The sequence below is a fragment of the Clostridia bacterium genome, assembly GCA_035628995.1.
In the GTDB taxonomy this organism is placed as follows: Bacteria; Bacillota; Clostridia; order Lutisporales; family Lutisporaceae; genus BRH-c25.
The window spans coordinates 461,372-519,042 of record DASPIR010000023.1 but is presented as its reverse complement, the minus strand read 5'-3'; the positions used below and the strand labels follow the sequence as shown (position 1 = coordinate 519,042).

Here is a 57,671-nt window from a genome sequence, read left to right as displayed (position 1 = left end):
AAGGAAAAGGGTGTAAAGATATCTATTAACACCGATGCGCACAGTATTCAAGGATTAAGCAATATATCTTATGGCGTGGGCATCGCAAGAAAGGGCTGGCTGGAAAAGCAGGATGTCATAAATACCATGGATATAGCAGAGATGGAGAGATTTTTGGAGGGGGTAAAATATGAGAAGCATAGATGAACTGAGAAGCAGAGCTAAGGAAATTTCAGCAATATTGTATAATATCTATCCTGAAGCAACCTGCTCTTTAGACTATAAGGAGCCTCTTCAGCTGGTGATTTCTACGATACTTGCGGCTCAATGCACAGATGCAAGAGTAAACATTGTGACAAAAGACCTTTTTAAGAAATATACATCAGTGAATGATTATGCGGATGCCAATCCTGAAGAGCTGGAGCAGGATATAAAATCCACAGGCTTTTACAGAAATAAGACAAAGAATATTATTGGCTGCTGCAAGAAACTCATTAAGGACTTCGGCGGGAAAGTACCGAACAATATGGAGGATCTGCTGAGTCTGCCGGGAGTAGGCCGAAAGACAGCTAATGTGGTATTAAGCAATATATTTGGCATTCCTGGAATAATTGTTGATACTCACTGTAAAAGATTGTCGAACAGGATAGGTTTGACGGATAAGGAAGATCCTGAGAAGATTGAGTATGATCTTATGGAGTTACTACCAGAAAATGACTGGACAGCATTCAGCAACTGCTTGGTATATCACGGTCGAGCCATATGCGATGCCAAAAAACCAAAATGTGGGCAGTGTCCAGTAGCTTTACATTGTGACTTTTTTAACAATAATTGAAGATAGCGTGAATAAGAGGGCGTTAAACTGATAATTTTATAATATTTGACGCATTTTCAATTTTATAAATATTCTAATATGTATTAAAATTTTATTGAAGGAATTTAACCATTTTTAACGAATTAAACTTGAGAGGAATTTTTCGCATTTATAATTATTAATTCTGTAGTGTTAATATAAGTTTTGAAAGAGGTGGTGAGGCATTTGACGACAGAAATCATTAAAGAAATCAAAGAAACAGAGCGTGCTGCAGAAGAAAAGCTAAAGTCAGCACACCAGAAAGCCAAGGACCTTTTACTACGCGCAGAAGATGAGGCTGCCAGAGTTATTAAAGCAGCTGAAGATCAGGAGCTTCTTAAGGGCAGGCAGCAGCTTGAGGCAGCAGAGAAGGAGGCTTATCAGGAAGCTGACAGCAGGAAAATGCAGAATAACGAAAAGTGTCAGGAATTGAAGCGCAAAGCTGCAGAAAAAATGGAGGACGCAGTGAATCTGGTGATGGAGAGGATTGTGAAAATGAATGGCAATAGTTAAAATGAAGAAAGTCACCATGATAGCTCTCCAGTCTGAAAGGAATGCCATAGTTAAGAGCCTTCAGAAATTCGGTAACCTACAGGTAGTAAACCTTGAAGAACAAATTGCTGAACAAGGATTTGAGGGGTTACAGCTAGACAGTGACACTGAAGCAGTGAGCAAGCTGGAGACAAAGCTTTCACAAGTAAAATATTCACTTGATTTTTTAGGAAAATTCAATAAGACAAAAAAGTCTATGTTTGCATCGAAGGTTCAAGTAGATGAGATACAGCGCAATAAGTACCTCGGAAATGAAGAAAAACTGCATGAAATATACGAAAACTGCAGGGGTATAGACAGTAAATTCACAGAGTTTAAGAGTGTTGAAACAAAGCTCAACAATACCATAGCTCAGCTCAACCCGTGGATACCAATGGAAATGAACGTCGAGGACATTGGCAGTACACAGAATACAAGTACAATAATAGGCTTTATGCCTACAAAATATGTGGAAGAGTTCAGTACTTCAATTCAAAATGAAAACCTCGAAGCATATCTTGAAAAAGTAAGCAGCGAAAAGGAAAATACATACATGATGGTTGTTTATCATCATATATGTGAAGAGAGAATGCTACAGCTTCTCAAACAGTCCGGCTGGACTAAAGTGACCTTCAGCGAGTTCTCAGGAACTCCTAAGGAAAACATAAAAAGGCTGACTGGAGAGATAGAAGAGATTGAGAAAAAGAAGATAGAACTGGCAAAACAGGCAGAGGGAATGGTATCAGAAATAGACTTCCTTGAAATTATTTTTGATTTGTTCTCAATAGAAAAGGATAAGAGCAGCGTCGTGAAGGATTTTGGTAAAACTGATAAAACCTTCATGCTTCGCGGATGGATACCTGAAAAGTATTCTGATGATATGATCCGGCTCTTAGATGGTATAACTGATAAGTATACCATTCAGTTTGAGGATCCGAATGATGAGGATGACATACCGGTGCTTCTGAATAATCCGAAGCTTGTTCAGCCCTTTGAGTTGATAACAGAGATGTACAGTTTGCCGAATCCGAGGGGCATAGACCCCAATATTTTTATGACCCCATTCTTTATATTGTTCTTCGGAATTATGGTAACTGATGCAGCGTATGGGATAATCATTGCTGCCGCCACGGCATTTATACTTTACAAATACAAGCCGGAGGGCGGTATGAAAAAGATGATGGGGGTAATGTTTCTTGGAGGCATATCCACATTTTTCTGGGGAGGAATCTTCGGAGGCTGGTTCGGGGATCTGATTAAGATAAAGCCATGGTGGTTCAATCCTTTGGATGAACCTCTCAAGATGTTGATATTCTGTTTGGCCTTGGGTGTAATTCATCTTTACACTGGTTTCTTCCTCGCAGCGTATATGAACATCAGAGAAGGTAAATATCTGGATGCATTCTACGATCAAGTGCTCTGGCTTATGCTATTGACAGGACTTATGTTCCTTGCGCTGCCGCCTCTTGCTGCAGCAGGCAAGTATATGGCTATCATAGGTGCCGCCGGTACTGTGATTTTTAATGCAAGGTCTGAAAAGAACATTTTCAAAAGGTTGACATCTGGACTATTAGCGTTATACAACGTTAGTGGATTTTTAGGCGATGTTCTTTCATATTCACGATTATTTGCATTATGTTTGGCAACCGGCGTTATAGCGCAGGTTTTCAATGCTATGGGCCTTATGATGGGTGGTAGTCTAGTCGGAAAACTAATAATGGTTGCTTTTTTAATAGCAGCCCATACCTTCAATACAGCACTTGGCATTCTGGGGGCATATGTGCATACAAGCCGTCTTCAGTATGTTGAATTCTTCGGAAAGTTCTATTCAGGTGAAGGAAAGGCATTTAATCCCCTAAGAATTAAAACAAAGTACATTCAAAACTAGTATAATATTATATTTATTACAAAGGGAGGCAATAAAAAAATGAATAATATGGTGGAATTGATGGGTAACTCTGGTTTATATCTTGCATTTCTTGGTTCAGCAATAGCAGCAGGTCTTGCAGGCTGCGGATCTGCAATAGGTGTAGGTATCGCAGGTATGGCAGCATCTGGAGTTGTAACTGAAGATCCAAGCAAATTCGGTAAGACACTTCTTTTACAGGCACTTCCTGGTACACAGGGTATATATGGTCTTCTTATTGGATTTCTTATATGGTCCAAGATAGGGGTTTTCGCAACAATAGTTCCAGTAAACATAGAACAGGGACTCATGCTCTTTCTAGCTGGCGTGCCGGTTGGATTGGTTGGACTTGTTTCAGCAATATATCAGGGGAAAGCCTCAGCTTCCAGCTGCGGAATACTTGCTAAAAGACCTGAAGAGTTTGGTAAAGCTATGATTTATCCTGCTATGGTTGAGACTTATGCAGTTCTTTCATTGCTTGCATCATTCCTTATGCTTAACGGCATCAAATTATAAGGGAGTGGCTTAAATGGCAGGAGTAGAGAAAATAAAAGAAAAGATCTTGCAGGATGCAGAAGTTAAAACAAATGAAATATTGGAAAAAGCGCGACTCCAAGCCAAAGACATAGAAGAAAAGGCGAACCAGAAAGCCGCTCTTAGAGCGAAGGAGATTTCGCAAAAGTCCACTCATGATATTAGTGAGAAAAGAAGAATAATTAATTCAATCGTTGAGCTTGAGATGCGTAAGGATATTCTTTCTGCAAAACAGCAATCGATTGAAGAAGTATTTGATAGAGCACTCGAACGTATGAACAGCCTTGATAGCAGCAAATATGAGAAAGTAATTTTTGATATGCTCATGGCCTCAGTGGAAAGCGGAGAAGAAGAAATCCTAATGTCTGAAGGTGGAAAGAGTAAGCTTTCTGCTGATTTTATAAGCAAAGCAAACAAAGCCCTTGAAGCAGTTGGCAAGAAGGGTAAGCTCAAAATATCGGATGAAACCAGGAATATATCCGGAGGCTTCATTTTAATGGGTCAGGGAGTTGAAGTAAACAATTCCTTTGAAGCAGTCATAAGGCTCTACAGAGATGAAATTGAACCGAAGGTAGCTGAGATTTTCTTCCGTGCTTAATGCAAAACCAAGAAATTCTTTTACTGGAAGAAAGGAGGATAAGCTCAATGAGTGAAAATAAATACCTATATTCTGTGACCAGAATACGAGCATTGGAAACAAAACTTCTGGATAAGGCGAAAATCGAAAGAATGATTGAAGCCAGGAATGCAGATGAAATTATAAAAATCCTCAATGAAACAGAATATGGAAGTTCAATTTCTGAAATGAAGGACATTGAAGACTATGAAACTGTACTTTCCAAGGAACTATCAAAAACTTATGAGCTTCTGAGGGAAATATCTCCTGTTCCTGAACTCACAAACCTATTCTCGTTTAGATATGACATTCAAAATTTGAAGACACTGCTTAAGAGCAGCTACTTGGACGAAGAGAATGACGGACTTTTGAGCGATATAGGTACCATACCCAGCCAGCGTCTTAAAAAGATGGTCAAGGAAAAGGACTTCAGCGACTTGGATCCTATTATTAGAGAATGTGTGGAGCAAGTAGTTGGGGAATTTACAGTGAATCCTGATCCGCAGCTTATTGATGTGACTCTGGATAAGTGCTTATACAATCTTATGTATAAGACTGCTAAGGATAACAAGAGCAGCTTCTTGATGGATTATATCTCAACACAGATAGATTTGATAAATATTAAATCCCTGATACGAGTAAAAGCAATGGGTTACGGGAGGGACTTCCTTAAAAAGGCAATACTTATAAATGGAAGGCTGGACTATGCATTCTTCAATGATATCTTTGACGAGTCCATGGAAACCTTGAGCGACAGATTAGCCTTCAAGGATTACGGTAAAATAGTTGGGGAAGGTATATCCAACTATATAAAGACAAAATCCTTGACGAAATTCGAAAAGCTTTCTGACAATTTTTTATTTGAACTCGCCAAAAAGGGCAAGTATGTTGCATTTGGAATCGAACCTTTGGTTGGTTATCTGATGGCAAAGGAAAATGAAGCGAAGATAATCAGAATGATAATGGTCGGGAAAATTAATGAGATTCCGAATGAATTGATAAGAGAAAGGCTACGTGATGTATATGTATAAAATTGGAGTTATTGGAGATAAGGACTCCATACTTGGATTCAAGGCTTTAGGAATATCAGTATTTCCGACCACTGATATTAGAGAAGCCAACAGATTGATTCACAAGCTTGCAAAAGAGAACTATGCTGTGCTTTTCGTGACAGAGCAGCTTGCCAAGGATTTGGATGAAGTAATCAACGAATACAAGGATTCCTTGACTCCGGCAATAATAATGATACCTAACAACAGGGGAACCCTGGGATTAGGTATAAATGGTGTTAAAAAGTCAGTAGAGAAAGCCATCGGTTCGGATATATTATTCGGGAAAGAAGGTTGATAACTTGAACGAGGGTAGAATTATAAAAGTATCAGGGCCTCTTGTCATAGCAGAAGGTATGCAGGATGCAAAAATGTATGACGTTGTTCGTGTTAGTGATAAAAAGCTTATAGGCGAAATTATAGAAATAAGAGGAGATAAGGCTTCAATACAGGTTTATGAAGAAACTTCAGGCTTGGGACCGGGAGAACCGGTTGTTTCTACTGGCGAGCCCCTAAGCGTTGAGCTGGGGCCAGGACTTATCGAATCAATTTTTGACGGCATCCAGAGACCTCTTGACGTTGTAAGGAGTGCTTCAGGTGACCATATAGCCAGAGGTGTACAAGTAGAAAAGCTTAATAAAACAAAAAAGTGGCATTTTGATGCTACTGTTAAAAAAGGCGATATTGTAAAGTCAGGGGATATCATAGGTACTGTACAGGAGACTTCTATAGTACTTCACAAGATAATGGTTCCGTTTGGTGTAGAAGGAACTATAGAAGAAATTAACTCAGGCGAATTTACTATTTTAGAGACAATAGCAAAGGTAAAAGCAAAAGATGGAATAAAGGAAGTACAGATGCTTCAGAAATGGCCGGTTAGAAAGGGAAGACCTTATAAAGAAAAGCTTTCTCCTTCAAACCCTATGATTACAGGCCAGAGAATCATAGATACCTTCTTCCCGGTGGCAAAAGGTGGTACAGCTTGTATCCCTGGGCCTTTTGGAAGCGGTAAGACAGTTGTACAGCACCAGCTTGCGAAATGGGCTGATGCTGAGATAGTTGTATATATTGGCTGCGGTGAGCGTGGAAACGAAATGACTGACGTTCTTATGGAGTTCCCAGAACTTAAGGATCCGAAGACCGGAGAGCCATTGATGAAACGTACAGTGCTTATTGCAAACACATCAGATATGCCGGTTGCAGCCCGTGAAGCAAGCATATATACCGGTATTACAATAGGTGAATACTTTAGAGACATGGGTTATTCCGTAGCGCTTATGGCAGACTCAACCTCGCGCTGGGCGGAAGCGCTCCGTGAAATGTCCGGACGTCTTGAGGAAATGCCTGGTGAAGAAGGCTATCCTGCATATCTTGGTTCAAGAGCTGCTGAATTCTATGAAAGAGCCGGCAAGGTTGTATGCTCAGGAACTGAAAATAGAGAAGGTGCTCTTACTGCAGTTGGTGCGGTATCCCCTCCAGGTGGAGACCTCTCAGAGCCTGTAACACAGGCAACTTTGAGAATAGTAAAGGTTTTCTGGGGCTTGGATGCATCTCTGGCTTATAGAAGACATTTCCCTGCAATAAACTGGCTTCAAAGCTATTCTTTATACCTGGACAGATTGGGTGATTGGTTTACTGAGCAAGTATCACCTGAATGGCATGCCCTGAGGACAGAAGCCTTGAAATTGCTTCAGGAAGAAGCAGAATTAAATGAAATCGTTAGACTGGTTGGCTTTGATGCCCTTTCATTAAAGGACAGATTTACACTGGAAGTAACAAAAACAATAAGAGAAGACTATCTGCATCAAAATGCCTTCCATGAAATTGATACTTATACTTCAATCCAGAAGCAGTTTAGAATGATGAAAGCAATCCTGCTGTTCTTCCATGAAGGACAAAGAGCATTGAGTGAAGGTGCGCTCTTCAAAGAACTTTCCAATCTGCCGGTTAGGGAGAAAATAGCTAAGGCTAAGCTGATATTGGAGAACAATCTTAGCGAATTTGATGCTCTGGAAGCGGACATTAGAAAACAGGTGGCTTCCACCCTTTCGAATGGAGGAATATAAGATATGCTGAAGGAATACAAAACCATTAGAGAAGTTGCAGGTCCACTTATGCTGGTTGACCAAGTGGAGGGTGTAAAGTTCGATGAACTGGTTGAGATAGAAATGAAAAACGGTGAGCAGCGCCGCGGAAAAGTTCTTGAGGTTTCCGGAGACAAAGCGCTGGTACAGCTCTTTGAAGGCTCAACAGGATTGAACATCAATGAGAGTAAGGTTCGATTCACTGGACATAGTCTGGAACTGCCGGTTTCCACTGATATGTTGGGAAGAGTATTTGATGGTTTGGGAAGACCAAAGGATGGAGGACCTAAAATCATACCTGAATCAAGGAATGATATAAGTGGTAATCCTATAAACCCGGCTGCCAGAGACTATCCTTCTGAATTCATACAGACTGGTATATCTGCAATTGACGGACTTAACACACTTGTCAGGGGACAGAAGCTGCCTATTTTCTCAGGCTCCGGTCTGCCCCACGCAAGACTTGCTGCACAGATAGCGAGGCAGGCTAAGGTACTTGGTACAGAAAGCAAATTCGCTGTTGTATTTGCTGCTATAGGTATAACCTTTGAAGATGCAGATTACTTCATAGCTGACTTCAAAAGAACAGGTGCTATAGACAGAGCAGTTCTATTTATGAATCTCGCAAACGACCCTGCTATTGAGCGTATAGCCACACCTCGTATGGCACTCACAGCTGCAGAGTATCTGGCATATGAGAAGGATATGCAAGTGCTCGTAATAATGACAGATATAACAAATTACTGTGATGCTCTTCGTGAAGTATCGGCTGCACGAAAGGAAGTTCCCGGAAGAAGGGGTTATCCCGGATATTTGTATACCGACTTGGCTACTATATACGAAAGAGCAGGAAGAATTAGGGACAAAAAAGGATCAATAACACAGATTCCGATACTTTCAATGCCTGAAGATGACAAGACTCATCCAATACCTGACCTTACAGGCTATATAACAGAAGGTCAGATCATACTCAGCAGAGAGCTTTACAGAAAAGGTATCATGCCGCCTATAGACGTGCTTCCATCATTGTCGCGTCTTAAGGACAAAGGTATAGGCAAAAATAAGACAAGAGAAGATCATGCTGATACGATGAACCAGCTTTTCGCATCCTATGCAAGAGGTAAGGAAGCGAAAGAACTTGCGGTAATACTCGGTGAAGGTGCCCTTAGTGATACAGACAAACTTTTTGCTAAGTTTGCAGACGAGTTTGAGAAAAGATATGTATCACAGGGAGATAATGAGGATAGGAGCATAGAACAAACACTTACACTTGGCTGGGAGCTTCTTTCCATACTTCCGAGAGCAGAACTTAAGAGAATCAAAGATGAGTATATTGATAAATACCTGCCCAAAGGGGATGCATAGCATATGGCTAAACTTAATGTAAATCCTACGCGTATGGAGCTGACCGGCCTTAAGGGCAGACTAAAAACTGCTCAAAGAGGTCACAAGCTTCTGAAAGATAAGCAGGATGAGCTAATGAAAAAGTTCATAGATTATGTAAAGAAAAACATGGAACTGAGAGAAGCTGTAGAAAAGGAACTTACAGTTGCTTTCAAAAACTTTCTTATTGCCAGAGCGGTAATGTCTTCCGAAGTGTTGGAAGAAGCTATAATGTATCCTACTCAGAAGATAAACCTTGAGATGAGCGTAAAGAATATAATGAGTGTAAACTCTCCTGTGTTCAATCTTGTGAGGGAGGATAACAAGGAAGCTTCCAGCATATATCCCTACGGCTTTGCAACAACCTCAGGAGAGCTGGATGGCGCAATACATTCACTGCAAGAGGTCTTTGACAAGCTGATTGAGTTGGCTCAGGTGGAGAAGACCTGTCAGCTTATGGCTGATGAGATAGAGAAGACAAGACGTAGAGTTAATGCCCTGGAATATATAATGATTCCACAGCTCATTGAAACAGTAAAATACATTACCATGAAGCTTGACGAGAATGAGAGAGGCAGCAGAGTAAGGCTCATGAAGGTCAAGGATATGATGGAAAAGCAAAAAGCTAATGCTTAAGGAAAATCCGCAGGAAGCCCTGCGGACTTTTTTTAGCTATTGGACTCTACAAAAGTTGTGCAGCCTGTTCCTTCTGTTGAGTGAGCAACACCATCACCCAGTGGATTTACCTCTATTACATTGGCGCTGCAGAAATGACTATCATTATAGTAGCAAGTGTCTACATTACATTTTATGCTGTGATTGTGAGCATGCATTTTATTGTTTGTAAGATTGTTGCTAGTTATATTGTTATGCATAAATACACCTCCTTAAAATAATGGTACGAGGTGTGAGGTGCGAGGTGCGAGGATTAAAGAAGGGCTTCGAAGCAATTCTGAAACCACGAACCGCGAACCGCGAACCGCGAACCAACGTCAGTATATTAATTGCTGACGATTCTATTTTTTGCAAAATAGCATTATTAATACTGCTAAATTTGTGTTAAATAGTGGAGAGGAAAATAATTACTAAAAAAAAATAATTATGGAATAGAGGAATATTTAGTTTTATATAGAAATATATATAATAAAATATATACAAAATTGAAAGGGGAAAAGATTATGTGGAAATGTAGTGTGTGCGGGTATATACATTTTGGAGATGAAGCTCCGGAAAAATGTCCGAAATGCGGTTCTCCAAAGGAAAAGTTTGTAGAGCTTACAGAAGAACAGGCCGCTTTGATTGCAAAGTCAGGAAGAACCAATGACTTACATATGATTTTCTGCCATCTTATGGACAAAGTCATCAAGGTATGTGATGAAGGCATTGAGCTGAACCTGGATCCGGGCTGCGTTGCAACCTTCAAGAAAGGCAAGGAGCAGTGCGAGATATTGAAAAACATATCAAAAGCAGAAATAGCAACTCATATAATGAAAAATAAGTGGTAAAACCAATAAAAAGTAAAAAGTCCGGTGCAACCGGACTTTTTACTTTTTTGTTCAGATTTTGTTTACATCGCTGCGCGCATGACTATTATGATACAAACCGTGCATTTCTTAACCAGTAATTACAATAGACAAGGCTATGGAATCAATGGGTCAGATAAATATGTAAACTTTAGACAATTTATTCACAAACGTTTACGAAATGCAGAGAATATTAAGTATGTGCTATATGATTTAGCATAAATAATATACTAAAGTTGGTAAAATACCCAATTATAGATATAAAATTATTGATAATAAGTTATCAAAGATTATAATATTTTGAATATTGACATTGTTAAGCCATTAAAGTACAATAAATTTAAAGAACATAGTAAACGTTTGCAATAATAATTATTCAGTATCTGAACATTTCTATTCAGCAGCACAATCTTCTATTGATATGTAGTAGGCGGTGATCCATGCCCAAGGTTTTCAACATCTTTACAAATCACAAAAGAGAAAAATCCAATTGACAGAGTAGTTTGAACTAAAAAAGAAGATAGGTAAAATGAAACTTCATGCATATATGTGACATGTCTTATTTTGCTACGCTATTAAATGAACATTACTACCAATACAATGACTAACAGGAGTTGCCAGGGACAAGGAAATTTTATATGGTATGAACTCATATTCCACCTCTGCATGCAGTGGGGTATGGGCTTATATAAATAGAATACATAAAAAAAGGGGGAAAGTTAATGAAAAAACTATTGGCAACGACATTAGTATTGGTAATGTGCGTGTCCCTGTTTTCCGGATGTGCTCCGGCAGCTCCCGCAGCTTCAGCACCAGCAGAAGCACCCAAACCAGCAGAAAAAATAATAATAGGTGTAACAATGTCTGACTTCAATGACAAGTGGCTATCCTACATGCTGGACGCAATGCAGGCATATTCAAAGAATGTTATAGACGTAGAAGTAATATATGTTGACGGCAAAGCTGATGTCAACAAGCAGCTTGGGCAGGTAGAAACTTTCATAGCTCAAGGTTGCAAAGCAATAGTAGTTAATCCTGTTAATACAGACGCAACAGAGCCAATGACCAAAGCCGCAAAGGAAGCAGGAATTCCTCTCATAAGCGTCAACAGATTGTTCAAGAACCAGTCGGAAGCTACTTCCTATGTCGGTTCCGAATCAATCAAGGCGGGTATCATAGAAATGGAATACCTGGCAGAGAAAATGGGTGGCAAGGGGAATGTTGCTATACTCGTTGGTGACCCTGGAAATGAAGCAGCAGTAAAGAGGACAGAAGGCTTCAAAGAAGTTATAAAGAAATACCCCGATATCAAGATAGTAGCAGAACAGATAGGTATGTGGCAGAGAGACAAGGGTATGACTATAATGGAAAACTGGCTTCAGTCTGACCTGAAGATTGATGCAGTTGCTTCCAATAACGACGAAATGGCTATAGGAGCATTAAAGGCAATAGAAGCCGCCGGCAAGCTTGGAACAATTCTTGTTGGTGGAATTGACGCTACTCCTGACGCTCTTGAATACATGAAGGCCGGCAAGCTTAATGTAACAGTATTCCAGGATGCATCAGGCCAGGGTGAAGGTGCAATAAAGACAGCTATTGCAGCAGCAAAGGGTGAAAAGGTTGAACCTATCGTTTGGATTCCTTTTGAGCTTGTTAAACCAGAAGAAGTTGACAAGTTTATTGCTAAGTGGAAATAAAGATAAATAGAGTTCGATAATTAAAACTATGAAGGATACCGGCCTAAGGCTGGTATCCTTTACAAAAAATGAGGTAGAGGCTATGGAAAAAGAATATATTTTGGAAATGGCGAATATATCAAAAGCGTTCCCGGGGGTTCAAGCTTTAGATGATGTGCAGTTCAAGGTGGAAAAAGGTTCTGTACATGCATTGATGGGCGAAAACGGCGCGGGCAAGTCAACCCTTATGAAAATTCTTATAGGTATCTACCATCCTGACAATGGCAGCATCAAGTTCAAGGGAAACATCATTGAGCTTCAGAATACCCATGATGCTTTAACCAGAGGCATTTCAATGATACATCAGGAATTAACCTCTGTACCTTATATGACAGTGGCAGAAAATATTTTTTTAGGCAGGGAGCCCAGCTACGGGAAAACCGGTCTGGTAAAGAAACGCCAGATGTGCAAGGATACCCTTGAATTGCTGCAGAAGCTGGATATAAAGATAAATCCCAAGGCTAAAATGTGCAAGCTAAGTATTGCCAATATGCAGATGGTGGAAATAGCAAAAGCGATTTCATATAACTCGGATTTGATAATAATGGACGAACCTACTTCCGCTATCACTGAAAAGGAAGTAGAGCATCTGTTTAAAATAATCAAAACTCTAAAGGAAAAGGGTGTTTCGGTAATCTATATAACTCACAAAATGGATGAAGTGTTTAGGATTGCAGATGATATTTCTGTTTTTAGAGACGGCAAATATATAGGAACAGAAGCATCCAGGAATATGACGAAGGATAAGCTTATAGAAATGATGGTGGGCAGGGAGCTTAAGAATATATTTGATAAACAGGAGACTGAAATAAATGAAGTGGTTTTATCTGTTAAAAAGCTTACCAGAGAAGGCGAGTTCAGAGATATCAGCTTTGAACTTCACAAGGGCGAGATTTTAGGAATTGCAGGGCTTATGGGTGCAGGCAGGACAGAGGTGATGGAATGCCTCTTCGGAGTTAGAAGAGCAACCTCGGGAGAAGTCCACATAAATGGCAAAGCAGTAAAGATTAAATCGCCCAGAGATGCAATCAGCCATAAGATGGCGCTGCTTACTGAGGATAGAAAGAAAAACGGCTTATTCCTCGTATTGCCTGTTAGAAGCAATATAATAGTTTCAAGCATTGATGAATATTTGAAGGGCATTTTGCTAAAGAAGAAAGAAATCAATACAGTATGTGATAGCGAAAAAGGCCGATTGGATATAAAGACACCGAGCATGGATCAAAAAATTAAGTTTTTGAGTGGAGGAAATCAGCAGAAGGTTCTCATTTCAAGGTGGCTGTTGACCCATCCCGACATATTGATTCTGGATGAGCCGACCAGAGGAATTGATGTAGGGGCCAAGTCAGAGATTCATAAGCTGATGTCAAACCTGGCGGCTCAGGGAAAAGCAATAATAATGATTTCTTCAGAACTTCCTGAAATCTTGGGGATGAGCGATAGGATACTTGTCATGCACGAAGGTAATCAGGTTGGGATATTGAATAGAGAGGAAGCCACCCAGGAAAAGATTCTCGAATATGCAACCGGTCTGGTGGGCTGATATGAAATCGAAAATCAATGTATATCGGGAGGAAATTTAAATGGATGATAAAAACATAGTTCCGGCTAAAAAACAAAGTCTAGTGAAGGGCAATGAAGGAACAAAGGCATTTATAAGTGATTTTATCCGAAAGTATGGTATTTTTCTTATCTTCATCGGGATGTTAATCTTAATGTCAGTATTGTCGCCTTCCTTTTTTAAGGTTAGAAACCTATTAAATATTGTAAGGCAGATGTCCATTATTGCTATTGTGGCTATGGGTGTCACAATGGTTATTATCACTACCGGGATAGACCTGGCATCTGGCTCGGTAATAGCGCTGGTCTCGGTTATGACAGCTAAATTCGCCCATCCAAATACATATCCGCTCATTGTACCATTACTGATAGGCTTGGCTGTTGGTGCAGGTACCGGTCTTGTGAGCGGAACAATTGTAGCAAAGGGGAAAATACCCCCATTTATTGCAACCCTGGGTATGATGACTGCTGCCAGAGGAGTTGCACTGCTATTGAGCGACGGCAAGCCCATTGGGGATTTTACCAAGGAGTTCGAGTTCATTGGCGGAGGCCACATCCTGGGGATACCGGTGCCAATAATAATATTATTTTTAGTAGCGGTAATATCTCATATACTTTTGAATAATACAAAGTTTGGGAGCTATGTATATGCAATAGGCGGAAATGAAAACTCAGCAGTTGTATCCGGTGTCAATGTCGATAAATATAAAATGCTTATATACTCATATGCAGGACTGTTGTCTGCAGTTGCCGGTATAATTCTGACCTCAAGAATCAGCTCGGGACAGCCGGGTGCGGGACAGGGTTTTGAGCTTGATGCTATTGCATCTGCGGTAATAGGGGGAACCAGTTTATCAGGAGGTATCGGGACCATTCCCGGTACGATCATTGGTGCTCTTATAATCGGTGTCCTGAATAACGGACTTGACCTTTTGAATGTGTCTGCATATTGGCAGCAGATAGTAAAGGGAGCGATTATAGTAGGAGCTGTATTGCTTGATGAAAGAAAGAACAGATCAAAATAAAGCTCTAGTAGGATTGAGATATCAATTCGAAAGGGCACCTTATTACCAAATTATGTAAACGTTTACATTGAATTATAAAATTTAAATGATTAAAAGGAGAGTTTTTATGAGCAAGAAGATTAAGATTGGTATCATCGGTGCAGGAAGAATAGGAAAACTTCATGCCGAAAACATTTCATACTTTATTCCGGAAGTAGAGATAAAATCAATAGCGGATATTTTTGCAGACCAAATCAAAGATTGGGCTTATGGACTGGGAATAAAAAATGTGGTAAAGGACTATCATGAAATTTTAAGTGATCCAGAAATCAGCGCTGTACTTATATGTTCCTCTACCAATACTCATGCTCAAATTTCCATTGAAGCAGCTGAGGCTGGGAAGCACATATTCTGTGAAAAGCCGGTAGATTTAAGCATAGACAAAATAAAAAGGGCAATTGAAGCTGTAGAAAAAGCAGGTGTAAAATTTCAGGTAGGCTTCAACAGGAGATTCGATCATAACTTCAAGAAGGTCAGGGATCTTGTGCTGGAAGGTAAAGTAGGAGAGCCCCATATAATCAGAATCACATCAAGAGACCCTGCTCCTCCACCAATTGAGTACGTAAAGGTATCAGGTGGGATATTCCTTGATATGACTATACATGATTTTGATATGGCAAGATATCTTTCAGGCAGCGAGGTCGAAGAGGTTTATGTTCAGGCAGCAGCGCTGGTAGATCCGGCTATCGGAAAAGCGGGAGATGTTGATACAGCAGTAGTTGTTTTAAAGTTCGAGAATGGTGCCATAGGAGTAATTGATAACAGCAGAAAAGCTGCTTACGGCTATGACCAAAGAGTGGAAGTGTTCGGCTCGAAAGGAAGCGCGGCGGCATCCAATGATACCCCTACCAATACAATTCTGAGTACTGAAGAAGGAGTGCAAGGAGATAAGCCACTGTATTTCTTCCTGGAAAGATACAAGGAGTCCTTTATAGCTGAAATGAGAGATTTCTTTAGTGCTATATTAAATGACAAAGATACTCCTGTTACGGCTATAGATGGCTTGAAGCCGGTAATCATAGGCCTTGCAGCAAAGAAATCCCTTGCTGAAGGCAGACCTGTTAAAACCAGCGAGATAACGGCTTAAGGAACAAGTGTAATAAGTGTTAGGAGGATTGGAATATGAAGGTATGCTTTAATCAAGCTACAACTATGAAAAACTCTACGTTAGAGAAGGATTTGGAGCTGTGCGAAAAGCATGGCTATGAACTGATAGAAATCAGGCTGGATAAATTAAGGGATTACCTGAAGACACATAGCATAGAAGAGCTGGCCGCATTCTTTGAAAAGAGCAGAATAAAGCCCTATGCGTTCAATGCTCTCGAGTTCATAACCTTCAGGGATGAAGCGGGCTATAGGCAGATAAAGGAAGACTTGGTATTTCTCTGCCAGGTGGGAGAAAAGATAAAATGCAAGAAGATTGTTGTAGTGCCAACCTTTGATGTAGGGCAATACACTAAGACTCAGATAAAGGACGAATCTGTAAGGTCTCTTAAGGAGCTTGCCGACATTGCTTCAAAGTACAGTGTAAAACTTGCTTATGAATTTGTTGGCTATCCAAGCTGTTCTGTAAATACATTAAGTCAGACCTATGAGATAGTAAAAGCCGTAGACAGGGAAGATGTCGGATTGGTATTGGACTGCTTCCACTTCCATGCGATGAACTCAAGAATTGAGGACTTGGAAAAGGTAGACTCCAAAAAAATATTCATATTCCATATAGATGACTCTGAGGATTTACCCGTAGGAGCGCTGAGAGACAACAATAGACTGTGGCCGGGGGAAGGCGCTATAGACCTAAACTCTATTCTTAAAACTCTAAAGTCCATAGGCTATAGTGAAATGGTCTCGGTGGAGCTATTCCGACCGGAATATTGGGATTGGGACATAGAACGAACCATTAAGGTCGGCAAGGAGAAGACTGAAGAGGCAGTTGGCAGGTATTTTGAAATAGAGTAATAAATGCACTGTAAGGGAGTAATGTATAGATGAGAATCAGACAGGATAAGCACTTTGACTTCGGCTATAACAGCATTACTGAGATGAAGGGCAAACACAGTGATGTGCTTATGGATTTCGGAATCCTTCGGCTTGCAAAGGGCCAGATTGAAACTGATTTCGAAGAAAAAGAAAGAGCATACTTGCTTATTAGAGGAGAGGTAGTATTTGAATGGCAGGGGAATAAAGAGAGAGCTTTAAGAAAATCCTGCTTTGATGAAAGTCCATGGTGCCTTCATGTACCTGCAGGGATAGTGGTTAAAATCACCGGATTGGGTGAGGATTCTGAGCTTGCAGTACAAAAGACTGATAATGAAAGAGCTTTTGCTGCTAAATTCTATATGTCTTCAGATTGTAGAAGTGAGGAACGGGGCAAGGGGACAATGAAGGAAACCTCCACCAGGACAGTAAGGACTATTTTTGATTACAGCAATGCGGATTATTCAAACCTTGTACTCGGAGAAGTGATAGACCATCCGGGAAGATGGTCAAGTTACCCGCCTCATCACCATCCGCAGCCGGAGATATATTACTATAAATTCTATCCGGAGAATGGTTTCGGATATGCCGAGGTGGGAGAAGAAGTACTCAAGGTACAAAATAATGACACGGTAAAAATCGGGGAAGGCATGACTCACCCCCAGGCAACAGCTCCGGGATATGCCATGTACTATCTTTGGGTAATAAGGCATTTGGACCGCAACCCATACATTGAACCGGTATTTTTAGAGGAGCATTTATGGGTGACTAAGCCGGATGCAAGGATTTGGCCGGATAAGTAGGGTACTGCTAATCTGAAGCATTTTATGAGTAAAGAGGGGAAAAAGATGAAAACGATTAGATTGACCATGGCGCAAGCTTTATTGAAGTTCCTCGACAATCAATATGTGGAGGTAGACGGGAAAGAAAATAAATTTGTAAAAGGTGTTTTCGGGATATTCGGTCATGGCTGTGTTACGGGGCTTGGTCAGGCTTTGGAACAGGGAGGCCATGAGCTGGTGTATTATCAGGGCCATAATGAGCAGGGCATGGTGCATGTTGCAACAGCATATGCAAAGCAGAAGAACAGGAAAGAGATATTCGCCTGCACATCATCCATTGGTCCTGGCGCACTAAATATGGTGACAGCAGCTGCCACAGCCACCGTCAACAGAATACCGGTACTGCTGCTTCCCGGTGATACTTTTGCCTGCAGGCAGCCGGATCCCGTGCTTCAGCAGGTGGAGCAGCCAACAAGCCATACTATAACCGCAAATGATGCATTTAGAGCAGTCAGCAAATACTGGGATAGAATTGAAAGGCCTGAGCAGTTAATGACTGCTGCTATCAATGCTATGAGAGTGCTTACAGATCCTGCCGAAACAGGTGCTGTTACCCTTTGCATGCCTCAAGATGTGGAAGCGGAGGCTTATGATTACCCGGTAGAATTCTTTAATAAGAGAGTGCATCACATTGAAAGAAGACTTATAACAATTGGAGAGCTAAAACGAGCTGTTGATTTGATAAGAAAAAAGAGAAGGCCGATTATTATATGCGGCGGTGGAGTAGCGTATTCAGAGGCTCATGAAGAGCTCGAGAGATTTGCAGAAGCTTTCAACATACCTTTTGGAGAAACTCAGGCAGGTAAGGGCTTGATATCTTGGAACCACAGGCTCAACCTGGGAGGAATAGGCGTTACAGGGGGTCTTGCTGCAAATATAATGGCAAAGGATGCAGATTTAGTAATTGGTATAGGAACCAGGTTCTCGGATTTTACGACTGCATCAAAATCGGCTTTTAAGAATCCGAATGTTGAGTTTATGGCAATAAACGTAAGCAGCTTTGATGCAATGAAGCTGGATGCTTTGACCGTGGTAGCGGATGCCAAGGAAGCCTTGAAAGCCATTAGAGAGGCATTGGAGGCAATAGAATACAAGACTGGTTATGAGAACGAAAAGATAGCTGAAGTAAAAGATGAATGGGATAAGGAAGTTGACAGGCTTTATTCTGTTGAGCTGGAGGTTGGACTTTCACAGACCCGTGTTCTTGGAGAACTGAACAAGCTCTTGGATGAGGATGCGATTGTAGTGGGATCTTCAGGAAGCCTTCCGGGATGCCTTCAGCGCTTGTGGCGTTCAACCAAGCCTAAGACCTATAATATGGAATACGGATTTTCCTGTATGGGTTACGAAGTAGCAGGATCCTTGGGTGTAAAGCTGGCTGAGCCTGATAGGGAAGTGTATTCAATGGTTGGTGATGGCAGTTACCTGATGCTGCACTCTGAGCTTTTCACCAGTATACAGGAAGGTCGCAAGATAAATGTGCTGTTATTTGACAACTATGGATTCCAATGCATTAAGAATCTTCAGATCTCACAGGGAACTGACCAATTTGGAAATGAGTTCCGCTATCGCGATAAGGAGACAGGGCGGTTGACAGGGGATATTGTACCTGTGGACTTTGCTGCCAACGCAAGGAGCTACGGAGCCAAAACATATACGGCAACAAACATAAATGAGCTGCGGTATGCATTGGAAGAAGTAAAAAAATCTGCAGTTTCAACCCTTATAGATATAAAAGTTCTGCCCGGAACAATGTCAGGGGGTTACGAATCCTGGTGGCGCGTTGGTGTAGCTGAGGTATCAACCAGCGAAAAAGTTAAAGCCGCGTATGAAGAAATGGAAAAGCAAATAGAGATAGCAAGAAAATATTAAAGTATATGGGGGAATTGATATGCTTGATAAAAATAAGGTTATGCTGGGTATTGCCCCAATAGCATGGACTAATGACGATATACCGGAGTTGGGGGGAGAGAATACCTTTGAGCAGTGTATTAGTGAAATGGCTCTTTCTGGCTTTACAGGCAGTGAGATAGGCAATAAATATCCAAGAGATACTAAAGTTCTAAAAAAGGCTTTGGAACTAAGAGGAATACGTATTTGCAATGCGTGGTTCAGTGCTTTTCTTACAACAAAGCCCCAGGATGAAACTGTAGCTGAATTCATTAAGCATAGGGACTTTCTGTATGAGATGGGCGCAGGAGTCATAGGAGTTGCGGAGCAGGGACACAGCATTCAGGGGAAGACTGATTTGCCCGTTTTCGACAATAAGCCTGCATTTACTGATGAAGAATGGAAACGTCTTGCAGGAGGACTAGAAGTATTTGGACGTTTAGCTGCGGAAAAAGGGATGATAGTTGCGTATCATCACCATATGGGTACGGGTGTGCAGACTCTTGAAGAAATTGATCGTCTGATGTCCACAACAGATCCTAACCTCGTGCACCTGCTCTTTGACTCGGGACATCTCGCCTTCTCGGGGGAGAATCCAGAGAAAGTGCTAAAGAAGTATATTAACAGAGTTAAACATGTACATTTGAAGGATATAAGAGAGGATGTACTGGATAAGGTTAAAAGGGAAAAGATGAGCTTCCTTCAGGGAGTCAGAGAAGGAGTTTTCACGGTTCCGGGGGATGGGATGATAGATTTCGTACCGTTGTTCAAGCTGCTGCAGGATAACAATTACAGTGGCTGGATGGTGGTAGAGGCTGAGCAGGACCCGGCAAAAGCCAATCCTTTTGAATATGCAGTGAAAGCAAGAAATTATATAAGAGAAAAAACGGGTCTTTAGATTTAATATTCAAAAACAAAGGATATTTGACAGAATCCAATTGGAGGAAAGTGTATGGATATTAAGAAAGAGTCCTTGAAGCTTCATCAGGAATGGAAGGGGAAAATAGAGGTTGCAAGCAGAGTTCCTGTCAATAATAAGCAGGATCTGTCCCTTGCATATACTCCCGGTGTTGCTGAGGCATGTCTGGAGATACAAAAGGATGTAAATCTCTCCTACGAGCTTACAAGGAGATGGAATCTTGTAGCTGTTGTTACAGATGGTACTGCGGTTCTTGGACTTGGGGACATTGGAGCAGAAGCGGGTATGCCGGTTATGGAGGGTAAATGTGTACTCTTCAAGACCTTTGGAGATGTGGATGCGTTTCCCCTTTGCATTAGGTCGAAGGACACTGATGAAATTGTCAATACAGTAAAGCTTCTTGCGGGAAGCTTCGGAGGGGTAAACCTCGAAGATATATCTGCGCCCAGATGCTTTGAAATTGAAAGAAGACTTAAGGCGGAATGCGACATTCCAATTTTCCACGATGACCAGCATGGGACAGCAGTTGTAGTACTTGCTGCAATGCTTAATGCTCTAAAGGTCGTTGGTAAGGATATTAGTAAAATAGAAGTGGTGGTAAATGGCTCGGGTGCCGCAGGCATAGCTGTTACCAAGCTTCTTATGAGCATGGGTCTTAAAAAGGTAACACTGTGTGACACAAAGGGAGCAATATATGAAGGCAGAGAAAATCTTAACGCTGAGAAGGAGCTTATGGCGAGGATATCCAACCTTGAGAAGAAAAAGGGAACACTAAGGGATGTCTTGACCGGTGCTGATGTATTTATAGGAGTATCGGCCGCCGGAGTATTAACCCAGGACATGGTTGCGTCCATGGCTAAGGACCCTATCATATTTGCCATGGCAAATCCTTTACCTGAGATTATGCCGGATTTGGCGAAGCAAGCAGGGGCCAAGGTTATAGGTACCGGACGTTCAGATTTTCCAAACCAGATTAATAATGTGCTTGCTTTCCCGGGAATTTTCAGGGGTGCACTTGATGTAAGAGCCAAGGATATAAATGACCATATGAAGATTGCTGCAGCCAAGGCACTGGCATCTCTTGTAAGTAATGAAGAACTGACACAGGATTATATACTCCCGCTGCCTTTTGATCCAAGAGTTGGCAAGGCAGTAGCAGAGGCGGTTGCGAAAGCTGCCAGGGAAATCGGGATGGCAAGAATCTAAGGGGGCTTACAAGTGAGAATTTCATTAGGCTTTTTTATCTGAGGCTTTCTCAGCCCTTGGAAGCAAGGCAAAAGTCATAGTAATGCCATATGGAGGCTCAACACTTCCTGCAATTGTCTAAAAAGCTCTGACAGCTGGGAGAAGAAAAAAGTATTTTATGGAGGTATGAATATGATAAAGGTTGGAGTAGCCGGATACGGCGTAATCGGGCAGAGGCTTGCCGACGGGGTGGCAAGTCAAGGAGATATGAAGCTTGTAGGTGTCGCTGATGTCGCACCTACACTTGCTGTCCGTGCATTAAAGGAAAAAGGAATGCCCTACAACTTGTACCTGGCGGTACAGGATAACAAGAGTCAATTTGATGAGCTTAACATACCGGTTTCGGGAACTTTGGAGGAACTGGTGCAGGAAGTGGATATAATGCTTGATGCCACCAGCGCCGGAGTCGGTGCAATGAATAAGGAGCTTTATGCCAGGTACAACAAGAAGGCAATCTTCCAAGGCGGTGAAAAGAACAGTGTAGCTGACGTATTCTTCCATGGATATGCCAATTATGAGAAAGGACTCGGCGCACAGTTTTTAAAGCTTACATCCTGCAATACCACAGGGCTGATTAGGTCGGTGGATTGTCTTGACAGACTATATGGTATAGATAAAGTAGCAATTACAATAATCAGGCGTGTAGCAGATCCGGGTGACTACCATAGGGGGCTCACTAACGCTCTTCAGATTGATAAGGCTCCAAGCCATCAAGCATTGGATCTTATGACAATAATGCCCCATGTGGATGCAACCGGAATACTTGTACACACACCTGTAACCCATGGACACATTATAACAGTATTGGCAACCGGCAAGAAGAAAATCACCAAGGAAATGGCTCTTGAAGCCTTTAAGACCCATGACAGGATAAGAGTAGTGAGGATTGCTGACGGATTCCTCGGGAACGCTTCGTTGTTCAGATATGCAAGAGACCTTGGAAATCCAAGGGGGGACATGTATGAAATAGCAATGTGGGAAGAGTCCATAGTAGAATCCGGGAATGATATCATGTATGCAATCAATATCCCGCAGGAAGCCGTAACAATCCCTGAGACAATAGACGGTATAAGGGCTGCGCTTGAAATGCAGACAGAAAGACTGGAAGCTGTAGCAGAAACCAATAAATATTTGGGGTTAGGAAAATGGAAATAAAATATGGGAAAATAAGAACCATTGATGAATTTGACTATAAGGGAAGGACAGTGCTTCTGAGGGTGGATGTCAATTCACCCATTGATCCTTCAACAAAAAGGATAGTCAACGAGAATAGAATAAAAGCAAGTATACCTACTATAAGGGATATACTGCAAAAAGGTGCAAAGCTGGCTATAATTGCCCACCAAGGAGATACCTTGGATTATCAGAATCTTGTACCTATGAACGAACATGCAGAAAAGCTTTCAGCATATTTGGGCGTACAAGTGAAATACATAGATGATGTCGCGGGTCCGGCAGCTCAGGAGGCTGTTAAGAATCTTAAAGAGGGGGAGGCTATCCTTCTCGGAAACCTCAGGTATCTTTCCGAGGAGATTTCTACCTTTGAAAATGTTGTAAAGCTTAAGCCTGAGGAAATGCTGGAAACTTATCTCGTGCGCAATCTAGCACCCCTCGCGGACTATTACGTAAATGATGCCTTTGCTGCAGCCCACAGGAATGCTCCATCAATGGTAGCTTTTCAGGAGCTTCTTCCCACAGCAGGGGGCAGGCAGCTGATTGAGGAATACAGTGCACTAACCAGGGTGATGAAAACGCCGGCGAAGCCATCAATATTTGTACTTGGAGGGGCTAAAATATCTGATGCTTTCGGTATGATGAAGCAGGTTTTGGAAAACGGCACTACAGATAAGATACTATCCTGCGGCATAACCGGAGAAATTATGCTTCTGGCAATGGGAAAAGCGCTGGGCAGCAGGAAGATGGGATTTCTAAAGGATAGGGAATTGCTTCTATATGTTGAGCCTGCAAGGGAGTATTTGAGGGATTACCCCGGCAAGATAGAAGTCCCTGTAGACCTGGCTTATGAATTGGACGGTGAAAGGCATGAGCTATCTGTGTTTGAACTGCCACAGGAAGAGCTGTATATGGATATTGGTTCAGGGACAATAGAGAGGTATAAAAGAGTAATTGCTGAGGCTGGCACAATTTTTGTAAATGGCCCTGCCGGAGTGTATGAGAACAAATTGTTTGAAAACGGCACAAGAGAAATCTGGAATGCCATAGCTGATTCAAAGGGTTACTCAGTAATAGGCGGAGGGGACACAGTCAGCGCAGCGTCGAGGTTTATAAATCTTGAAAAAATAAGCTATGTCTGTACTGCCGGTGGAGCAATGGTAAGATTCCTATCTGGGAAAAAGCTTCCTTTGATTGAGGCGATGGAGAAGGCATATGACAGGGCTAAAAGTTTGTAAATTAAGTATATATTTGCTATAATTTAGTAGAAAAAGTCTTAGAACGGAGAAAAACTATGCAAGTAACAATTAAGGATATAGCAAAAAAAATTGGTATTTCATATGCTACAGTTTCAAGAGCGTTGAATGATAGAGCTGGGGTGAATGCTGAGACAAGAGAAATAGTGCTGGAAGAGGCAAGAAAGATGGGCTATCAGCCCAATGCAATAGCAAGGGGTTTGGTTATGAAGTATACACATACCATTGCACTTGTCATTCCTGATATAACTAATCCTTTCTTTCCGGAAATTGTAAGAAGTGTAGAGGATGTAGCCAGTGAGCATGGATACAATACTTTTTTATGCAATACAAACTGGGATGTGGAAAAGGAGCAGTCTTACTTGAAATTACTGCAGGAGAAGAGAGTAGACGGCATAATACTAAAACCTGCATCTGACTCTGCGGAGAATAATTTTGGGAACATCACCGTCCCCTTGGTACTTCTCGATAGAACCTCACAGAATGACAGCTTCAGCTGCATTGAGGTAGATGATGAACGGGGAGGATTTCTGGCAACCAAGCATCTCATAGAATCAGGCTACAAAAGGATTGCCTTCATAGGAGGGAAACCTGATTCATACACGAATTCTAAAAGAATAGAAGGCTATAAGCAAGCACTCAGCAGATATAAGTATGAAATAGATGAAACACTTATTGTAAATGGAAGCTTTAAGACCAAAAGCGGTTATGAGATCATGAATAAGCTCATTAAGTCCGGTAATATTCCGGATGCAGTTTTTTCGGGCAATGACGTGATAGCGCTCGGAGTAATGCAAAGTGCTGAAGAAAACGGGCTGATTGTGCCCGGCGATCTTGGAATAGTAGGATACGATGATATAGATTATGCTAAGCTTCCGCAGATACAGCTGACAACAATTGCTCAGCCAAAGTGTCAGATAGGCAAGTGCGCTGTAGAATTGCTGTTAAAGGAGATCAATGACAGTGAAAACAAGGAATCGAAAATAATCATATTAGAACCTGAGTTAATAGTAAGAAGCACAACAAGAGAAGAGCATAAATGGTAGAGGTCCAATCCTTTCATTAAGGAGGCTGATCAGATGAAAAAGATAAGAATGGGCATCGTAGGCTTGGGACGATTGGGATTGAAGCATGCCGAGGATCTGGCTTTCAAGATACCAAACGCAGAACTCATTGCAGTCTGCAGCATTAAGAAGGAAGAAATTGATTATGTACAAAGCAGCTGGAATATAAAATATGGCTACACTGATTATTATGAAATGATTAGGAATGCTGAACTGGATGCAGTTGCTATAGTATCGCCGTCTCCGGTGCACTGTGCACAGATTGAAGCAGCTCTTGAAGCAGGATTGCATGTGTTTAGCGAAAAACCCCTTGGTGTTACAGTTGAAGAATGCAAGCTTGCAGAGCGGGCGGTGGAGAAGCATCCTGACAAGGTATTCATGCTGGGCTTTATGAGAAGGTATGATCCATCCTATGCTTACGCAAAGCAGAAGTTAAACGAGGGTGCAATTGGAAAACCATTTTTGCTCAGAGCCACAAGCGCGGATCCGGAGAAAGCAGTAGTCGGAGCTATTAAATTCGCAGCAACAAGCGGAGGAATGTTCCTCGATATGATGATACATGACATTGATCTTGCAAGGTGGTTTTTAGACTCAGAAGCAAGGAGCGTATATGCTGTTGGCGGTTGTTATGTCCACAAGGAATTCGGTCAGTTCGGAGATAGCGATAATGCCTGTGCCCTAATGCAATTCAAGAACGATACCATGGCTATGTTCTACTCCGGGAGGACTGCTCCTCACGGCTACCATGTGGAAACGGAAATCGTTGGTACGAAAGGTACCCTTAGAGTAGGTGCTACCCCTCAAAAGAATCTGGTTACCATATTCAACGAGCATGGAGCAGTTCAGGAATGCGTCTCAGGTTTTCCGGAAAGATTTGAACAGGCCTATCTGTTGGAAAAGCAGGAATTCATAAATTGCATTTTAGAGAATCGGAGACCTGAGGTTACAGTATATGACGGGACAAAATCCACAGAAATAGCATATAAGGCCACTGAATCCTTCAGGGAGAATAAGCTGGTAGTAATAGATTAGTGCAAGGATCCAGGAAAGTATGATATTTTTCATATCTTTTCTGGATTTTTTATTAGTGATATTTTTTGCAGTATTAAAAAAATTTTGTAGAATTTATAGAAAATAAATTTTATTTAATGTAAAATAAAATTGGAGGATGGAAAACAAAAGATGGCGGGCTTAAAATTTATGGGGGTGTTTAATCTAAATGGGAATTAAATTTGCTAGTAGAATGGACAACATCAAGGGATCCGCTATTCGTGAACTACTAAAGCTTACTGAAGAGCCAGACATAATATCATTTGCAGGAGGACTTCCGGCGCCTGAGCTTTTTCCTATCGAGGAAATGGAACAGGTATGCTGCAGAGTATTGCGGGAAGACGGAAAGGCTGCAATGCAATATAGCTCAACAGATGGTTATCTGCCGCTCAGGGCAAAGATAGCTAAAAGGGCAGTAAAGCTTGGAATAAATGTAGAAGCTGAAGATATACTTATGACAAGCGGTTCACAGCAGGGTCTTGAGTTCTCTGGCAAAATATTCATTAATGAGGGTGACGTGGTAATATGTGAAAGCCCGAGCTATTTGGGCGCATTGAGTGCTTTCAAAGCTTATCAGCCTAAATTCGTTGAAATACCAATGGACGAAGACGGGATGATAATAGAAGATTTGGAGAAAGCTTTGGCAGCGAACAACAATGTAAAATTCATATACACTATTCCTGATTTCCAGAACCCTACAGGCAGGACTTTAAGCCTTGAAAGAAGAAAACGTCTAATGGAGCTTGCTACCAAGTATGAGATACCTGTTATAGAAGATAATCCATACGGTGAGCTCAGATTTGAAGGCGAGATAATGCCATCGCTAAAGTGCTTCGATCCAAAGAATCTTGTAATTCATCTGGGAACTTTCTCAAAGATTTTCGCGCCGGGCTTGAGACTTGGATGGGTCATAGCTGAGCCGGAAATACTTCATAAATATAACCTGGTCAAGCAGGGTGCCGACTTGCAGTGTAGCACCATTGCTCAGAGGGAAGTTGACAAGTTTCTTGAAATGTATGATATCGAAGCGCATATAGAAAAAATTAAAAAAGTATACAAAACTAGAAGAGACTTAATGCTTGAGGTCATGAGGGCAGAATTCCCAAAGGGTACAACATACACTACCCCGAGCGGAGGACTTTTTGCATGGGCTACATTCCCGAAGGAAATTGATGCTGCAGAGCTGCTCAAGAAAGCTTTGGAGCAGAAAGTAGCATTTGTACCTGGTGAACCCTTCTATCCAAATGGCGGTAATGCAAATCACTGTAGATTGAACTATTCGAATATGCCAGATGATAAGATAGTAGAAGGAATGAAAAGACTTGCTAAAGTATTGAAAGCGTTTTAGATCAAAAAATCTCCGAGAAATCGGAGATTTTTATTTTGAGTTTAATATGTAACTAATTTGGTAAAAATATATGTAGTATATGGTAAAAAGCTAAGCATAATAGTATAATATGCTTAATCTCAAAAAAAACAAATAGGTTTTTTGGAAAATGCAACTACTTCCAAATTAACCTGATAAGGAGGCAAAATTATGGAAAAATGGATTTGTACAGCATGCGGTTATGTTTATGACCCAGAGGCAGGAGATCCAGACAGCGGAGTTGCTCCCGGCACTCCTTTTGAAGAGATACCAGAGGATTGGGTATGTCCTTTATGCGGAGTTGGAAAGGATATGTTCGAGAAGGCATAATGAAGTTCTGGAAGCGGCAGGTTATTCTGCCGGAAAGTACCTGGAGATGATTTAAAGTCTATACATATTCGTAGCTTACATGAGAGAAATTGAGCAAATATCAGTTTCTCTCATGTAAATAACAATAATAAAAGAAAAGTGGATTGCTAAAACTAGTGATACATGATAATATATATTCTGTCGGTGATGAGCCGAACATATACACCCGATTTGTGTAATGGTAGCACAACTGATTCTGGATCAGTTTGTTGAGGTTCAAATCCTTAATCGGGTGCCATATTGATATCTATGCTGTAGAGATTACTTTCTACAGTTTTTTATTTTTTTTGCAAAATAGAGTTAATAATAAAAAACTACCGACTATCCGGTAGTTTTTTACTTTCAAAAGTTATCCTTTAAGATCTATATTTCCGCCTATATGTGGAGTGACAGACATCTCTAAAGTTTTTGCACTTGTTTCCTGCAAGCTTTTCATAATGTAAGCCACACTCTCTGCATCCTGTTTCAGCGCTGTTCGCATGTTTGCTATACCCAGAGCTTGTCTTACACTTTGAAGGCCTGACATATCCATGGATACATTCATATGCATACCTCCTTTGCCAAATTATAACATATTTATTTATTTTTGTACATAATAATACATGAAGTAATGAGCAACGATAAATAAGAAATATAAATTAAGGAGTACTTTTTATGAAGGGTGAAATTGTGAATAGATATAGACTTATTGAGCTTTTTGTAAAAATTATATTATGGATTCTAGTGATTGCAATATTTATATTGAAGCAAATGGATGTATTTGAGTCTCTCCCTGACTATTTAGAAACATTGGTACTTGCATTAGACTTGTCTGCAGCAGTGATACTCTCCTGGTTCATGCCATCGTCAATCTCAGAGAGAAAGTTCAACAAGGGGCTAAAGCTCATAGATAAGGACAATGATAAGGCGGTTCTATATTTGGAAGATTACCTTGATTCAAAAACACTATCAGATATTGATAGACGGCATGTTTTGAGAATCCTTGGAGTTGCTAAACATAAAAAAGGAGATGATGAAGGAGCAATCCGCTGCCTTAATCAGGCACTTGAAGGTCAGGATAGGGATAATGACCTGAAGGTAGAGATATTGGGTTCCATGGGTATTATATACTCCGAATCAGGTGAGTATCAAAAAGCAGTGGAGCATTTTGACAGAAGTTTTGATATAATATTTGCATTGTCAAAAGCCCACATTGATAAAACAATATTAATGCAGGTTATAAACGCTTATATAAAGGCAGGACAGAAGGAAAAGGCAGTATTGATATATGACAGGCTGCTGATGATAAGAGGGTTTAAACGCGATGCAAGAGTTGAAGAGCTGCTGGGTATCTAAAGGAGGAGTCAAGGTGAGAATGTATCTTGTTATCATGGAAACGATAGCTCCAAAGCGTGAAATAGAAGTGTTGCACAGAAACAGCGATGGTGCAGAGGCATTGGAGAAGTTGGTTTCCTTTTCGGATAAATTGGAAGAATCAATAGTTGCAGGGAAATGCAGGGTGATGATGATTACTTATAAGGAATGAAAATGAACCTGGCGAGTTTCGTCAGGTTCATTTTTTTACTGATGGAACCACACTGGATTACCACCACCAAAATGGGCTTAAGAACAAGCCTCCTAATAGTAAGAATAGGAAGGAAGCACCGAGCAATCCAAAAAATCCGAAATTTCCATATCCCAAGTAGTTGCCAGTCATGTCGTATAATCTGCTGCCCCTGTAATACCCTAAGGGTGTACCGTCCATTGTACGGACGTATCCGTCGCCTACATAAGCTAAAGGTGATCCGTATCCGTCATAAAGCATATACCCATCTGTATAACCCATGATATTATAGTTTGTGTCGTAAATAGTGTTATTATCAACATAACCACGGAGCCTTCTACGAGAATCATATACATGTTCCAAAATCTCACCCCCTTTTTTCAGTATTGCTATACATAAATTGAAACGTTTTATTTCTCAGTTACTATATATGTAGAGTGGACATATTATGTTATCAAAGTTTTGTAGAAGCTTAATAAATTAATTATTTGGCTTTATGAAAAATGACGTTCAGAGGGACTATGGAATAATGCTGCAAGCAATATAGCACAAATAATCTTCAGGTTAAAAATATAGAATCAAAGCTTAAGATGATTAATTTATTTGAGTAGTTGAAAGTAAATAAAAATAAGCCAGTAATCCGTTTGGATTACTGGCTTTTAACATCTGCCTAATGTGAGGCAAGTAAGCTGGGTACTTTTGTATTGATTGTCACTTGGTCGCTCTTATATACTATATTGCCTGCTGCATCAAATCCATGTACATAGTAGACATAATTCTCACCTGATTGCAAGTCTCTGTCATTGAACATGTCAGAAGAGGTTCTTGCAATTTCCATATCGTTGCGATAGACAGCATATCCGGCTATATCCGAATCAATTACTGCACTTCCCCAGTCAAGCCTGGCAGTTGTATAGCCTACTTCAGATGCTTTTAAAATACCATAGGCAAAATCCGCTATAGTCTTGCCATCTTGGTTTATTACAAGCTCCATTTTTTTATTTATATCCTTGGTGGTATTGAATTTGAAGTTATCCAGAATGTCAATTGTAATTGTTGTTCTTTCCTTAACATCCTTCAGCTTGAGTATATCACCAGTTATCTCAACAGAAGCTGGATTGTCAGTCTTTATTGAGTATTGTGCTTTGTCAAGGTACATGCTCGCATTATCATTAAATACAGCTTTCAACTTCAGTGGTGCCATTTCATTGTTTTTGAGGACTTTAACCGGTATCTCAACCTGGAATTCTCTGACTTCATGGCTAGTCATAAATCTGGTGTCTGAGATATATGCATCAATTATATTTATAGCAATATTTAAGTCGGAACCGATACGTTTTACGACTTCGTTATTTAGACTTGGATCAGAATCAATAGCTACTAGTAAATCTTCGATGCTATGTTTGAGATAATATGCTGCTTTTGTTGTATCAGTATCATCTTTAAAGCTGACCTTGATAGCACTTAGAAGTTTTTTGTATTTTTCAGCCGCGGGAGTGTCCATACCACCATATTTGATATATATATCATCAATTTTTCGCACTAACTCATTAAGCACCATTTTTATTGATTGCTCAGGGTCTCCGTTTGTGACTATTGAGGGACTGCTGAAGGCTCCTAGCTTTAATGGACCTTCATAACCTCCGCTGAATAATGACTCAAACTCAAAAATTGCAATCCCGCTTGTATTTGCAGCTCTTATTGCAGCAATCTGCCTTAAAAACACCTTGGTATCAACTTTATTGAATGCAGCAATTCCGGACGTAAGCTGTGAATGACCTCTTGCAAAAGCCCGTGAATTGTTAATATCATCAACCACAGGGGCTTCATAAAGGTAGTAGGACATTGGTATTAAATTATTGATGTAATCTTTCTGTATCCACGCTCTAGGATCTTGGTAAATGTCAACTATCGTCTTATCGTAGTCGGGCCATACATCTGAAGATATAGTGAGGTTAGGTTTTATCGATTTTACTTCTGAAAATAATCTATATGCATAGGAACTGACTATATATGCTCTGAAACCGCACCAATTCTGCCATAGTGCATCACTGGGCTTTAAAACTATAGGATCGGTACCGGTATAATCAGTAAAAAGTTGTCTGGTATAGGTATCATAGCCAAAATCGTTTGAGTAATCACCCGAATGGGAATATCGCATGTAATCAAACTGAATGCCATCAAGGTTATAATTACTGATAAGCCCCTTATATAAGCCGGATAAAAAGTCACGGACTTCAGGCAGAGCCGGATTCATAAAGTAGTATTTGGTTACACCGTTTTCAAGGTAATAATTATCACCTTTTCTGCTCATTGCCATCCATTCAGGTTTTTTCGCAGCTATAGACTGATCCACCAAGAAGTTCTCAACCCATGCATGCAATTCAATACCTCTTGCATGTGCCTCTTTTAAGTATACGCCAAGCACATCTAACCCATTAAACATAGGGTTATGCTGCATAATCTCATTGTTTGTCGGATATATAGCATATCCGTTCCAGTAGGTTTCAAGGTATATGGTGTTTATATTTAGAGCCTTCAACATATCAAGGCGCTTTTGTATTTGAACAATACTGGTATCTCTGGGTCTTAGCCATACTGCCCTGTTTTCTACCTTTACAGATTCAAAGGTCATATAATATGCAGTATCTGCGTCTTTCTGCATATCCCTGACCGCCTTTATCAAGCCGTCATATTGTCCTTGGGCAAGCTGTGCTTGAATTTTCTTCAGTTTAGATTCAGTCAGATTTATCATGCTCTGCACGTTATCATATGAAATATCCAAGTATTGCTTCTTAGCAAGCTCCAGGCTGGCCTGTGCTGAATTTATATTATATAGAGCCATATTCATATACGAATCAGGAGTGAAAATCATCGTTACTTCCTTTTTGTCATTATTGAATACGACTGTTGCACCCAGAAGTGCATATTTCTGAAGCCAATTCAGCTTATCTCCATGTCCCGAAAGTACATACCCGCCCTTTGGGATTTCTGAATCATTGCCGCCCGTACTTATTATCTGCCCTTCGTTGCTTACCACAACCTCATAACCGTAAGGATTCGTGCCAGTATGACTGCCGTAACTGCTGTCATAGATTATCAGCTGATTGGGACCTCTAAAACCATCATAGGGCTTACCCTCTGCTATATTCCAAGCTGCGGGGTTATCCGCTATTGTTTGTGGATTGCAGGCAGCATATTTGTTCTTACTTGCGTTATATAGCATATTGTCCGTAGTTACAACTACTTTATCAGTTACTTTTGCTTTCTCATGCAATTGTTTATAATATGGACTTCCTGAATGTATGGATATAACTACTCCATCTGACGGTATCGGAGAGTTATTATCAAGTGTTATACCTTTCTCATTCCTTATATCAATAATCTTACCTATTGTATTGCTTACAACAGTCAATTCCATCCCCCAGGCATTCGTTTTTGTTGAAGCCCCAAAAGAAGGATTATATAATGTTATCTTATTGGAATCTCGACCGGAATTAATTTTATCTATAGGAACGATAACGCCATCCAACTCAAAATACATCTCAGGTAAAGTCGGGATTTCTATGTTTAAAAGTGTGAACCCCTTGCCAATATCAAGGTTTTTAAGGAATTCTCCATTAGTTCCGGTATACGATACAACATAGCCATTCGAAGGAATATATGTACCCTTGGCACCATTGGTATTTTCCTCAGCAACTATATTGTTTACAACAATATACTCATGAGTGCTTTCTGCAAACGGTTCAGTGAACTCTCCATAATTTCTGGTATAAACTATAATGCTTTCATTTTCTCGGATTTTATCAATCAAGTTGATTGAATATGTGGAGCCATTTTCAAAGACAATTGCCGGAGTGCTTATTTTACTTTCATCAGCGGCGTAAACATTAATGCGTATAAGAGTAATTGCAGCAAAACAGATGCATAATAAAGTACTTTTAAAATATCTCATTTTATAAACTCCTTTACAATTTTCAACTTTGTACATGTCAAATCGATTATATCAGAGAATATATACCGGGTAAAAGGTTTAGGTGTTTTAATCTTCCTAAATACCATAATTCTGATATAATTATATTTATAAGGAAGTATCCTTGATATTGAACGGGTTTTAAATGCGAGTGAGAGGGGATTCATTATGATATTCTACTTTACTGGAACAGGAAACTCATTACAGGCTGCTAAAAGCATTGCAGAATACAATGGCGAAGAGCTGGTATCTATTGCTGCTGTTTTGAACAGCAAAGATGAGTGTTATGAATATACCTTGAAGGAAGATGAAAGGATTGGCTTTGTATATCCTGTGTATGCATGGGCACCTCCTAAAATAGTATTTCAGCTTATTGAGAGGCTTAAGTTTGATAATTATCGCAATAACTATACTTTCTCTGTAGCAACCTGCGGGGATAATATAGGAAAAACCATGGAAGTTCTTGATGCAGCATTGAAGAAGAACAATATGAATTTAGACAGCGGATTTTCAATAGTAATGCCTAATAATTATATTATTATGGGAGATGTGGATTCAAAAGAAGTGGAAGGGAAAAAGCTTGCAGCAGCAGAAGAAACCTTGAAAAATATAAACAAGGTGGTAAATGAAAGAAAACGGGGAGTCTTTGATGTTAAAAAGGGCTTCATGCCAGGTTTGCTGACTTCAGTTGTAAACCCACTGTTCAATAAGAATGCAATAGAAAAGAAGTTCTATGCGGATGAAAGATGCACAGGCTGTGGTATCTGTGAAAGAGTATGCAACTGCAAGAATATCAAGGTTCAAGGAAAGCCGCAATGGGGAGAACGGTGCACACAATGCCTGGCATGCATTCACTATTGCCCGGTTAAAGCCATTCAATATGGAAAGGGTACAGAAAAGAAGGGCAGGTACACAAATCCCAATGTGAGCATAGGTAAAGGATGATAGTTTTGGACTTCTTAACATAAGGTCTAAATTATAAAAATTAAAATTAGAAAAAGAGATATGGGGGATTTACAAATGAAAAAGAATTTAATCATCGTAACTTCTTTGACATTATCTTACATAGCTGCTGTTCTTTCCGGTCTAAAGGATAATAAAGCGCTCTTATTATTTGCAATAGTTAGTGCCATACTTTTGTGGCTGGGTTTTTTCATTTTCTCAAAAGATAATTTACTTAAGCAAAACAGACTAAAAAATAAAGTTCAGCAAAAAAATGCAAATATTATTTTGGAAGATCATGAACTGAAGAATTCTTTAAAGCGGATTCTAGAGAATGCTTTGAATTTGAATTATGCATTAGAGAATATCAGAAATGGGTCTATAGAAAGTGGAAAGGCGGCAGAAGACATTGCCACTAACACACAAGACATAGTCGAGCAAAATAATAAACAACTAGACATTGTAAACCAGGTAACTGAGAATTCGAACAGTATTGCAGAAATGATTTCCAGCGCGTCTGGATTTGCCAATAGTGCCAACCAGGAAGCACAGAACGCAACCAAAATTTCTATTAATGCAGGAAGTGAAGTTAAAAAAGTAGTTGAGACCATGGAGCAAATTCAAATGACTACAGAACAGACGACCTTAAAGATTAATACACTTTCTGAAAAATCACAGCAGATAGATGAAATAGTCTCTGCTATCACAAATATTGCCAGCCAGACAAACCTGCTTGCCTTAAATGCGGCTATTGAAGCGGCCCGGGCTGGTGAACACGGCAAAGGCTTTGCGGTAGTGGCGGATGAAGTCCGTAAATTGGCAGAACAGTCCAATAGTGCAGCTTCAAAAGTTGGTGAAATAATTCGAGAAATTCAAAGTGACATAGATTCCTCATCAAAATCCTTTTATCAGGTTACAAATTATGTAACTGAAGGGGTTAATGTTTCTAAATCCGCGGGGGAGCTGATCGAGAAAATAATAGAAACCTTTGAGCAAACCGCCAGACAGACTCAAGAGATACAGGCGCTTTTGGAGCATACAGTTCTAAACAGCCAGACAGTATTGAACAATACACAAAAGAACCAGACAATGGCAAGCGAAACTGCAAATACCACTCAATCAATAGCAGCAGCGGCAGAAGAACAGAATGCTTCTATCGAAGAAATCAATAGTAGTATTGAAGTAATAACTCAGGTAGCTGAGGAAATAAAACAATATATTGCAGCAGTAGTAATGAATAAGATTATGTATAATAAAGCACTTGAGCTTAAAGAGAGAATAGGAAAAAGCAAAGGTTTCGCCGGTTCAATTTCTGATATGCAAAAATTAGCAGAGGAATTTGGTGTAGATGAAGTTGACTATTCAGATACCAAGGGGGTTATATGTAATTCAAACATTCAATCTGCAATAGGACTGAATTTATATGATGTTATGATGAGACAAAACAATTTTGACCTTAAAAAACATATATTCGATGATAAAAACCCATATTCAGTTAGTCCGCTGATAAAAAGCGAACAATCTGAAAAATTATTTAAATATCTCGAAATTCCCGATTTTGATAAACAAATTATCTATCAAGTCGGATTGTCTTATGATTCTTTAATTAAATTATTGAATTAATATATTGTAGACCAAATTGCATAAACAAAAACAAGTAAGCCTGTAATCACTGTGATTACAGGCTTTTACAATAAATTACACCTGATATTAAGACACAATTCCAGATTGCATATTGCATTTGGGAAGTATATAATATAAACTGGAGTAAGATTTTTGATAATTATCCAATTTAAGGGAGAAAGCTCCAGACTCAAAATATAAAGCAAGGAGGGGTCTCTATGGATTTGTTACTATTAGCGCCTATCGGGTCGATTATCGCATTGAGCTTTGCGGGGTACCTGGCTTTCACTGTTATGAAGTACAGTGAGGGCAGCGAGCAGATGAAGAGTATTGCGTCTGCAATCCGTATCGGAGCCAATGCCTACCTGAAAAGACAGTATGCGGGTGTTGCAATCTTCTTTGGTATTATGTTTGTCATTCTGGCAGTTTTAGTAGCTTTTGGTTACCTTACGATATTTGTTCCCTTCGCATTTCTGACAGGAGGTTTCTTTTCAGGGTTATCCGGTTTCATCGGTATGAAAATTGCTACAAATGCGAATGCCAGAACGGCTAATGCTGCAAAGACAAGTCTGAACAGCGGGTTAAGGGTTGCCTTTTCAAGCGGTTCTGTTATGGGCTTAGTGGTAGTTGGACTTGGTCTTTTAGATTTAAGCTTCTGGTTTTATTTTCTTAACTGGTTCTATAGGGATTTAGGGGATATGGCTTTGAAAATACAAAATATAACCAGCGCCATGCTCACCTTCGGAATGGGTGCCAGTTCGATGGCTCTATTTGCACGTGTAGGCGGCGGGATATTCACGAAGGCTGCTGACGTAGGTGCAGACCTTGTGGGCAAAGTGGAAGCGGGGATCCCGGAAGATGATCCGAGGAATCCGGCTGTTATTGCAGATAACGTAGGCGACAATGTCGGAGACGTTGCAGGTATGGGTGCAGACCTCTACGAATCCTATGTTGGATCGATCGTGTCTACCAGTGCCCTTGCAGTAGCAGCAGGATTGGGTGTTAAAGGCGTGACGATACCCATGATTATGGCAGCCATTGGAGTTATTGCCTCGATAATCGGCACATACTTTGTACGTTCGGGGGAGAAAGCAGAGCAGAAAGTACTTTTGGGAGCATTAAGAAGAGGTGTTTATGTAAGTAGTGCTATCATAGCCATAGCCGCTTATTTCCTTGTAAAGGCAGTATTGGGTATAGAATATGTCGGCATTTACTGGGCAATTATCAGCGGTTTGGTTGCTGGGATCCTGATAGGATTCTTTACCGAATACTTCACTTCAGACACGTATAAACCGACACAGAGGCTAGCTTCAACTTCTTTGACAGGGCCAGCCACCGTTATTATAGGCGGTATTTCTCTGGGAATGTTTTCTACTATAGTTCCTGTAGTCATTGTAGGAATTTCCGTTATGGTAAGCTATTTCCTGGCCGGAGGAGCTCAAAGCTTCAATCTTGGGCTTTATGGTGTAGGGATATCTGCGGTGGGTATGCTGAGTACACTGGGTATAACGTTGGCTACTGACGCTTATGGACCTGTAGCAGACAATGCCGGAGGGATAGCCGAAATGTCCCACCAGGACCCGGAAGTAAGAAATCGTACCGATGCTTTGGATGCACTTGGAAATACGACTGCAGCAACAGGAAAAGGCTTTGCCATAGGATCTGCTGCATTGACGGCTTTGGCTCTGATTGCGGCATATAAAGATGAGATTGAACTGATTGCTAAGAAAGAAAACATTGATTTTGTGTTTAACTTATCAATCATCAATCCGCCTGTGTTGGTTGGTCTGTTTGTAGGCGGCATGCTGCCCTTCCTCTTCGCATCTCTGACAATGGATGCTGTGGGTAGAACAGCACAGAAGATTGTTATAGAGGTAAGAAGGCAGTTTAAGGAAATCACGGGATTGATGGAGGGAACTGCTCAAGCCGACTATGCAGCTTGTGTGGATATTTGTACAAGAGCAGCACAACGGGAAATGATAGCCCCTGCACTGATAGCAATCATAGCACCCATAACTGTAGGATTATTGCTAGGCGTAAACGGGGTTGCCGGCATGCTGGCAGGTGCAACGGTCACAGGCTTCATACTTGCAGTCATGATGGCAAATTCAGGTGGCGCCTGGGATAACGCCAAAAAGCATATTGAAGCGGGCAATTACGGCGGAAAGGGCTCCGACTGTCATAAAGCCGCAGTTGTCGGAGACACTGTAGGAGACCCTTTCAAGGATACTTCGGGACCGTCCATAAATATACTCATAAAGCTCCTTTCGATGGTATCCATAGTATTTGCTGCATTCATACTGCATAATAATATATTTAGATTTTAAGAAGAACTTTCCGGTTCCCACATATGATTCATTTTGCAGACAAAGGGGATAACCAAACAAAAACCGTGTATATCTGTTGATTATACACGGTTTTTTATGTTTTCAAAGACAAAAAATGAGTTTCATAGGATAAAACAAAAGCCCAACAAACCGTTAAGGTTGTTGAGCTATATATTACTTAGATGGTCTGGGTGACAGGAATTGAACCTGCGCCCTCTTGAACCCCATTCAAGCGCGCTACCAAGCTGCGCCACACCCAGACATATGATATCATTTCTGATACCTATAAAATATATCATAAAAGCACTCGGATTTCAATACCATATTTTGTTGCATATATGAGTATCCCAGAATTTTCAATATATATACATCCTTAAGAACTATTTCAATAGGTAGCTAGCACTATTTTAATAAATTGTTTATTTTTTGCAGGATTATATGAACTAGTGGAGAAATATATAACTAATTATGTTAATATAAATAGCTTTAATCGGTTTTGTTTACCAGACAAGGAGTCTCGAATATAATGAGAGCAAAAAAAAGTAAAATGTCATCAGTTTATATATTTCCTGTATTGTTTTTTATTATTTGCTTATCATATTTAATTAGATTTATGTTTTTCAATATTGAGACTGATATAGTAAAATATGACTCTATAGAGAATTCAATACATACTAAGGCATTATTCGTCAGGAATGAGACTACTACAACGCTTCCTGCTGGTGTAGACATAAGCTATAAGGTCAATGAAGGCGAAAAAGTTTCCTTAGGTAAGAAGATATTGGAGATAATTAAAAATAATCAGGCAGATGAGAATATTGCAATTAAGATAAAACAATTGGATGACAGGTTAAATGAAATAAAGCAATCGGATATCAACAACAACTTTTTCTCCGAAGACAAGGAGAAAATTGAGAGCCAGATAAATGAAAAAGTTGCTGAACTTAAGAATTTAGCCAAATCTGGTGATTTTGAAAAGCTTGATACTGTGAAAAATGATTTGACTGCAAACCTGTATAAAAAATCCTTGATTTATGGGAATGGAAGCTTCTTTGGAAAGAACGTTGAGCAGCTTCAAAAGGAAAAGGCCACTTTAGAAGGTATATACAAGAACAATACCGATGTTATCTATGCCCAGGCAGCCGGCGTTGTAAGCTACAGTCTGGATGGCTATGAGCAGATATTGAGTCCGGCAAATATCAAGGACTTCAAACTAAGCAATATCAGGGAAATAGTAAATTCGCTAAACAGCAAAAAAAGTAATACAGGTAAAGGTACTGTTGTAGGAGTCAAGGTAGTAGACAATTTTGAATGGTACACCTGCAGCATGATAGGCACAGATATAGCAAAGGACTTGAAGGCAGGCAAAAGAATCAAACTCAGGTTCGCTGAATTCGTAAATGTTGAGGTAAGTGGCGAGGTGTATGAAATATCACCGCCGGAGGGTGACACCTGCTTGTTGATAATAAAGATAAGTGAGCATGTCAATGATTTTTACAAGAAAAGAATCGCTGACATGGATATTATAAAGGATTATAATGAAGGCTTCACGGTCCCTTCCAAGGCTATAGTGGTAAAGGAAAATATCAAGGGAGTATATGTACTGAGAAGCGGGATGGTCAAATTTGTGCCTGTTGCAGTTATGACTGAAGGTGAAGACCGGTGCCTTGTGAAAAATCTCAGTAAGGAAGAATCGAGCTATAAAGCGAGCTATGAGCCTTTGAGGATATTTGATGAAGTAATTACTACTACCAAAAGGGTTAAGGAGAATCAGGTTTTAACCGATAAAATATAGGAGGGGTTTTACTTTGCAGGAAATTAGAGACAATATAAGCAGCATATCCCGGGATATTAGGGATATTTGCATAAGAACAGGCAAAGACCCTGACAGTGTAACAATAGTAGCCGTGACCAAGACTATAGACACAGATAGGATCAATTATGCCATAGGGTGTGGAATACAAAATATTGGCGAGAATAAAGTGCAAGAGGTAATAGCTAAGTTTGATAATATTGATAAAAATGTAAATTGGCACCTTATAGGGCATTTACAAACCAATAAGGTAAAATATATAATAGACAAGGTAGCACTTATTCATTCTCTTGACAGCATCAGCCTTGCAGAAGGAATTAGCAGGAGAGCAGAAAAGGCCGGACTTGTAAAAGATGTACTTGTACAGGTTAATGTGGCAGAAGAAGAAACAAAGTTCGGTATTGAGTATGGTGAAATTGACAGCTTTATAAAGCAGCTGTCGCAGCTTGGAGGCATCAGAGTAAAGGGGCTTATGACCATTGCCCCTCACTATGAAGATACAGAGTTTGTCAGGCCGGTATTCAGACAGCTTAAAGAAAAGTTTGATATGTTGGCAAAAGTCGATACTCCCAATGTGGAGATGAAATATTTATCCATGGGAATGACTAACGACTATAAGCTGGCAATTGAAGAGGGCTCCAATATGGTAAGGATTGGGACAGGAATTTTCGGAGCAAGGAATTATAATAATAAGTAAGGGGGTATATTGATGGCGTCCAATATTTTAAACAAAGTACTTTATTTCATGGGAATAGGAGAAGCCGCTGAAGATGAGCATGAAGAGGTAGAATCAATTACTAAGCCTCAGATAGAAGCAGTTACTACAAGTATACATAAGAAGAGTAATGTAGTGAACATACATTCCGCGACTTCACCAATGAAGGTAGTGCTGGTGGAACCCACCTCCTATGACGAGGTTCAATCCATCTGTGATGACCTTAAGAGCAAAAAGCCGATAATTATCAATTTCGAGGACATGGATAAGGAAGTTGCCAAAAGAATGGTAGACTTTATAAGCGGTGCTGTATATGCGCTGGATGGTACTATACAAAAGGTTTCAAACGGCATAGTGCTGGCTGCCCCATCTAATGTAGATGTGCTGGGGAATATAAAGAATTCAATGGGTGATGAGGATTTTGACCTGGAAGGTATTTTTAGCTGGCTTAAGTAATTTTAAAGAATGAGAGTGGTTAGATGAAAATTGTTTTGGCGACAACAGTATCATACTTTTTTGAATTTCTTAATTTGATGATACTAATAAGAGTATTTTTATCATGGTTCAATTATAATCCTAACAATAAGCTTATAGTATTGGTATACCAATTGACTGATCCTGTGCTTGAACCATTCAGAAAACTTACCAGCAAGCTGGGATTAAGTTCAGGCAATATTGACTTTTCACCGATTATATCGTTATTATTTCTTTACTATATAGTGAAGCCTCTGCTCCTTACACTCATATACACATTCTTGTAAGAGGTAGCTTTGTGAGGGATAATAGGCTGATATTGGACAGGTATAAGGAATATGAGGACCGGGTACTGGTAAACGAGCTTCTGGAATATGCAAAGACTTGCACAGCAGGGTATAGCTCCAGGCATACGGATTTTCTGGACCCCAGACAACAGAAAATAGCTGAAGACATACTGGGAATGCAGAAGGGCATAAGCTTCGGCTTTTTTGGCGGTATTGAAGACAGTGAAAGGGCTGTCTGTGTAATTTATGATGAGAATTACCAGATAGAAGAAGAGGACATTCCAGTTGTGATACTATCCATAACCTGGAGTAAAAGCAGCAAAAGGTTAGCTCACAGGGACTTTTTGGGAAGCATTTTAGGATGCGGAATAAAAAGGGAAAAGGTTGGAGATATTATTTTAGATGAAGACAGGGCATATGTAGCTTGTATGGCTGATATTTCCAGATACCTGCTGTATAACCTAAACAAAGTAGGCAATACAGCTGTAAGTGTGACGGAAACAAACGAGGCACAGAAAAAAGAAGAAGAGGTAAAGCTTATAACATCTACTGTTGCATCTCTTAGGCTGGATAGCCTGATAACCACCGGCTACGGCGTTTCCAGGGCAAAAGCTGTGGAAATAGTGAAAAGCGGCAAGGTAAAGGTTAACTGGGAGGATGCATCAAGTTCTTCTAAGGAAATGAAGCAGGGGGATGTAATATCGCTAAGGGGAAAAGGCCGGATTGTGCTTGAAGAAGTATCTGGCACCACTAAGAAGGATAGAATCAGAGTCGTGATTAAGAAATACCTGTGATGGAGGTCGAGAGAATATGATAACCCCAATGGATATACGCAACAAGGAATTCAAAAAAGGCTTCAAAGGATATAAGGAAGACGAAGTTGATGAATTTCTGGATAAGGTTATAGCGGATTATGAGAGGATATACAGAGAAAACGGTGAGCTTAAGGACAGGATATCCATTGATAATGAACGTATTGAAAGCTATAATAGTATGGAAAAATCCTTGCAGAACACTCTTTTGATTGCACAGACAACTGCTGAGGATATAGTAGCAAATTCAAGAAAAAAGTCAGATATGATTATTAAAGAAGCAGAAGAGCAGGCCCGAAGGATTGTAGAAGACGCTAACAGCAGTGTTATAAAGATTAATAGGGACTATGAAGAATTGAAGAAGGAAGTTCAGGTTTTTAAGACAAGGTTCAAGACACTTTTGCAGTCTGAGCTTGAAGCGCTTAATGCAACCTTGAAGGATATATAAAGGTATTTGAGGGCTCTTTCGCAAAGCTGTGAAAGAGTTTTGTCATGGGTAGGAGGACAACAAGATGGAGCTCAGGTATATTGCCAGAGAGAATAACGATAGAAAAGTGGTAAAAGTGAAGGATGTTTCCATTGGAGATGGGGATTTTGCTATTATTGCAGGCCCTTGCTCTGTTGAAAACTTGGAAATGCTTATAGAGACCTCCAGCTGGATTAAGGAAAACGGTGCGGTGATTCTGAGAGGCGGAGCTTTCAAACCGAGGACCTCGCCCTATGCCTTTCAGGGGCTAAAGGAGGAAGGCCTTGGGTACCTAAAGCAGGCTTCTGCTAGAACAGGTCTGCCTGTTGTATCAGAACTTATGGATCCAAGGGATATAGAACTTTTATATAGCTATATAGATATGTTTCAAATAGGCTCAAGAAATATGCAGAACTTCGCACTTTTAAAGGAAGTGGGCAAATCCGACAAGCCTGTGCTTCTGAAAAGAGGAATGGCAGCGACTATAGAAGATTTCCTTATGGCGGCGGAATACATAGCCTCGGAAGGAAATGACAATATCGTGCTTTGTGAAAGGGGTATAAGGACCTTTGAGGATTATACAAGAAATACTCTTGATATTGCTGCGGTGCCTATTTTGAAGAGCTTATGCAAGCTTCCGGTTATAGTTGATCCAAGTCATGCTACTGGGAGAAGGGATTTGATACTCCCCATGTCCTTGGCATCTATGGCTGCCGGAGCTGATGGAGTTATGATCGAAGTGCATCCGTGTCCGGAAAATGCACTTTCAGATGGGGAACAATCTTTAGGGCTTTCAGAGTTCAAGGAAATATCTGGGAAACTTAGAGAGACCAAGGAGTGCTTCTTAGACATTCGTAAGAAATGAATATTTATAAACAAATATAGATAATATAAAGTCATGAAGTATTTCAATTATGGAATATTTCATGACTTGTTTTTTTGAAATGTTTTTCGCGAAACATATTACTTCAGGAGGGATATATGGGTATTGATAATACTGAAGTTAAGGAACTGGAAAGTAGGGTAGAGAAAATCGCACTTCTACTGGAAAAGGCCAAAATAGGAGATTATGTCAATATCATGACTAAGCCCAAAACTCTTCTCCTGAATAATTTCATCGGAGGCTTGGCTAGGGGGTTTGGAACAGCAATTGGTTTTACAGTTCTTGGAGCAGTTGTGCTCTACCTCATGAGGCAGGCAGTGCTCTTAAATCTCCCTTTCATTGGGGGATTTATAGCAGAGGTAGTAAAGATAGTACAGGATCATTTATGAAGAGAATATAGAGGAGGCCATAGATATGGATGAGAAGGACTTAAAGCATTATGAAGAGCTTCTTAAGATAGAGAAGGAAGAAAGGGAGGATTTTATAAAGGATGATGGGATGGGCTATGGAATTTCTATAAGGGATTTGACCAGTGAGCTTTCATCTTATGATAACCACCCCGGAGACTTGGGAACTGAAACCTATGAAGCTGAGAAAAACTTATCCTTCAGGACGAGGGAAAAATTCCTTTTAAGCGAGGTTCAAGTAGCTCTAAACAAGATAGAAGATGGCACTTTCGGTATATGCGAGGTATGCCATAGCGAAATCAACAAGGATAGGCTGGAGGTAAGGCCATACACTCGTTTGTGCATTCATTGTGAAAATGATATGGAACAGAAGATAGACGATGAGGAGAAGGGCAGACCTATAGAGGAACAAGTACTTTTCCCACCCTTTGGAAGGTCTTTCACAGACAACTCCGTTGAGGATAAAGTAGAATATGATGGTGAAGATGCTTGGGAGGAAGTAAACGAATACAACGTGAGAATGTCGGATAATGAATATGGTGAGGAGGATGAGGCCGAGGGATATGTTGAAGAGGTGGAGCAAATAAGCAATACGCAGTATAAGAAGCAATTGGAATAGTATTCATATTTATGATATAATCTTAAATGCAGAATTTAATTGTATTTAAGGGGGAATGGCATTGTATCCTATTTTCATTGCAGCTGCTGTTATTGCTCTGGACCAGATTATAAAGAATGTGCTGGTGAAAGCGTTGGCAAATGGACCGATTACGGTAATAAATGGCTTCTTTCACTTTATTTATGTAGAAAACTATGGGATAGCCTTTGGGATGTTCAAAAATAAAACCGTGTTTTTCATAATTACCCAATGCATTATATCAGTAGTGATCGCATTTGTTATTTACAAGTTTCATAATAAAAGTGTCCCTATGACAATATGCATGTCCTTAATTCTTGGAGGCGCAATAGGTAATCTTATTGATAGAATAAGACTTGGTTATGTTGTAGACTATTTTTCATTTACCATATTCCCTCCGGTTTTTAACCTTGCGGATTCGGCAATAGTGGTAGGGGCTATACTTCTCAGTCTGATTCTTGTTTTTGACAAGAGTATAAATATATAGATACGGGGTACGAGGTTCGAGGTGCGGGGATTTTTGGCCTGGGGACGTGGCACGAGAAAGGTAGGGGCGATTCATGAATCGCCCGTACAAGAGGTGATATTTGTGGAGGTTAGTAAATTTAATATTGAGTTGGAGGAAGCAGGGAAAAGGCTGGATTCCTTCCTTTCAGAAAAAATAGAAGGCTATTCCCGGACATACATGCAGAAGCTCATAGATGAAGGGCACTGCAAGGTCAACGGAAAGAGTGCAAAATCCAACTTTAAACTTCGTAATGGAGACCAAGTGGAGGCTGTCATTCCAGACCCTGTGAACTTGGAGGTAGAGCCTGAGAATATTGCGCTGGACATAGTGCATGAAGATAATGACATAATAATTATAAACAAACCTCAGGGCATGGTGGTGCATCCCGCCCATGGGAATTACTCAGGCACAGTGGTAAATGCACTTCTAAAACACTGCGGAAGTTTGTCAGACTGTAACAGTCTTACCGGAATAAACGGGGTAATGCGGCCTGGTATCGTACATAGAATTGATAAGGATACTTCAGGTATAATTGTGATAGCAAAGACCAATGTGGCGCATCTTTCATTATCAGATCAGCTAAAGGAGCATAGCATCACCAGAAAGTACATTGCCCTCCTTGAAGGAAGATTGAAAAATGATAGTGGAAGAGTGGAAACACTTATTGGCAGGAACACAAAGGATAGAAAGCAGATGGCAGTGGTCAGCATAAACGGTAAAAAAGCTATTACACACTTTAAGGTGCTGGAGAGGTTTGAAAACCATACCTTGATAGAAGCGAGCCTGGAGACAGGCAGAACACATCAGATAAGAGTACATATGGCATATTTGGGGCATCCCGTTGTAGGAGACACTGTATATGGTTTCAAGAAGCAGAGGTTTGACACAAAAGGTCAGCTGCTGCATGCAAAGCTGCTTGGATTTATACATCCTGCAAGAAATGAGTATGTTGAATTTGAAGCTCCTCTTCCTGACTACTTTGAGAAAATCCTGAGGACTTTAAGGAGTAAAAGCCTATAGACAAATTATTAGTGCTATGATAAAATCTATTAAAACGAACCTTTAAACTTGTCCAGTGAGGCATGGAAGGGCTCATAGCAAAACGCCTTTAATCTGCCTCACAGCAGATTTTTTTTGTTTTTAAGATTAACCATGGAGGACGTAAAAATGAAGGTTAAAACCGAAATAATGGATGAAAAAGCATTGGATAGGGCACTTACAAGAATAGCTCATGAAATAATAGAAAGAAACAAGGGCGTTGAAGACTTGGTTCTGCTTGGAATCAAGACAAGAGGAATCACCCTTGCCAAAAGACTCTGTGAGAAAATAAAAGGTATTGAGGGCAATGAACTGTCTGTCGGTTCACTTGATATCACCAGTTATAGGGATGATATCAAGGATTTGCAGGATGCCCCTGGGGGCAGCACCACGGATATCAGCTTTAATATTACCGGAAAAAAGGTAATACTTGTCGATGATGTGCTGTATACAGGAAGGACAGTGAGGGCTGCAATGGATGCCATTGTGGATATCGGAAGACCCTTGAGCATACAGCTGGCAGTGCTTGTTGACAGAGGGCACAGAGAGCTGCCTATAAGAGCAGACTATGTTGGGAAGAATGTTCCCACATCAAGAAGTGAAATAGTTATTGTAAATGTAATGGAGTCGGATGATAAGGATGTAGTATTGCTAGGAGAATATGAGTAGTTTTCTATTGCTACTCTTTTTTCTTGCAGAAGAGGAGATGATTATATGAGATTGCTTATAAAGAACTGCAGTATAGTAGATCCTGCCTATGACTATCAAGGGAGCAACGATATTTATATTGAAGATGGAATCATCAAAAGGATAGAGGCGCTTATAGACCTGGAAGCAGATAAGGTAATAGATGCAAGTGGATATTCTGTGCTGCCGGGTTTCGTAGACATGCATACTCATTTGAGAGAACCGGGCTTTGAGTATAAGGAGACAGTATACTCAGGCACAAGGGCCGCTGCAAGAGGAGGGTACACTACAGTCTGCTGCATGCCTAATACCAAACCTGTAATAGATGATGAAGCTTCCCTTTCCAGACTGCTGGATATTATAAAAAAGGATGCGGTTGTGAATGTGCATCCGATTGCAGCAATATCAAAGGGACAGAAAAGTACAGAGCATACAGATATGAAAAGGCTGAAAGAAATGGGAGCAGCTGCATTTTCTGATGATGGCAAGCCGGTGATGACGGCAGCATTTATGAGGGAAGCACTTATTGCCGCTAATGCAAATGGCTGGCTTTTAATTGACCACTGCGAGGAGCTGAGTCTTGCAGAGGGTGGAGCTGTAAACTTCGGCAGGAAGTCTGAGCAGCTGGGTATCAAGGGCATACACCCTTTGTCCGAGGAGCTGAATGTTATGAGGGACATAATGCTTGCGGGCGAGACCGGTTCCCGGATACATATAGCCCATATAAGTACTGAAGGGTCAGTGAAAATAATAAGGGAAGCAAAGGATAGGGGTGTCAAGGTTACCTGCGAGGTGACACCGCATCATATAGGACTTGATGAAGATATCATAATGCCGGGTTTCACTGATTCCAAGGTGAATCCGCCACTTAGGAGGTCAAGGGATATTAAGGCGCTGAAAGAGGCTTTGAAGGATGGCACTATCGATGCAATTGCAACTGATCATGCTCCACATCATAAGGATGAAAAGGGAGAGGACTTTTACAGCTCGGCGTTTGGGATATCAGGGATAGAGACTGCTTTTTCGGTTTGTTATACCGAGCTTGTAGAAGCAGGAATTTTATCATTAAAGGAGCTGGCTGGCAAGATGAGCAGCAACCCTGCAAATATCTTAAGGCTGGAGACTGGAAAAATAAGAGACGGTATGGCTGCAGACTTGGTAATAGTTGATATAGCAAGGAGAATCACAATTGATAGGGAGAGCTTTTTATCCAAGGGGAAAAACACGCCCTTCCACGGAAGGAAATATTCAGGAGATGTTATGTACACAATAGTCGGAGGCAATATTGCTTACGAAAATGTATTATAGGAGGGATTTGCTTGTTCACAGATAAACTGATTGAAAAGGTCATAAAATGTCAAAATCACACAGTTGTGGGTCTGGACCCAAGGCTTGACTATGTTCCAAAGCATATTTTAAACGAGGTTAATGCCGGGGTGTCAGCTGGTAGAAGCGACTTGGTGGCTGCTGAAGCATTTTTCAGGTTCAACAAAGAGATAATAGATAGTGTCTACGACATAGTACCCGCAGTAAAACCGCAAATAGCGTTTTATGAGCAGTATGGCACGGCTGGATTCGAATGTTATATGAAAACCTGTGAATATGCAAAAACAAAAGGTTTGCTGGTGGTGGGAGATGTAAAAAGAGGCGATATAGGCTCCACCGCTGAAGCCTATTCGGATTTTTATCTGGGCAATAATGAGTGGTCGGTGGAAACCGATTGCATAACTATAAACCCTTACTTGGGTACAGACTCAATTATGCCCTTTGTAAAGGATTGTGAGAAAAACGGAAAGGGTATCTATGTACTTGTTAAAACCTCCAATAAGTCTTCTGCAGATATACAGGACCTAGAAGCAGAAGGTAAGAAGATTTATGAGCATGTGGCAGATCTGGTAGTAAGGCTTGGGGAAAGCCTTATAGGAAAATACGGCTACAGCTCAATTGGGGCTGTCGTTGGAGCGACCTTCAAAAGTGATGGCATGAGGCTTAGGGAAATAATGAAGAAGGTATACTTTCTGGTGCCCGGCTATGGAGCACAGGGGGGTACTGCAGAGGACGTGGCGGTTTGTTTTAATGAGGATGGACTTGGAGCCATCGTAAATTCCTCAAGAGGGATTATAGCAGCCTATAAGAACGAAGCGTATAAGGGAAGATTCAGTGAAAGAGAATTCGGATTGGCGGCCAGAGAGGCTGCAATTGCCATGAGGAATGATATAAATAAAGAGCTTGTGAAAGCCGGGAAAATAGCATGGTAGGAGTTGAAAAGACTGTGCAGCACATATGCAAAGTAGTAGAGAACGTAGAGCTGTGTCAGAATATATTTGAAATAGTGGTTGAGTGCCCGGAAATAGCGCAGGAGGCTAAGCCGGGGCAATTCCTGCATATAAAGACAAATAGGGGTATGGACCCACTTTTAAGAAGGCCTGTAAGTATAAGCAGGGTAATCAAAGACAAGGGCTATATATCCTTGGTATATCAAATCCTTGGAAGAGGTACAAAAGAAATGGCAGCCTTTAAACCAAGCGCAGAAATTGATATAATGGGGCCTTTCGGTAATGGCTTCCCTGTTTTCACTGGTAAAAAGTGCGCCGTTGTTGGAGGTGGAATGGGGGTGGCTCCTTTATTGGAACTGGCTTACAGCCTTGATGATTGTGATGCTTATTTAGGGTTCAAATGCAGTACATTTAAGCTAGCCGAATACAAATCAGCATGCAAGGAGCTTCATATCGCAACTGAGGATGGAAGTATGGGAAGCAAGGGTTACGTAACAGATATTCTTAAGGCTATAGATAAATACGAAGTAGTTTATACCTGTGGACCAAAGGCAATGATGAAAAAGGTGAAGGAGCTCTGTGAGAGTAAATCTGTACAGTGCTTTGTATCCATAGAGGAAAGGATGGGCTGTGGAATTGGAGCGTGCCTCGTCTGTGCATGTAAAATAAAAGAAGGGGATTCATGGCACTATAAGAAGGTATGTACTGACGGGCCTGTATTTGATGCATCGGAGGTGGATTTTAATGACTGATATGCGAGTGGATATTGCAGGCATCAAATTAAAGAATCCAGTGATCACAGCATCAGGAACCTTTGGCTTTGGCAGGGAGTATGCAAAGTTTTATGATCTCAGCAAGCTTGGAGGAATTGTTGTAAAGGGGCTTACCCTAGAACCTCGAGAGGGGAATAAACCCCCAAGGATAGCAGAAACTCCAGCAGGCATGCTTAATAGCGTAGGCCTACAGAATCCCGGGGTGGAATACTTCCTTGACAAGGAGCTTCCCTTCCTGCGTCAGTATGATGTGGCAGTTATTGCAAATATAGCTGGAAACACTGTGGCAGAATACTGCAGAATGACCGAACGCCTGGGAAACCGTGTAGATGGAATAGAGCTGAATATCTCCTGTCCCAATGTGAAGGAAGGTGGGGCTGCCTTTGGAACCAAGTGCGATTCTGTGTATAATATTACCAGAAAGGTAAAGGAATGCAGCAAGGTTCCGCTAATAGTAAAGCTGTCCCCCAATGTCACCGACATAAAGGAAATCGCAGCGGCTGCCCAGGAGGGCGGAGCTGACGCGGTATCACTAATTAATACATTGCTGGGCATGGCAATAGATATAAATACCAGAAAGCCTGTGCTGGCAAATGTTGTAGGCGGACTTTCCGGACCTGCGGTGAAGCCGGTGGCTGTCAGAATGGTATGGCAGGTATCCCAAGCTGTCAAAATACCTATAATTGGAATGGGAGGTATAAGCAGCTGGCAGGATGCCGTAGAATTCATTCTAGCAGGCGCTGATGCCATATCCATAGGGACTGCAAACTTTGTGAACCCCTATGCACCGCTTGAAATATGCGATGGGCTTGAACAATATCTTGTTAAAAATAAATTTAACAGCATACATGAGTTAAAAGGGAATATAATTTAAGTTAATGGAGGAGATAATAAATGCTTAACAAAAAAAAGATGAATGAAATACTTGAAAAATCAGGTGTACTGCAGTCAGGACATTTCCTGCTCACTTCCGGAAAGCACAGCAATAAATACATGCAGTGTGCAAAGATATTCCAGCATCCTGACATGAGTGCAGAAATATCCAAGGATTTGGCAGAAAAATATGAAGAGTATGATATTGATATAGTAATCGGTCCTGCAGTGGGGGGCATAATACTGGCATATGAAGTGGCAAGGCAGCTTGAAGTAAGGGCACTTTTTGCTGAGAGGGAAAATGGAGCTATGACCTTGAGAAGAGGTTTTGAAATAAATCCTGGTGCAAGAGTGCTGGTGGTAGAGGATGTAATCACAACCGGAGGTTCGGTGAAGGAAGTAATTAATGTAGTTCGTGCAGTAGGAGGAGAAGTGGTAGGTGTAGCAAGTGTAGTCGACAGAAGTGGAGGTAAAGCTCTTTTTGATGTGCCCTTTAAGAGTGCAGTGAAAATAGATATAGATACCTTCGACCCAGAAGAATGTCCGATGTGTAAATCCGGATCAGTTGCGGTAAAACCTGGAAGCAGAAATTTAAAATAAAACGTAAAATTTATCAATTTGTGAATTATTGTTCATAAAATTTTAAAAAAATTTTAAAATATAATTTTAACAATAAAACCCTACACACCCTGAAATATCAATGGATATGAGGATTAACCAGTATGAAAAGTTCGAAATTTTGCTAATATTTAATTAAATATTTTACAATGATTATTGAATTATATGAAAAATCTATGTATTATATAATAAATACAACAAAAAGGAGGTATAATTAATGTCAGAAAAAAGAGAGAACTGGGGAAGTAAACTTGGTCTTATCTTAGCTATGGCCGGTAATGCTGTTGGTCTTGGAAACTTCTGGAGGTATCCATACACAGCGGCTAAAAACGGTGGCGGTTCATTCATGATTCCATATTTCGGTGCACTTATTCTTATGGGTATTCCTTTGATGTTTGTTGAGTGGAGTCTTGGAAGGTACGGCGGCAAGTATGGTCATGGAAGCTTAGGTCCGATGGTATACCTACAGGCTAGAGAAGGCATAAAGCCAAAAACAGCTGCAATACTAGGTGGCTTTGCGGGTGCTATAGCACTTGGTGTTACAGTGCTGGTTAACAGTTATTACAACCATATAATTGGGTGGACACTTGGTTATGCATTTATGTCACTGTCAGGTGGCTACATGGATCCAGCAGTTAGCACAGGTGAATTCTTTGTTAACTATATTCAGTCGCCAGTATTGGTATTCACATTCTGGATAGTGGCTCTTGGAATATTGTATTTTGGAGTAGCAGGTGGTATCCAAAAGGGTATCGAGGTTATTGCAAAGTTCATGATGCCGCTAATTTATGTATTTGGTGCTATACTTATAGTAAGAACCTTGACACTTGGTACACCAGTTAATCCAGACTGGTCTCCTATCAAAGGACTTGACTTTATCTGGTCTCCAAGATGGGCTGACTTGAACTGGAACTCAGCACTTGCAGCAGCAGGACAGATATTCTTCACACTGTCACTTGGTATGGGCATCATTTGTAACTACGCTTCATACTTGAAGCCGGACGATGATATAGTAGTATCAAGTATTGCTACAATAGGTCTTAATGAAGCTGCCGAAGTTATCATGGGCGGCACAATAGCTATCCCGATAGCTTATACATACCTTGGAGAAGCAGGGTTACAGGCAAGTATAGGTTTATCCTTCATATCACTGCCGAACATCTTCAGAGCAATGGGAGGCGGACAGTTGATGGGCGCTTTCTGGTTCTTACTTCTTGCATTTGCCGGTATAACTTCTGCAGTTGCTATGTATAACTACATAGTATCATTGTTGGAAGAAAGCTTTGGAATGGCAAAGAAGAAAGCTTCTTTACTTGTATTCTTCCTCTATATAGTAGTTGGTCTTCCAGTAGCCTTGGAACCAATCCTTACAAAGACTGCAGACCTCGCATACTTCTCAGAATTAGATAACTGGGTAGGTACTTACCTACTTGTTGTACTTGGAGGACTTGAGGCTATAGTTGTTGGATGGTTGAATGGCAAGAATGCATTGGGAGAAATCAATAATGGCAGCTATTGGAAGCTTCCTGATTGGTTCTACAAAGGTTTCATACAGTTCTTGACACCAGTATCAATCATAATACTTCTTTTTGGGTCAACAGTAAAGAATTTCCAAGCTGGTTACTTTAAATTAGTACCAGACTTCGTTGCCGCAACTCCAGTTCTTATTCCTTGGGTTCAGGGAGCAAGACTTGTAATGGTTGTGGTATTGATATTCGGATTTGTTCAGGCATACAAGACTATTAAGGACAAATACGCAGTAGAATTAGAAAGCGGTCAAGTATCTATAAGAAAGTAAGGAGGGAATTTATATGTCAGGTGGAGCATTGGTTTTTATGGTTTTGGCTTGGGGCATTATAATTGCAACAATTGCAGTTTCCCTCAGCGCATTACTAAAACATAGCAAGAATTAAAAATAACCCCCACTCCAAAGGTGGGGGTTTTTTTGGAGGTAACACATGGAAAAGGACTTGATTGCAGTTCTAGAGGAATTAAGCAAAAAAACAAATAAAACATATTCCGGTAGAAAGAAAGAAAAGTTTGAAAAAAGTATTACAGCAATTATAAATGAATATAATACACTTGAGATTCCCGAAGCTATGGATGAGATTTATGAAAGCCTTAAGAACAAAGGCAGAGAGCTTATGAAGGAATCCAATATTAAGCAAGAAAAAAAGGTAGAGTACTACCTGAGATATTGCGGAGCAGCTACTTATGATTTTAAGGGCAACTTACAACCACTGAATACTATATTGAAGTCATTCCTGCTGACCTGTATGTTATTTTTTGTATTGGCACCTCAGTATTTTTCCTTCGTAATGCCCATTTTATTTGCTATTCCAATTTACATGGGATTGAAGGGTATGAAGAAAAGAGTATTGAACGGTCTTTACATGGGAATGGCAGTAGTTCCTATGGCTATACTGGTTGCAGTTGTGTGGATAAGGAATGCAGTTTTAACTCTGACTACAGGCACCTTCGACACCTTTGTAGCTCAGCTTGCGCAATCTTATGGTTTCTCTATAGAGTTTACCCAGAACTTGGCAATAGCTTGTATTGGACTAAGCGTAGTAATGCTTGCAAGCTCCATAGTTTTACTCCGCAGTGCTATTAAGTATAGAAAAATGTTCATATAGAAGAAGCTGTTGGCCTAAGCCAACAGCTTTACTTTTTCATATTGTTAATCTTATCTTCATCAGGAGTAATATATATAGTGAAGTTATTTTCATAAATCACCATGCCGGGTTTTGCACCACTCGGCTTTTTTACATTCTTTCTTCGTGTGTAGTCTACCGGCACTTTAGAGGACATCTTGCCCTTGCTGTAAAAAGCGGCAAGGTTGGCAGCTTCCTCAAGGGTAGCATCATCCACATCTTTACCCTCGGTTTTTATTATTACATGTGAGCCTGGTATATCCTTTGTATGAAGCCATACATCCTGGTTAACTGCGAATTTAAGGGTGAGGTAGTCGTTTTGGACATTGTTCTTTCCCACATATATCTCGAAGCCTGTTGAGGATATGAAGCGCATAGGACTGGAGGCTTTGACCTTTTTGTTCTTTCCCGCTTTCTTTGCTTTTACATAGCCTTGCTCAGCCAGCTCATTTCTGATTTCTTCGATTTCCAGCTCCTCAGTGCATTTGTCCAGGTTATCAAGCTGGGTCTCCAAGTACATTATCTCCTGTTTGTTTTCTTCTATCTGAACATTTATATTATTAATTGCATTTTTTGATTTGTTATAGTGTTTGTAGTATCTCTGAGCGTTAGCTGAAGGTGTAAGCTGGACATCCATTGGGATCTCTATATATTCACTCTCAGGAGAGTAGTAGTTCTGGAGCCGTGCTTTTTCCTGGCCCTTTTGCAGATCATATATATTGGACATTATAAGGTCACCATATATTTTATACTTTTCTGAATCAGCAGCCTCCTGAAGCTCCCCACTCAGTATCTCTAGCTTCTTATGGCAGCGATCCAGCCTGTTGGTTATGATTTTATGAATATCGCCGGACTTCTGCTTCATTCTGTCCTTTAGATCTTTTTCGTGATAGAATCTTTCAACTGTCTCACTAATGCTTGCGAACCCCTGCCTGTCATAGCCCTTGTGTATATAGAGCTCAAAGCATGAAAAATCAGCAGCCTTGCCTTCCTTGTATACTATATTGGGTCTGAAGGAAGCGTTAAGAACAGCTTGCTGAAATTCCGCAAAAGCTGCGTAGAGTCTATTTAAAAGATCATTATCGCACTGTTTCAAGTCAATATCAGAGTCAATCCCTGCTATCAAGCATATATCCCTTGCTATTGCAGGGCTTATACCATTATATGCGTTTATTAGGTATTTTTCTGCTTTTATGCTGACCGGAACTTTTTTAATTCCCTCCAGAAAGCCTGATTTTTGGACATCTAGAGGGCTCATTTTTTCACCTGAAGGGGGATACTCGTATTCCCTGCCCGGAAGAACCTCTCTTACACTGCTTATCTCAAAGCTGACTCTTTTAATGCTGTCTATAATCCTTTTTGTGGGCTTGTCGATGAAAATGATATTGCTGTGCCTGCCCATTATTTCTGCGATAAGTGTTTTGTGTGTGCTGTAACCCAACTCATCAAAAGAATCTATATCTATTTCTATTATTCTTTCAAACTCCGGCTGCCTGACAGCGATTATCCGACCCCCTATGAGATGCTTTCTAAGAAGCATACAGAAGGAAGGGGCTACGGTTGGATTGGATTTGTTCTCCTCTGTAAGGTGCACCTTGGGATAGGTAGAGCTGGCGCTTAATAACAGCTTCTGAGTGTCTTTATAGCTCCGTACAGATATCAACAGCTCATCTTTTTCCGGCTGATACACTTTATCAATCTTCCCATTTACCAGCCTGTCATTTAATTCATGGACAATAGAGTTAACTACTGAACCGTCAAAAGGCATTTCATGCACCTCCTTTGTGTGAAAACCTTTATATATTATAGCACTCAATAAGCTTTTTTACTATATTCACACAAATATCATGACTGCAGTAAATAGAAGGAGCCGATAATCCATGCATAGTATAGCAAATGAGAGATATATCAAGTAAATTAAAAAAATGCGAGTAATATATGTTTAATTATGAAATTATATGATATAATACAGTATAAATCAGGGAAGGCATAATGATGCAGGAGGTATTATGGTAAACTTTTATAAATATCATGGTCTTGGTAATGACTTTGTATTAGTAGATAACAGAAGTAATTCCATAAAAGCAACTGCTGAATTAGCCGAGAAAATGTGTCAGAGATTCTTCGGAATAGGTGCTGATGGCTTGATATTGGCAGAAAACAGCAGCTGTGCTGACATAAGAATGATTATTTACAACTCTGATGGCAGTAGGGCAGGAATGTGCGGAAATGGCTTAAGATGCTTCGCCAAATTTGCATACGAAAAGCTAGGTATAAAAAAGGATCAGATGATTGTGGAAACAGACTCGGGAATACTTACAGCAGGTATAATAACAAAGGACCGAACCGTTGATGCTATTAAGGTAAATATGGGAAGGCCTATTTTTGAGAATGGGAGAATACCCTGTACAATAGAAAAGGACCCTATAGTGGGACATGAGGTGAACATAGGGAGAAGGGAATATAAAATAACAAGCCTTCTTATGGGAGTGCCGCATACCGTGGTATTTACTGATGAATTAGAGGATGAAGCTGTTATAATGAATGGAAAAGCAATAGAAAGCAGTGAATTTTTTCCTAAAAAAACAAATGTGAACTTTGTCAGGATAATAAACGATAGGGAGATTACTCTTAGAACCTGGGAAAGAGGGGCAGGCTACACTTACGCCTGCGGAACCGGGGCATGTGCAAGCGTAGTAGCCGGAGTAATAAACGGACTGCTGCATAACAGTGTGCTTGTGCATCTGCGCGGCGGAGACTTGAATATCAGCTGGCCGGATAAGGGTGACGTTTTTATGGAGGGGCCGGCTGTGGAGGTTTTTGAGGGAGTATATAAACTGTAAAAAAATTAACAGAAGACGGAAGGATGATAGATTTGATAAAGAGCATGACGGGCTTTGGAAGAGGAGAATTTAGCCAGGGTGCGAGTACATTTTCCGTAGATGTGAGGTCTGTCAATCATAGGTACAGTGACGTATCTGTCAGAATGCCAAGGGCTATGTCAGTACTTGAAGAGAAGGTAAGGGAGTATGTTACCGAAAAGATAAGCAGGGGTAAGGTTGATGTATACATAAACTATAACACCTTCGGACAGAATTCACAGGTGAAGCTGGACACGGACCTGGCAAAGGCATATGTTGATTCTCTTAACACTCTCAAGGAGATGTTCGGGATCAGGGATGACATAAGTTTGTCCCTGCTTACAAGATTTCCTGACATTATGGCTCTTGAGACTGTTGAGATGGATATGGATGAGCTGTGGCTTATACTAAAGCCAGCTTTGGAAATGGCCTTCAATGCACTGGTAGAAATGAGGCAGCGCGAAGGAGAAAGACTTAAGAACGATCTTCTTGAAAAGCTTGTGTATGTAAAA

At 40.5% G+C, this 57,671-nt stretch carries 58 protein-coding genes and 2 tRNA genes (2 of these 60 running past the window's edge); 54 read left to right on the top strand and 6 right to left on the bottom strand.

The window, feature by feature from the left end:
- From polX to VEB00_09400, 11 genes are all read left to right on the top strand, one after another.
- Positions 1-186, top strand: partial view of a DNA polymerase/3'-5' exonuclease PolX gene (gene polX, locus VEB00_09450; protein ID HYF83235.1) — the end only. It extends 1,545 nt beyond the left edge of the window; only the last 186 of its 1,731 coding nucleotides appear in the window; its start codon lies off the left edge, out of view; its stop codon occupies positions 184-186.
- Positions 170-814, top strand: coding sequence for an endonuclease III (nth, locus tag VEB00_09445; protein HYF83234.1), 645 nt, complete (start codon positions 170-172; stop codon positions 812-814). Before polX ends, nth begins: the two co-directional genes overlap by 17 nt.
- 204 nt (positions 815-1,018) lie before the next feature.
- Positions 1,019-1,345 carry a V-type ATPase subunit subunit G family protein gene (locus VEB00_09440; protein ID HYF83233.1) on the top strand — a complete coding sequence of 109 codons (327 nt, stop codon included), beginning with the start codon at positions 1,019-1,021 and terminating at the stop codon, positions 1,343-1,345.
- Positions 1,332-3,251, top strand: coding sequence for a V-type ATP synthase subunit I (locus tag VEB00_09435; protein ID HYF83232.1), 1,920 nt, complete (start codon positions 1,332-1,334; stop codon positions 3,249-3,251). Before VEB00_09440 ends, VEB00_09435 begins: the two co-directional genes overlap by 14 nt.
- Before the next feature lie 60 nt (positions 3,252-3,311).
- A complete protein-coding gene (locus VEB00_09430) occupies positions 3,312-3,785 on the top strand; it encodes a V-type ATP synthase subunit K (GenBank protein ID HYF83231.1) in 474 nt (157 codons plus the stop codon).
- Positions 3,786-3,798: 13 nt separating this feature from the next.
- A complete protein-coding gene (locus VEB00_09425; GenBank protein ID HYF83230.1) occupies positions 3,799-4,401 on the top strand; it encodes a V-type ATP synthase subunit E family protein in 603 nt (200 codons plus the stop codon).
- A gap of 47 nt (positions 4,402-4,448) precedes the next feature.
- Positions 4,449-5,450: a V-type ATP synthase subunit C gene (locus tag VEB00_09420; protein HYF83229.1), complete on the top strand. Its 1,002-nt coding sequence runs from the start codon at positions 4,449-4,451 to the stop codon at positions 5,448-5,450.
- The gene (locus VEB00_09415; GenBank protein HYF83228.1) at positions 5,443-5,766 is read left to right on the top strand and encodes a V-type ATP synthase subunit F; all 324 of its coding nucleotides are present in this window, start codon (positions 5,443-5,445) and stop codon (positions 5,764-5,766) included. Before VEB00_09420 ends, VEB00_09415 begins: the two co-directional genes overlap by 8 nt.
- Before the next feature lie 4 nt (positions 5,767-5,770).
- Positions 5,771-7,534, top strand: a complete 1,764-nt coding sequence (locus tag VEB00_09410) for a V-type ATP synthase subunit A (GenBank protein HYF83227.1) — start codon at positions 5,771-5,773, stop codon at positions 7,532-7,534.
- A 3-nt stretch (positions 7,535-7,537) separates the two neighbouring features.
- Positions 7,538-8,917, top strand: a complete 1,380-nt coding sequence (locus VEB00_09405) for a V-type ATP synthase subunit B (GenBank protein ID HYF83226.1) — start codon at positions 7,538-7,540, stop codon at positions 8,915-8,917.
- A 3-nt stretch (positions 8,918-8,920) separates the two neighbouring features.
- Positions 8,921-9,571, top strand: a complete 651-nt coding sequence (locus VEB00_09400; GenBank protein ID HYF83225.1) for a V-type ATP synthase subunit D — start codon at positions 8,921-8,923, stop codon at positions 9,569-9,571.
- A 32-nt stretch (positions 9,572-9,603) separates the two neighbouring features.
- Here VEB00_09400 and VEB00_09395 read toward each other — a convergent pair whose 3' ends face one another.
- Complete coding sequence (locus tag VEB00_09395; GenBank protein ID HYF83224.1) at positions 9,604-9,810, bottom strand: DUF1540 domain-containing protein; 207 nt, start codon at positions 9,808-9,810, stop codon at positions 9,604-9,606.
- A gap of 303 nt (positions 9,811-10,113) precedes the next feature.
- Here VEB00_09395 and VEB00_09390 point away from each other — a divergent pair, with 303 nt between their 5' ends.
- The 17 genes from VEB00_09390 (at position 10,114) to VEB00_09310 (ending at position 28,207) form a co-directional block, all read left to right on the top strand.
- A complete protein-coding gene (locus tag VEB00_09390; GenBank protein ID HYF83223.1) occupies positions 10,114-10,440 on the top strand; it encodes a rubredoxin in 327 nt (108 codons plus the stop codon).
- A 740-nt stretch (positions 10,441-11,180) separates the two neighbouring features.
- Positions 11,181-12,155: a sugar ABC transporter substrate-binding protein gene (locus VEB00_09385; GenBank protein HYF83222.1), complete on the top strand. Its 975-nt coding sequence runs from the start codon at positions 11,181-11,183 to the stop codon at positions 12,153-12,155.
- A gap of 82 nt (positions 12,156-12,237) precedes the next feature.
- Positions 12,238-13,737: a sugar ABC transporter ATP-binding protein gene (locus VEB00_09380; GenBank protein ID HYF83221.1), complete on the top strand. Its 1,500-nt coding sequence runs from the start codon at positions 12,238-12,240 to the stop codon at positions 13,735-13,737.
- Positions 13,738-13,777: 40 nt separating this feature from the next.
- Entirely contained in the window at positions 13,778-14,779 is a 1,002-nt protein-coding gene (locus tag VEB00_09375; protein HYF83220.1) for an ABC transporter permease, read from the top strand.
- Positions 14,780-14,885: 106 nt separating this feature from the next.
- Entirely contained in the window at positions 14,886-15,905 is a 1,020-nt protein-coding gene (gene iolG, locus VEB00_09370) for an inositol 2-dehydrogenase (GenBank protein ID HYF83219.1), read from the top strand.
- A 35-nt stretch (positions 15,906-15,940) separates the two neighbouring features.
- The gene (locus VEB00_09365) at positions 15,941-16,777 is read left to right on the top strand and encodes a sugar phosphate isomerase/epimerase (GenBank protein ID HYF83218.1); all 837 of its coding nucleotides are present in this window, start codon (positions 15,941-15,943) and stop codon (positions 16,775-16,777) included.
- A gap of 29 nt (positions 16,778-16,806) precedes the next feature.
- Entirely contained in the window at positions 16,807-17,598 is a 792-nt protein-coding gene (locus VEB00_09360) for a 5-deoxy-glucuronate isomerase (GenBank protein HYF83217.1), read from the top strand.
- Between the two features lie 45 nt (positions 17,599-17,643).
- Complete coding sequence (iolD, locus tag VEB00_09355) at positions 17,644-19,509, top strand: 3D-(3,5/4)-trihydroxycyclohexane-1,2-dione acylhydrolase (decyclizing) (GenBank protein HYF83216.1); 1,866 nt, start codon at positions 17,644-17,646, stop codon at positions 19,507-19,509.
- 19 nt (positions 19,510-19,528) lie between these two features.
- Positions 19,529-20,425 carry a myo-inosose-2 dehydratase gene (gene iolE, locus VEB00_09350; protein HYF83215.1) on the top strand — a complete coding sequence of 299 codons (897 nt, stop codon included), beginning with the start codon at positions 19,529-19,531 and terminating at the stop codon, positions 20,423-20,425.
- A 54-nt stretch (positions 20,426-20,479) separates the two neighbouring features.
- Complete coding sequence (locus tag VEB00_09345) at positions 20,480-21,652, top strand: malic enzyme-like NAD(P)-binding protein (protein ID HYF83214.1); 1,173 nt, start codon at positions 20,480-20,482, stop codon at positions 21,650-21,652.
- A 171-nt stretch (positions 21,653-21,823) separates the two neighbouring features.
- Entirely contained in the window at positions 21,824-22,846 is a 1,023-nt protein-coding gene (locus VEB00_09340) for a type II glyceraldehyde-3-phosphate dehydrogenase (protein HYF83213.1), read from the top strand.
- A complete protein-coding gene (gene pgk, locus VEB00_09335; protein HYF83212.1) occupies positions 22,837-24,102 on the top strand; it encodes a phosphoglycerate kinase in 1,266 nt (421 codons plus the stop codon). The genes VEB00_09340 and pgk overlap by 10 nt, the downstream gene beginning before the upstream one ends.
- 56 nt (positions 24,103-24,158) lie before the next feature.
- Complete coding sequence (locus VEB00_09330; GenBank protein HYF83211.1) at positions 24,159-25,166, top strand: LacI family DNA-binding transcriptional regulator; 1,008 nt, start codon at positions 24,159-24,161, stop codon at positions 25,164-25,166.
- Positions 25,167-25,199: 33 nt separating this feature from the next.
- Positions 25,200-26,216, top strand: a complete 1,017-nt coding sequence (iolG, locus tag VEB00_09325; GenBank protein ID HYF83210.1) for an inositol 2-dehydrogenase — start codon at positions 25,200-25,202, stop codon at positions 26,214-26,216.
- Positions 26,217-26,403: 187 nt separating this feature from the next.
- On the top strand, positions 26,404-27,582 hold the full coding sequence (locus VEB00_09320; GenBank protein ID HYF83209.1) for a PLP-dependent aminotransferase family protein: 1,179 nt from the start codon (positions 26,404-26,406) through the stop codon (positions 27,580-27,582).
- 189 nt (positions 27,583-27,771) lie between these two features.
- Complete coding sequence (locus VEB00_09315; GenBank protein ID HYF83208.1) at positions 27,772-27,930, top strand: rubredoxin; 159 nt, start codon at positions 27,772-27,774, stop codon at positions 27,928-27,930.
- Between the two features lie 203 nt (positions 27,931-28,133).
- A tRNA-Gln gene (locus VEB00_09310) sits at positions 28,134-28,207 on the top strand.
- 111 nt (positions 28,208-28,318) lie between these two features.
- Here VEB00_09310 and VEB00_09305 read toward each other — a convergent pair.
- Positions 28,319-28,513 (bottom strand): putative motility protein, encoded by a 195-nt coding sequence (locus VEB00_09305; protein ID HYF83207.1) that lies wholly within the window; start codon positions 28,511-28,513, stop codon positions 28,319-28,321.
- Between the two features lie 110 nt (positions 28,514-28,623).
- Here VEB00_09305 and VEB00_09300 point away from each other — a divergent pair, with 110 nt between their 5' ends.
- Entirely contained in the window at positions 28,624-29,304 is a 681-nt protein-coding gene (locus VEB00_09300) for a tetratricopeptide repeat protein (GenBank protein HYF83206.1), read from the top strand.
- 13 nt (positions 29,305-29,317) lie between these two features.
- Positions 29,318-29,494 carry a hypothetical protein gene (locus tag VEB00_09295; protein HYF83205.1) on the top strand — a complete coding sequence of 59 codons (177 nt, stop codon included), beginning with the start codon at positions 29,318-29,320 and terminating at the stop codon, positions 29,492-29,494.
- A 57-nt stretch (positions 29,495-29,551) separates the two neighbouring features.
- Here VEB00_09295 and VEB00_09290 read toward each other — a convergent pair whose 3' ends face one another.
- On the bottom strand, positions 29,552-29,875 hold the full coding sequence (locus VEB00_09290; protein HYF83204.1) for a hypothetical protein: 324 nt from the start codon (positions 29,873-29,875) through the stop codon (positions 29,552-29,554).
- Positions 29,876-30,182: 307 nt separating this feature from the next.
- Positions 30,183-33,467 carry a family 10 glycosylhydrolase gene (locus VEB00_09285; protein HYF83203.1) on the bottom strand — a complete coding sequence of 1,095 codons (3,285 nt, stop codon included), beginning with the start codon at positions 33,465-33,467 and terminating at the stop codon, positions 30,183-30,185.
- A 186-nt stretch (positions 33,468-33,653) separates the two neighbouring features.
- On the opposite strand from VEB00_09285, the gene VEB00_09280 reads away from it, so the two are divergent.
- From VEB00_09280 to VEB00_09270, 3 genes are all read left to right on the top strand, one after another.
- Positions 33,654-34,430 (top strand): EFR1 family ferrodoxin, encoded by a 777-nt coding sequence (locus VEB00_09280; protein HYF83202.1) that lies wholly within the window; start codon positions 33,654-33,656, stop codon positions 34,428-34,430.
- Between the two features lie 75 nt (positions 34,431-34,505).
- Positions 34,506-36,050, top strand: coding sequence for a methyl-accepting chemotaxis protein (locus VEB00_09275; protein ID HYF83201.1), 1,545 nt, complete (start codon positions 34,506-34,508; stop codon positions 36,048-36,050).
- A gap of 218 nt (positions 36,051-36,268) precedes the next feature.
- Positions 36,269-38,377 (top strand): sodium-translocating pyrophosphatase, encoded by a 2,109-nt coding sequence (locus VEB00_09270; protein ID HYF83200.1) that lies wholly within the window; start codon positions 36,269-36,271, stop codon positions 38,375-38,377.
- A 183-nt stretch (positions 38,378-38,560) separates the two neighbouring features.
- Here the strand turns inward: VEB00_09270 and VEB00_09265 are convergent.
- Positions 38,561-38,637 (bottom strand) — tRNA-Pro (locus tag VEB00_09265).
- A 266-nt stretch (positions 38,638-38,903) separates the two neighbouring features.
- On the opposite strand from VEB00_09265, the gene VEB00_09260 reads away from it, so the two are divergent.
- From VEB00_09260 to VEB00_09170, 19 genes are all read left to right on the top strand, one after another.
- Positions 38,904-40,172 (top strand): HlyD family efflux transporter periplasmic adaptor subunit, encoded by a 1,269-nt coding sequence (locus VEB00_09260; GenBank protein HYF83199.1) that lies wholly within the window; start codon positions 38,904-38,906, stop codon positions 40,170-40,172.
- A 13-nt stretch (positions 40,173-40,185) separates the two neighbouring features.
- The gene (locus tag VEB00_09255) at positions 40,186-40,887 is read left to right on the top strand and encodes a YggS family pyridoxal phosphate-dependent enzyme (protein HYF83198.1); all 702 of its coding nucleotides are present in this window, start codon (positions 40,186-40,188) and stop codon (positions 40,885-40,887) included.
- A gap of 12 nt (positions 40,888-40,899) precedes the next feature.
- Positions 40,900-41,361 (top strand): cell division protein SepF, encoded by a 462-nt coding sequence (gene sepF, locus VEB00_09250; protein ID HYF83197.1) that lies wholly within the window; start codon positions 40,900-40,902, stop codon positions 41,359-41,361.
- Between the two features lie 23 nt (positions 41,362-41,384).
- The gene (locus VEB00_09245; protein HYF83196.1) at positions 41,385-41,666 is read left to right on the top strand and encodes a YggT family protein; all 282 of its coding nucleotides are present in this window, start codon (positions 41,385-41,387) and stop codon (positions 41,664-41,666) included.
- Between the two features lie 11 nt (positions 41,667-41,677).
- Complete coding sequence (locus VEB00_09240) at positions 41,678-42,460, top strand: YlmH/Sll1252 family protein (GenBank protein HYF83195.1); 783 nt, start codon at positions 41,678-41,680, stop codon at positions 42,458-42,460.
- A gap of 16 nt (positions 42,461-42,476) precedes the next feature.
- Positions 42,477-42,926 (top strand): DivIVA domain-containing protein, encoded by a 450-nt coding sequence (locus tag VEB00_09235; protein ID HYF83194.1) that lies wholly within the window; start codon positions 42,477-42,479, stop codon positions 42,924-42,926.
- 64 nt (positions 42,927-42,990) lie between these two features.
- On the top strand, positions 42,991-43,809 hold the full coding sequence (aroF, locus tag VEB00_09230) for a 3-deoxy-7-phosphoheptulonate synthase (GenBank protein ID HYF83193.1): 819 nt from the start codon (positions 42,991-42,993) through the stop codon (positions 43,807-43,809).
- 116 nt (positions 43,810-43,925) lie between these two features.
- Positions 43,926-44,216 (top strand): DUF5665 domain-containing protein, encoded by a 291-nt coding sequence (locus tag VEB00_09225; GenBank protein HYF83192.1) that lies wholly within the window; start codon positions 43,926-43,928, stop codon positions 44,214-44,216.
- A 25-nt stretch (positions 44,217-44,241) separates the two neighbouring features.
- The gene (locus VEB00_09220; protein HYF83191.1) at positions 44,242-44,853 is read left to right on the top strand and encodes a TraR/DksA C4-type zinc finger protein; all 612 of its coding nucleotides are present in this window, start codon (positions 44,242-44,244) and stop codon (positions 44,851-44,853) included.
- 55 nt (positions 44,854-44,908) lie between these two features.
- The gene (lspA, locus tag VEB00_09215; protein HYF83190.1) at positions 44,909-45,358 is read left to right on the top strand and encodes a signal peptidase II; all 450 of its coding nucleotides are present in this window, start codon (positions 44,909-44,911) and stop codon (positions 45,356-45,358) included.
- A gap of 102 nt (positions 45,359-45,460) precedes the next feature.
- A complete protein-coding gene (locus tag VEB00_09210) occupies positions 45,461-46,399 on the top strand; it encodes an RluA family pseudouridine synthase (GenBank protein ID HYF83189.1) in 939 nt (312 codons plus the stop codon).
- 147 nt (positions 46,400-46,546) lie between these two features.
- A complete protein-coding gene (gene pyrR / locus VEB00_09205) occupies positions 46,547-47,086 on the top strand; it encodes a bifunctional pyr operon transcriptional regulator/uracil phosphoribosyltransferase PyrR (GenBank protein HYF83188.1) in 540 nt (179 codons plus the stop codon).
- Between the two features lie 45 nt (positions 47,087-47,131).
- Positions 47,132-48,412: a dihydroorotase gene (locus tag VEB00_09200; GenBank protein ID HYF83187.1), complete on the top strand. Its 1,281-nt coding sequence runs from the start codon at positions 47,132-47,134 to the stop codon at positions 48,410-48,412.
- An 11-nt stretch (positions 48,413-48,423) separates the two neighbouring features.
- A complete protein-coding gene (gene pyrF, locus VEB00_09195; GenBank protein HYF83186.1) occupies positions 48,424-49,362 on the top strand; it encodes an orotidine-5'-phosphate decarboxylase in 939 nt (312 codons plus the stop codon).
- On the top strand, positions 49,356-50,132 hold the full coding sequence (locus VEB00_09190; GenBank protein HYF83185.1) for a dihydroorotate dehydrogenase electron transfer subunit: 777 nt from the start codon (positions 49,356-49,358) through the stop codon (positions 50,130-50,132). Before pyrF ends, VEB00_09190 begins: the two co-directional genes overlap by 7 nt.
- A complete protein-coding gene (locus VEB00_09185; protein HYF83184.1) occupies positions 50,125-51,027 on the top strand; it encodes a dihydroorotate dehydrogenase in 903 nt (300 codons plus the stop codon). Before VEB00_09190 ends, VEB00_09185 begins: the two co-directional genes overlap by 8 nt.
- 20 nt (positions 51,028-51,047) lie before the next feature.
- Entirely contained in the window at positions 51,048-51,626 is a 579-nt protein-coding gene (gene pyrE, locus VEB00_09180; GenBank protein ID HYF83183.1) for an orotate phosphoribosyltransferase, read from the top strand.
- Between the two features lie 235 nt (positions 51,627-51,861).
- Positions 51,862-53,442 (top strand): sodium-dependent transporter, encoded by a 1,581-nt coding sequence (locus VEB00_09175; GenBank protein HYF83182.1) that lies wholly within the window; start codon positions 51,862-51,864, stop codon positions 53,440-53,442.
- Positions 53,443-53,602: 160 nt separating this feature from the next.
- Positions 53,603-54,280 (top strand): hypothetical protein, encoded by a 678-nt coding sequence (locus VEB00_09170; GenBank protein ID HYF83181.1) that lies wholly within the window; start codon positions 53,603-53,605, stop codon positions 54,278-54,280.
- A gap of 28 nt (positions 54,281-54,308) precedes the next feature.
- On the opposite strand, the gene VEB00_09165 is transcribed toward VEB00_09170, so the two are convergent.
- Positions 54,309-56,066, bottom strand: coding sequence for an NFACT RNA binding domain-containing protein (locus tag VEB00_09165; protein HYF83180.1), 1,758 nt, complete (start codon positions 56,064-56,066; stop codon positions 54,309-54,311).
- Positions 56,067-56,307: 241 nt separating this feature from the next.
- Between VEB00_09165 and dapF the strand changes: the two genes are divergently transcribed.
- Both dapF and VEB00_09155 read left to right on the top strand, forming a co-directional pair.
- On the top strand, positions 56,308-57,141 hold the full coding sequence (gene dapF / locus VEB00_09160) for a diaminopimelate epimerase (GenBank protein ID HYF83179.1): 834 nt from the start codon (positions 56,308-56,310) through the stop codon (positions 57,139-57,141).
- A gap of 23 nt (positions 57,142-57,164) precedes the next feature.
- On the top strand, positions 57,165-57,671 hold the 5' portion of the coding sequence (locus VEB00_09155; GenBank protein HYF83178.1) for a YicC/YloC family endoribonuclease. The gene runs 378 nt beyond the window's last position; 507 of the gene's 885 nt are visible here — the first part of the coding sequence; it begins with the start codon at positions 57,165-57,167; its stop codon lies off the right edge, out of view.

What these genes read in the sequence shown, in the direction of transcription:
- nth (HYF83234.1), top strand. Translation starts at nt 170, where the DNA reads ATGAGAAGCATAGATGAACTGAGAAGCAGAGCTAAGGAAATTTCAGCA.
- VEB00_09435 (HYF83232.1), top strand. Translation starts at nt 1,332, where the DNA reads ATGGCAATAGTTAAAATGAAGAAAGTCACCATGATAGCTCTCCAGTCT.
- VEB00_09430 (HYF83231.1), top strand. Translation starts at nt 3,312, where the DNA reads ATGGGTAACTCTGGTTTATATCTTGCATTTCTTGGTTCAGCAATAGCA.
- VEB00_09425 (HYF83230.1), top strand. Translation starts at nt 3,799, where the DNA reads ATGGCAGGAGTAGAGAAAATAAAAGAAAAGATCTTGCAGGATGCAGAA.
- VEB00_09420 (HYF83229.1), top strand. Translation starts at nt 4,449, where the DNA reads ATGAGTGAAAATAAATACCTATATTCTGTGACCAGAATACGAGCATTG.
- VEB00_09415 (HYF83228.1), top strand. Translation starts at nt 5,443, where the DNA reads ATGTATAAAATTGGAGTTATTGGAGATAAGGACTCCATACTTGGATTC.
- VEB00_09405 (HYF83226.1), top strand. Translation starts at nt 7,538, where the DNA reads ATGCTGAAGGAATACAAAACCATTAGAGAAGTTGCAGGTCCACTTATG.
- VEB00_09400 (HYF83225.1), top strand. Translation starts at nt 8,921, where the DNA reads ATGGCTAAACTTAATGTAAATCCTACGCGTATGGAGCTGACCGGCCTT.
- VEB00_09395 (HYF83224.1), bottom strand. Translation starts at nt 9,810, where the DNA reads ATGCATAACAATATAACTAGCAACAATCTTACAAACAATAAAATGCAT.
- VEB00_09390 (HYF83223.1), top strand. Translation starts at nt 10,114, where the DNA reads ATGTGGAAATGTAGTGTGTGCGGGTATATACATTTTGGAGATGAAGCT.
- VEB00_09385 (HYF83222.1), top strand. Translation starts at nt 11,181, where the DNA reads ATGAAAAAACTATTGGCAACGACATTAGTATTGGTAATGTGCGTGTCC.
- VEB00_09380 (HYF83221.1), top strand. Translation starts at nt 12,238, where the DNA reads ATGGAAAAAGAATATATTTTGGAAATGGCGAATATATCAAAAGCGTTC.
- VEB00_09375 (HYF83220.1), top strand. Translation starts at nt 13,778, where the DNA reads ATGGATGATAAAAACATAGTTCCGGCTAAAAAACAAAGTCTAGTGAAG.
- iolG (HYF83219.1), top strand. Translation starts at nt 14,886, where the DNA reads ATGAGCAAGAAGATTAAGATTGGTATCATCGGTGCAGGAAGAATAGGA.
- VEB00_09365 (HYF83218.1), top strand. Translation starts at nt 15,941, where the DNA reads ATGAAGGTATGCTTTAATCAAGCTACAACTATGAAAAACTCTACGTTA.
- VEB00_09360 (HYF83217.1), top strand. Translation starts at nt 16,807, where the DNA reads ATGAGAATCAGACAGGATAAGCACTTTGACTTCGGCTATAACAGCATT.
- iolD (HYF83216.1), top strand. Translation starts at nt 17,644, where the DNA reads ATGAAAACGATTAGATTGACCATGGCGCAAGCTTTATTGAAGTTCCTC.
- iolE (HYF83215.1), top strand. Translation starts at nt 19,529, where the DNA reads ATGCTTGATAAAAATAAGGTTATGCTGGGTATTGCCCCAATAGCATGG.
- VEB00_09345 (HYF83214.1), top strand. Translation starts at nt 20,480, where the DNA reads ATGGATATTAAGAAAGAGTCCTTGAAGCTTCATCAGGAATGGAAGGGG.
- VEB00_09340 (HYF83213.1), top strand. Translation starts at nt 21,824, where the DNA reads ATGATAAAGGTTGGAGTAGCCGGATACGGCGTAATCGGGCAGAGGCTT.
- pgk (HYF83212.1), top strand. Translation starts at nt 22,837, where the DNA reads ATGGAAATAAAATATGGGAAAATAAGAACCATTGATGAATTTGACTAT.
- VEB00_09330 (HYF83211.1), top strand. Translation starts at nt 24,159, where the DNA reads ATGCAAGTAACAATTAAGGATATAGCAAAAAAAATTGGTATTTCATAT.
- iolG (HYF83210.1), top strand. Translation starts at nt 25,200, where the DNA reads ATGAAAAAGATAAGAATGGGCATCGTAGGCTTGGGACGATTGGGATTG.
- VEB00_09320 (HYF83209.1), top strand. Translation starts at nt 26,404, where the DNA reads ATGGGAATTAAATTTGCTAGTAGAATGGACAACATCAAGGGATCCGCT.
- VEB00_09315 (HYF83208.1), top strand. Translation starts at nt 27,772, where the DNA reads ATGGAAAAATGGATTTGTACAGCATGCGGTTATGTTTATGACCCAGAG.
- VEB00_09305 (HYF83207.1), bottom strand. Translation starts at nt 28,513, where the DNA reads ATGAATGTATCCATGGATATGTCAGGCCTTCAAAGTGTAAGACAAGCT.
- VEB00_09300 (HYF83206.1), top strand. Translation starts at nt 28,624, where the DNA reads ATGAAGGGTGAAATTGTGAATAGATATAGACTTATTGAGCTTTTTGTA.
- VEB00_09285 (HYF83203.1), bottom strand. Translation starts at nt 33,467, where the DNA reads ATGAGATATTTTAAAAGTACTTTATTATGCATCTGTTTTGCTGCAATT.
- VEB00_09280 (HYF83202.1), top strand. Translation starts at nt 33,654, where the DNA reads ATGATATTCTACTTTACTGGAACAGGAAACTCATTACAGGCTGCTAAA.
- VEB00_09275 (HYF83201.1), top strand. Translation starts at nt 34,506, where the DNA reads ATGAAAAAGAATTTAATCATCGTAACTTCTTTGACATTATCTTACATA.
- VEB00_09270 (HYF83200.1), top strand. Translation starts at nt 36,269, where the DNA reads ATGGATTTGTTACTATTAGCGCCTATCGGGTCGATTATCGCATTGAGC.
- VEB00_09260 (HYF83199.1), top strand. Translation starts at nt 38,904, where the DNA reads ATGAGAGCAAAAAAAAGTAAAATGTCATCAGTTTATATATTTCCTGTA.
- sepF (HYF83197.1), top strand. Translation starts at nt 40,900, where the DNA reads ATGGCGTCCAATATTTTAAACAAAGTACTTTATTTCATGGGAATAGGA.
- VEB00_09245 (HYF83196.1), top strand. Translation starts at nt 41,385, where the DNA reads ATGAAAATTGTTTTGGCGACAACAGTATCATACTTTTTTGAATTTCTT.
- VEB00_09235 (HYF83194.1), top strand. Translation starts at nt 42,477, where the DNA reads ATGATAACCCCAATGGATATACGCAACAAGGAATTCAAAAAAGGCTTC.
- aroF (HYF83193.1), top strand. Translation starts at nt 42,991, where the DNA reads ATGGAGCTCAGGTATATTGCCAGAGAGAATAACGATAGAAAAGTGGTA.
- VEB00_09225 (HYF83192.1), top strand. Translation starts at nt 43,926, where the DNA reads ATGGGTATTGATAATACTGAAGTTAAGGAACTGGAAAGTAGGGTAGAG.
- VEB00_09220 (HYF83191.1), top strand. Translation starts at nt 44,242, where the DNA reads ATGGATGAGAAGGACTTAAAGCATTATGAAGAGCTTCTTAAGATAGAG.
- lspA (HYF83190.1), top strand. Translation starts at nt 44,909, where the DNA reads ATGGCATTGTATCCTATTTTCATTGCAGCTGCTGTTATTGCTCTGGAC.
- pyrR (HYF83188.1), top strand. Translation starts at nt 46,547, where the DNA reads ATGAAGGTTAAAACCGAAATAATGGATGAAAAAGCATTGGATAGGGCA.
- VEB00_09200 (HYF83187.1), top strand. Translation starts at nt 47,132, where the DNA reads ATGAGATTGCTTATAAAGAACTGCAGTATAGTAGATCCTGCCTATGAC.
- VEB00_09190 (HYF83185.1), top strand. Translation starts at nt 49,356, where the DNA reads ATGGTAGGAGTTGAAAAGACTGTGCAGCACATATGCAAAGTAGTAGAG.
- VEB00_09185 (HYF83184.1), top strand. Translation starts at nt 50,125, where the DNA reads ATGACTGATATGCGAGTGGATATTGCAGGCATCAAATTAAAGAATCCA.
- pyrE (HYF83183.1), top strand. Translation starts at nt 51,048, where the DNA reads ATGCTTAACAAAAAAAAGATGAATGAAATACTTGAAAAATCAGGTGTA.
- VEB00_09175 (HYF83182.1), top strand. Translation starts at nt 51,862, where the DNA reads ATGTCAGAAAAAAGAGAGAACTGGGGAAGTAAACTTGGTCTTATCTTA.
- VEB00_09170 (HYF83181.1), top strand. Translation starts at nt 53,603, where the DNA reads ATGGAAAAGGACTTGATTGCAGTTCTAGAGGAATTAAGCAAAAAAACA.
- VEB00_09165 (HYF83180.1), bottom strand. Translation starts at nt 56,066, where the DNA reads ATGCCTTTTGACGGTTCAGTAGTTAACTCTATTGTCCATGAATTAAAT.
- dapF (HYF83179.1), top strand. Translation starts at nt 56,308, where the DNA reads ATGGTAAACTTTTATAAATATCATGGTCTTGGTAATGACTTTGTATTA.